The sequence below is a fragment of the Mycolicibacterium novocastrense genome (assembly GCF_001499835.1).
GTDB classification, from domain to species: domain Bacteria; phylum Actinomycetota; class Actinomycetes; order Mycobacteriales; family Mycobacteriaceae; genus Mycobacterium; species Mycobacterium novocastrense.
In genome coordinates, this window is the sequence record NZ_LQIH01000066.1 from 113,809 (window position 1) to 168,186 (window position 54,378).

Annotated in this window: 66 protein-coding genes (2 of these 66 cut by a window edge); 40 read left to right on the plus strand and 26 right to left on the minus strand. The window is 67.6% G+C overall.

All coding sequences use genetic code 11. From position 1 onward, the window contains the following. The 5 genes in view from AU072_RS26935 to AU072_RS26955 are tightly spaced (at most 49 nt apart) and all read left to right on the plus strand, a layout consistent with a single transcriptional unit that may run on beyond the window. Positions 1-41 carry the final stretch of an oxygenase MpaB family protein gene (locus tag AU072_RS26935; RefSeq protein WP_064416586.1) on the plus strand. Its footprint begins 817 nt before the window's first position, so 41 of the gene's 858 nt are visible here — the last part of the coding sequence; its start codon lies beyond the left edge, outside the window; its stop codon occupies positions 39-41. Next, positions 28-744 (plus strand): TetR/AcrR family transcriptional regulator, encoded by a 717-nt coding sequence (locus AU072_RS26940; protein ID WP_082680699.1) that lies wholly within the window; start codon positions 28-30, stop codon positions 742-744. Before AU072_RS26935 ends, AU072_RS26940 begins: the two co-directional genes overlap by 14 nt. A 45-nt stretch (positions 745-789) precedes the next feature. After that, positions 790-1,110: a hypothetical protein gene (locus tag AU072_RS26945; RefSeq protein ID WP_064416587.1), complete on the plus strand. Its 321-nt coding sequence runs from the start codon at positions 790-792 to the stop codon at positions 1,108-1,110. Positions 1,111-1,145: 35 nt separating this feature from the next. Then, positions 1,146-1,628 carry a pyridoxamine 5'-phosphate oxidase family protein gene (locus tag AU072_RS26950; protein WP_064416588.1) on the plus strand — a complete coding sequence of 161 codons (483 nt, stop codon included), beginning with the start codon at positions 1,146-1,148 and terminating at the stop codon, positions 1,626-1,628. Positions 1,629-1,677: 49 nt separating this feature from the next. Further along, on the plus strand, positions 1,678-3,036 hold the full coding sequence (locus AU072_RS26955) for a cytochrome P450 (protein WP_064416672.1): 1,359 nt from the start codon (positions 1,678-1,680) through the stop codon (positions 3,034-3,036). Here AU072_RS26955 and AU072_RS26960 read toward each other — a convergent pair. After that, on the minus strand, positions 3,033-3,413 hold the full coding sequence (locus AU072_RS26960; RefSeq protein ID WP_064416589.1) for a nitroreductase family deazaflavin-dependent oxidoreductase: 381 nt from the start codon (positions 3,411-3,413) through the stop codon (positions 3,033-3,035). The two genes, AU072_RS26955 and AU072_RS26960, sit on opposite strands and share 4 nt — an antisense overlap. Positions 3,414-3,507: 94 nt before the next feature. On the opposite strand from AU072_RS26960, the gene hemL reads away from it, so the two are divergent. The 7 genes from hemL (at position 3,508) to AU072_RS26995 (ending at position 10,752) form a co-directional block, all read left to right on the plus strand. After that, the gene (gene hemL / locus AU072_RS26965; RefSeq protein ID WP_064416590.1) at positions 3,508-4,824 is read left to right on the plus strand and encodes a glutamate-1-semialdehyde 2,1-aminomutase; all 1,317 of its coding nucleotides are present in this window, start codon (positions 3,508-3,510) and stop codon (positions 4,822-4,824) included. After that, on the plus strand, positions 4,821-5,456 hold the full coding sequence (locus AU072_RS26970) for a histidine phosphatase family protein (RefSeq protein ID WP_064416591.1): 636 nt from the start codon (positions 4,821-4,823) through the stop codon (positions 5,454-5,456). Before hemL ends, AU072_RS26970 begins: the two co-directional genes overlap by 4 nt. 44 nt (positions 5,457-5,500) lie before the next feature. Further along, the gene (locus AU072_RS26975; protein WP_064416673.1) at positions 5,501-6,100 is read left to right on the plus strand and encodes a TlpA disulfide reductase family protein; all 600 of its coding nucleotides are present in this window, start codon (positions 5,501-5,503) and stop codon (positions 6,098-6,100) included. Beyond that, a complete protein-coding gene (locus AU072_RS26980) occupies positions 6,097-6,948 on the plus strand; it encodes a cytochrome c biogenesis CcdA family protein (protein WP_064416592.1) in 852 nt (283 codons plus the stop codon). Before AU072_RS26975 ends, AU072_RS26980 begins: the two co-directional genes overlap by 4 nt. Further along, the gene (gene resB, locus AU072_RS26985; protein ID WP_064416593.1) at positions 6,945-8,519 is read left to right on the plus strand and encodes a cytochrome c biogenesis protein ResB; all 1,575 of its coding nucleotides are present in this window, start codon (positions 6,945-6,947) and stop codon (positions 8,517-8,519) included. The genes AU072_RS26980 and resB overlap by 4 nt, the downstream gene beginning before the upstream one ends. Next, positions 8,516-9,541 carry a c-type cytochrome biogenesis protein CcsB gene (gene ccsB / locus AU072_RS26990; protein WP_064416594.1) on the plus strand — a complete coding sequence of 342 codons (1,026 nt, stop codon included), beginning with the start codon at positions 8,516-8,518 and terminating at the stop codon, positions 9,539-9,541. The genes resB and ccsB overlap by 4 nt, the downstream gene beginning before the upstream one ends. Positions 9,542-9,672: 131 nt before the next feature. After that, positions 9,673-10,752, plus strand: a complete 1,080-nt coding sequence (locus AU072_RS26995) for a MinD/ParA family ATP-binding protein (protein WP_064416674.1) — start codon at positions 9,673-9,675, stop codon at positions 10,750-10,752. A 10-nt stretch (positions 10,753-10,762) separates the two neighbouring features. On the opposite strand, the gene AU072_RS28390 is transcribed toward AU072_RS26995, so the two are convergent. Further along, positions 10,763-10,924 (minus strand): hypothetical protein, encoded by a 162-nt coding sequence (locus tag AU072_RS28390; RefSeq protein WP_165595656.1) that lies wholly within the window; start codon positions 10,922-10,924, stop codon positions 10,763-10,765. A 52-nt stretch (positions 10,925-10,976) separates the two neighbouring features. Between AU072_RS28390 and AU072_RS27000 the strand changes: the two genes are divergently transcribed. Together AU072_RS27000 and AU072_RS27005 are read left to right on the plus strand one after the other, a co-directional pair. After that, positions 10,977-11,288 (plus strand): DUF4229 domain-containing protein, encoded by a 312-nt coding sequence (locus AU072_RS27000; RefSeq protein WP_064351326.1) that lies wholly within the window; start codon positions 10,977-10,979, stop codon positions 11,286-11,288. Between the two features lie 100 nt (positions 11,289-11,388). Next, positions 11,389-11,733 carry an ester cyclase gene (locus AU072_RS27005; RefSeq protein ID WP_064416595.1) on the plus strand — a complete coding sequence of 115 codons (345 nt, stop codon included), beginning with the start codon at positions 11,389-11,391 and terminating at the stop codon, positions 11,731-11,733. Here the strand turns inward: AU072_RS27005 and AU072_RS27010 are convergent. The 7 genes from AU072_RS27010 to AU072_RS27040 all read right to left on the minus strand — a co-directional run bounded on the left by AU072_RS27010 (position 11,730) and on the right by AU072_RS27040 (position 17,943). Next, positions 11,730-12,440, minus strand: coding sequence for a hypothetical protein (locus tag AU072_RS27010; RefSeq protein WP_064416596.1), 711 nt, complete (start codon positions 12,438-12,440; stop codon positions 11,730-11,732). The genes AU072_RS27005 and AU072_RS27010 overlap by 4 nt on opposite strands. Beyond that, complete coding sequence (locus AU072_RS27015) at positions 12,440-13,345, minus strand: hypothetical protein (RefSeq protein WP_064416597.1); 906 nt, start codon at positions 13,343-13,345, stop codon at positions 12,440-12,442. The genes AU072_RS27010 and AU072_RS27015 overlap by 1 nt, the downstream gene beginning before the upstream one ends. After that, positions 13,342-14,346 (minus strand): hypothetical protein, encoded by a 1,005-nt coding sequence (locus tag AU072_RS27020; RefSeq protein WP_064416598.1) that lies wholly within the window; start codon positions 14,344-14,346, stop codon positions 13,342-13,344. Before AU072_RS27020 ends, AU072_RS27015 begins: the two co-directional genes overlap by 4 nt. Next, positions 14,337-14,810: a hypothetical protein gene (locus AU072_RS27025; protein WP_064416599.1), complete on the minus strand. Its 474-nt coding sequence runs from the start codon at positions 14,808-14,810 to the stop codon at positions 14,337-14,339. The genes AU072_RS27020 and AU072_RS27025 overlap by 10 nt, the downstream gene beginning before the upstream one ends. Next, positions 14,800-15,672 (minus strand): DUF58 domain-containing protein, encoded by an 873-nt coding sequence (locus tag AU072_RS27030; protein ID WP_064416600.1) that lies wholly within the window; start codon positions 15,670-15,672, stop codon positions 14,800-14,802. The genes AU072_RS27025 and AU072_RS27030 overlap by 11 nt, the downstream gene beginning before the upstream one ends. A 7-nt stretch (positions 15,673-15,679) precedes the next feature. Then, positions 15,680-16,681: an AAA family ATPase gene (locus AU072_RS27035; RefSeq protein ID WP_064416601.1), complete on the minus strand. Its 1,002-nt coding sequence runs from the start codon at positions 16,679-16,681 to the stop codon at positions 15,680-15,682. Between the two features lie 98 nt (positions 16,682-16,779). Then, complete coding sequence (locus AU072_RS27040) at positions 16,780-17,943, minus strand: sulfotransferase family protein (protein ID WP_165595658.1); 1,164 nt, start codon at positions 17,941-17,943, stop codon at positions 16,780-16,782. Positions 17,944-18,058: 115 nt separating this feature from the next. Here AU072_RS27040 and AU072_RS27045 point away from each other — a divergent pair, with 115 nt between their 5' ends. The 3 genes from AU072_RS27045 to AU072_RS27055 all read left to right on the plus strand — a co-directional run bounded on the left by AU072_RS27045 (position 18,059) and on the right by AU072_RS27055 (position 20,145). Next, positions 18,059-18,634, plus strand: a complete 576-nt coding sequence (locus tag AU072_RS27045; RefSeq protein ID WP_064416603.1) for a TetR/AcrR family transcriptional regulator — start codon at positions 18,059-18,061, stop codon at positions 18,632-18,634. A 125-nt stretch (positions 18,635-18,759) separates the two neighbouring features. After that, complete coding sequence (locus tag AU072_RS27050; RefSeq protein WP_064416675.1) at positions 18,760-19,824, plus strand: DUF1214 domain-containing protein; 1,065 nt, start codon at positions 18,760-18,762, stop codon at positions 19,822-19,824. 12 nt (positions 19,825-19,836) lie between these two features. After that, positions 19,837-20,145, plus strand: a complete 309-nt coding sequence (locus tag AU072_RS27055; RefSeq protein ID WP_064416604.1) for a contact-dependent growth inhibition system immunity protein — start codon at positions 19,837-19,839, stop codon at positions 20,143-20,145. Positions 20,146-20,301: 156 nt separating this feature from the next. On the opposite strand, the gene AU072_RS27060 is transcribed toward AU072_RS27055, so the two are convergent. Further along, entirely contained in the window at positions 20,302-21,174 is an 873-nt protein-coding gene (locus AU072_RS27060) for a 1,4-dihydroxy-2-naphthoate polyprenyltransferase (RefSeq protein ID WP_064416605.1), read from the minus strand. 45 nt (positions 21,175-21,219) lie between these two features. Between AU072_RS27060 and AU072_RS27065 the strand changes: the two genes are divergently transcribed. The 5 genes from AU072_RS27065 to AU072_RS27085 are packed head-to-tail and all read left to right on the plus strand — an operon-like array spanning position 21,220 to position 25,202. After that, complete coding sequence (locus AU072_RS27065; RefSeq protein WP_064351337.1) at positions 21,220-21,444, plus strand: hypothetical protein; 225 nt, start codon at positions 21,220-21,222, stop codon at positions 21,442-21,444. Positions 21,445-21,446: 2 nt separating this feature from the next. Next, entirely contained in the window at positions 21,447-22,223 is a 777-nt protein-coding gene (locus tag AU072_RS27070) for an S-methyl-5'-thioadenosine phosphorylase (RefSeq protein WP_064416606.1), read from the plus strand. After that, positions 22,220-23,251 carry an NAD-dependent epimerase/dehydratase family protein gene (locus AU072_RS27075; RefSeq protein WP_064416607.1) on the plus strand — a complete coding sequence of 344 codons (1,032 nt, stop codon included), beginning with the start codon at positions 22,220-22,222 and terminating at the stop codon, positions 23,249-23,251. The genes AU072_RS27070 and AU072_RS27075 overlap by 4 nt, the downstream gene beginning before the upstream one ends. After that, entirely contained in the window at positions 23,251-24,051 is an 801-nt protein-coding gene (locus AU072_RS27080) for an alpha/beta hydrolase (RefSeq protein ID WP_064416608.1), read from the plus strand. Before AU072_RS27075 ends, AU072_RS27080 begins: the two co-directional genes overlap by 1 nt. A gap of 23 nt (positions 24,052-24,074) precedes the next feature. After that, positions 24,075-25,202: an NAD(P)H-dependent flavin oxidoreductase gene (locus AU072_RS27085; RefSeq protein WP_064416609.1), complete on the plus strand. Its 1,128-nt coding sequence runs from the start codon at positions 24,075-24,077 to the stop codon at positions 25,200-25,202. Between the two features lie 13 nt (positions 25,203-25,215). On the opposite strand, the gene AU072_RS27090 is transcribed toward AU072_RS27085, so the two are convergent. From AU072_RS27090 to AU072_RS27100, 3 genes are all read right to left on the minus strand, one after another. Further along, complete coding sequence (locus AU072_RS27090) at positions 25,216-25,665, minus strand: nitroreductase family deazaflavin-dependent oxidoreductase (protein WP_064416610.1); 450 nt, start codon at positions 25,663-25,665, stop codon at positions 25,216-25,218. Between the two features lie 132 nt (positions 25,666-25,797). Then, positions 25,798-26,820, minus strand: coding sequence for a sensor histidine kinase (locus AU072_RS27095; RefSeq protein ID WP_064416611.1), 1,023 nt, complete (start codon positions 26,818-26,820; stop codon positions 25,798-25,800). Then, entirely contained in the window at positions 26,820-27,521 is a 702-nt protein-coding gene (locus AU072_RS27100) for a response regulator transcription factor (protein WP_064416612.1), read from the minus strand. Before AU072_RS27100 ends, AU072_RS27095 begins: the two co-directional genes overlap by 1 nt. 103 nt (positions 27,522-27,624) lie before the next feature. Here AU072_RS27100 and AU072_RS27105 point away from each other — a divergent pair, with 103 nt between their 5' ends. Beyond that, positions 27,625-28,281 (plus strand): glycosyltransferase family 2 protein, encoded by a 657-nt coding sequence (locus tag AU072_RS27105; RefSeq protein WP_064416613.1) that lies wholly within the window; start codon positions 27,625-27,627, stop codon positions 28,279-28,281. Further along, positions 28,278-28,940 (plus strand): TIGR04282 family arsenosugar biosynthesis glycosyltransferase, encoded by a 663-nt coding sequence (locus AU072_RS27110; protein WP_064416614.1) that lies wholly within the window; start codon positions 28,278-28,280, stop codon positions 28,938-28,940. The genes AU072_RS27105 and AU072_RS27110 overlap by 4 nt, the downstream gene beginning before the upstream one ends. Before the next feature lie 36 nt (positions 28,941-28,976). Here the strand turns inward: AU072_RS27110 and AU072_RS27115 are convergent, their stop codons facing one another. Then, on the minus strand, positions 28,977-30,332 hold the full coding sequence (locus AU072_RS27115; RefSeq protein ID WP_064416615.1) for a hypothetical protein: 1,356 nt from the start codon (positions 30,330-30,332) through the stop codon (positions 28,977-28,979). A 110-nt stretch (positions 30,333-30,442) separates the two neighbouring features. On the opposite strand from AU072_RS27115, the gene AU072_RS27120 reads away from it, so the two are divergent. Next, positions 30,443-31,033, plus strand: a complete 591-nt coding sequence (locus AU072_RS27120; RefSeq protein WP_064416616.1) for a TetR/AcrR family transcriptional regulator — start codon at positions 30,443-30,445, stop codon at positions 31,031-31,033. A 77-nt stretch (positions 31,034-31,110) separates the two neighbouring features. Next, entirely contained in the window at positions 31,111-31,872 is a 762-nt protein-coding gene (locus AU072_RS27125) for an SDR family NAD(P)-dependent oxidoreductase (RefSeq protein ID WP_064416617.1), read from the plus strand. A 48-nt stretch (positions 31,873-31,920) separates the two neighbouring features. Here the strand turns inward: AU072_RS27125 and AU072_RS27130 are convergent, their stop codons facing one another. Further along, positions 31,921-32,535 (minus strand): pyridoxamine 5'-phosphate oxidase family protein, encoded by a 615-nt coding sequence (locus AU072_RS27130; RefSeq protein WP_064416618.1) that lies wholly within the window; start codon positions 32,533-32,535, stop codon positions 31,921-31,923. A 76-nt stretch (positions 32,536-32,611) separates the two neighbouring features. Between AU072_RS27130 and AU072_RS27135 the strand changes: the two genes are divergently transcribed. Then, complete coding sequence (locus tag AU072_RS27135; protein ID WP_064416619.1) at positions 32,612-32,953, plus strand: DUF3140 domain-containing protein; 342 nt, start codon at positions 32,612-32,614, stop codon at positions 32,951-32,953. On the opposite strand, the gene menE is transcribed toward AU072_RS27135, so the two are convergent. Continuing rightward, positions 32,950-34,065 carry an o-succinylbenzoate--CoA ligase gene (menE, locus tag AU072_RS27140; RefSeq protein ID WP_268874545.1) on the minus strand — a complete coding sequence of 372 codons (1,116 nt, stop codon included), beginning with the start codon at positions 34,063-34,065 and terminating at the stop codon, positions 32,950-32,952. The genes AU072_RS27135 and menE overlap by 4 nt on opposite strands. A 50-nt stretch (positions 34,066-34,115) precedes the next feature. Further along, a complete protein-coding gene (locus AU072_RS27145; RefSeq protein ID WP_064416620.1) occupies positions 34,116-34,418 on the minus strand; it encodes a DUF3349 domain-containing protein in 303 nt (100 codons plus the stop codon). A gap of 223 nt (positions 34,419-34,641) precedes the next feature. On the opposite strand from AU072_RS27145, the gene AU072_RS27150 reads away from it, so the two are divergent. The 3 genes from AU072_RS27150 to AU072_RS27160 are packed head-to-tail and all read left to right on the plus strand — an operon-like array spanning position 34,642 to position 36,518. Next, positions 34,642-35,904: an inorganic phosphate transporter gene (locus AU072_RS27150; RefSeq protein WP_064416621.1), complete on the plus strand. Its 1,263-nt coding sequence runs from the start codon at positions 34,642-34,644 to the stop codon at positions 35,902-35,904. A 13-nt stretch (positions 35,905-35,917) separates the two neighbouring features. Further along, positions 35,918-36,202, plus strand: coding sequence for a hypothetical protein (locus tag AU072_RS27155; protein ID WP_064416622.1), 285 nt, complete (start codon positions 35,918-35,920; stop codon positions 36,200-36,202). 13 nt (positions 36,203-36,215) lie between these two features. Beyond that, entirely contained in the window at positions 36,216-36,518 is a 303-nt protein-coding gene (locus AU072_RS27160; protein WP_064416677.1) for a DUF3349 domain-containing protein, read from the plus strand. A gap of 10 nt (positions 36,519-36,528) precedes the next feature. Here the strand turns inward: AU072_RS27160 and AU072_RS27165 are convergent, their stop codons facing one another. The 4 genes from AU072_RS27165 to AU072_RS27180 all read right to left on the minus strand — a co-directional run bounded on the left by AU072_RS27165 (position 36,529) and on the right by AU072_RS27180 (position 39,989). After that, positions 36,529-36,900, minus strand: a complete 372-nt coding sequence (locus AU072_RS27165; RefSeq protein ID WP_064416623.1) for a VOC family protein — start codon at positions 36,898-36,900, stop codon at positions 36,529-36,531. A gap of 19 nt (positions 36,901-36,919) precedes the next feature. After that, the gene (locus AU072_RS27170) at positions 36,920-38,461 is read right to left on the minus strand and encodes a long-chain-fatty-acid--CoA ligase (RefSeq protein WP_064416624.1); all 1,542 of its coding nucleotides are present in this window, start codon (positions 38,459-38,461) and stop codon (positions 36,920-36,922) included. Then, positions 38,462-39,346, minus strand: a complete 885-nt coding sequence (locus AU072_RS27175; RefSeq protein ID WP_064416625.1) for an SDR family oxidoreductase — start codon at positions 39,344-39,346, stop codon at positions 38,462-38,464. 61 nt (positions 39,347-39,407) lie between these two features. After that, complete coding sequence (locus AU072_RS27180; protein ID WP_064416626.1) at positions 39,408-39,989, minus strand: TetR/AcrR family transcriptional regulator; 582 nt, start codon at positions 39,987-39,989, stop codon at positions 39,408-39,410. A 146-nt stretch (positions 39,990-40,135) separates the two neighbouring features. On the opposite strand from AU072_RS27180, the gene AU072_RS27185 reads away from it, so the two are divergent. Then, complete coding sequence (locus tag AU072_RS27185) at positions 40,136-41,080, plus strand: oxygenase MpaB family protein (protein WP_064416627.1); 945 nt, start codon at positions 40,136-40,138, stop codon at positions 41,078-41,080. On the opposite strand, the gene AU072_RS27190 is transcribed toward AU072_RS27185, so the two are convergent. The 4 genes from AU072_RS27190 to AU072_RS27205 form a co-directional block, all read right to left on the minus strand. Beyond that, positions 41,071-41,982, minus strand: coding sequence for a 1,4-dihydroxy-2-naphthoyl-CoA synthase (locus tag AU072_RS27190; RefSeq protein ID WP_064416628.1), 912 nt, complete (start codon positions 41,980-41,982; stop codon positions 41,071-41,073). The genes AU072_RS27185 and AU072_RS27190 overlap by 10 nt on opposite strands. After that, positions 41,979-42,428, minus strand: coding sequence for a nitroreductase family deazaflavin-dependent oxidoreductase (locus AU072_RS27195; RefSeq protein WP_064351357.1), 450 nt, complete (start codon positions 42,426-42,428; stop codon positions 41,979-41,981). The genes AU072_RS27190 and AU072_RS27195 overlap by 4 nt, the downstream gene beginning before the upstream one ends. A 10-nt stretch (positions 42,429-42,438) precedes the next feature. Beyond that, a complete protein-coding gene (locus AU072_RS27200) occupies positions 42,439-42,894 on the minus strand; it encodes a nitroreductase family deazaflavin-dependent oxidoreductase (protein WP_064416629.1) in 456 nt (151 codons plus the stop codon). A gap of 96 nt (positions 42,895-42,990) precedes the next feature. Then, positions 42,991-44,193, minus strand: coding sequence for an RNA polymerase sigma factor (locus AU072_RS27205; RefSeq protein ID WP_064416678.1), 1,203 nt, complete (start codon positions 44,191-44,193; stop codon positions 42,991-42,993). 129 nt (positions 44,194-44,322) lie between these two features. Here AU072_RS27205 and AU072_RS27210 point away from each other — a divergent pair, with 129 nt between their 5' ends. Together AU072_RS27210 and AU072_RS27215 are read left to right on the plus strand one after the other, a co-directional pair. After that, entirely contained in the window at positions 44,323-44,532 is a 210-nt protein-coding gene (locus AU072_RS27210) for a hypothetical protein (RefSeq protein ID WP_064351359.1), read from the plus strand. Continuing rightward, complete coding sequence (locus AU072_RS27215) at positions 44,516-45,118, plus strand: nucleoside/nucleotide kinase family protein (RefSeq protein WP_064416630.1); 603 nt, start codon at positions 44,516-44,518, stop codon at positions 45,116-45,118. Before AU072_RS27210 ends, AU072_RS27215 begins: the two co-directional genes overlap by 17 nt. Positions 45,119-45,219: 101 nt before the next feature. On the opposite strand, the gene fadD8 is transcribed toward AU072_RS27215, so the two are convergent. After that, positions 45,220-46,818, minus strand: coding sequence for a fatty-acid--CoA ligase FadD8 (fadD8, locus tag AU072_RS27220; protein WP_064416679.1), 1,599 nt, complete (start codon positions 46,816-46,818; stop codon positions 45,220-45,222). Positions 46,819-47,192: 374 nt separating this feature from the next. Here fadD8 and AU072_RS27225 point away from each other — a divergent pair, with 374 nt between their 5' ends. The 7 genes in view from AU072_RS27225 to AU072_RS27255 are tightly spaced (at most 22 nt apart) and all read left to right on the plus strand, a layout consistent with a single transcriptional unit that may run on beyond the window. After that, positions 47,193-48,032, plus strand: a complete 840-nt coding sequence (locus AU072_RS27225; protein ID WP_064416631.1) for an MlaE family ABC transporter permease — start codon at positions 47,193-47,195, stop codon at positions 48,030-48,032. A gap of 1 nt (position 48,033) precedes the next feature. Beyond that, a complete protein-coding gene (locus AU072_RS27230; protein ID WP_064416632.1) occupies positions 48,034-48,888 on the plus strand; it encodes an MlaE family ABC transporter permease in 855 nt (284 codons plus the stop codon). Then, positions 48,889-50,427 carry an MlaD family protein gene (locus AU072_RS27235; protein ID WP_064416633.1) on the plus strand — a complete coding sequence of 513 codons (1,539 nt, stop codon included), beginning with the start codon at positions 48,889-48,891 and terminating at the stop codon, positions 50,425-50,427. Then, a complete protein-coding gene (locus AU072_RS27240; RefSeq protein WP_064416634.1) occupies positions 50,424-51,479 on the plus strand; it encodes an MCE family protein in 1,056 nt (351 codons plus the stop codon). Before AU072_RS27235 ends, AU072_RS27240 begins: the two co-directional genes overlap by 4 nt. Then, complete coding sequence (locus AU072_RS27245; protein ID WP_064416635.1) at positions 51,472-52,518, plus strand: MCE family protein; 1,047 nt, start codon at positions 51,472-51,474, stop codon at positions 52,516-52,518. Before AU072_RS27240 ends, AU072_RS27245 begins: the two co-directional genes overlap by 8 nt. A gap of 22 nt (positions 52,519-52,540) precedes the next feature. Then, positions 52,541-53,659 (plus strand): MCE family protein, encoded by a 1,119-nt coding sequence (locus tag AU072_RS27250; protein WP_064416636.1) that lies wholly within the window; start codon positions 52,541-52,543, stop codon positions 53,657-53,659. Next, a protein-coding gene (locus tag AU072_RS27255; RefSeq protein ID WP_120271118.1) for an MCE family protein crosses the window boundary here: on the plus strand, positions 53,659-54,378 show its 5' portion. The gene runs 585 nt beyond the window's last position; the window shows 720 of its 1,305 coding nt (coding positions 1-720); it begins with the start codon at positions 53,659-53,661; its stop codon lies off the right edge, out of view. The genes AU072_RS27250 and AU072_RS27255 overlap by 1 nt, the downstream gene beginning before the upstream one ends.

Sequence of the window (54,378 nt, forward strand, 5' to 3'; positions counted from 1 at the left end):
GCTACAACAGCTACGCCCAAAAGGGTTATGCCCGGGCCTGATCCGGCCAACGGGCCCGAGGCGTCGCCCGCGACTGGACCTGATTCGTCGCCCGCGACTGGACCTGATTCGTCGCCCGCGACTGGACTCGATTCGTCGCCCGCGACTGGGCCTGATTCGTCGCCCGCGACGGAAGCCATCCTGGACGCCGCCGTCATCGAGTTCGAGCGGCACGGCTTCCGGCGGGTCGCGCTCGACGACGTCGCCCGCCGCGCAGGCGTCAGCCGGACCACGATCTACCGGCGGTTCGCCAACCGCGACGAACTCGTGGCCGCGGTGATCGAACGCGAGAACATCGCGCTGTTCGCCGACATCGCCGAAGAGGTCAAACGCGCTGGGCCGCAGTCGAACTACTACGTCGAGGCGTTCACCCTGTCGATCCTGAAGTTCCGTCGCCACCGCGTGCTGTACCGGATATTGACCGACGAACCCGCGCTGCTGCTCGAACTCGCCCGCACGCACTACGACGCCGCGATCACCCGGATGGCCGCAGCGTTGCGGGTCATCTTCCCCGCCGGGTTCGCCGAGCGGATCGGCGAACAGACCGTCGAGGAGCTGGCCGACACCATCCTGCGGTATGCGGTGATGGTGTTGCTGCTGCCCAGCTCCCAGCCGCTGGAGTCCGCCGACGACATTCGCGCTTTCGCTCGCAAACACTTCCTTCCCAGCCTGCCCGCCGCTTTGCGGACAGTGCCCACCGGTTAGCCGAACTGCGTTTCGTATTTCGGCTCTCCGGGCAGTCGTAGTTCCATGACCAGCGAACAAGGGCAGGACCCAGGGTTCATCGAGGAGCAGCGGAACGCCGAACCGGAGACCGACGAACACCACCAGGTCACCAGCGAACAGGAAACGCCTCCGCCCACCGAGAAACCCGAAGTCACCGACGAGCATCGGGAAAAAGCCAAAGAGATGCACAAGGCCTACGAAGAAGAGAGGCCGACCACCAAAATGCCGGGCACCGGCGGTGCGGTTGCGGGTACCGCGGTCAACGACTGGCTCGACGATGACGGCAACCCGAAGTTCGGCAAGGAATCTGCGGGCAACGAAACATCCGAGGGCAACAGCAGCTGACCGGCCGAGCGGGCGCGTGCCTACGCTAGGCAACCGTGACCACTCTGGAACAGATCGCACCGGCGTTCGTCGAGATGGCCCACTCGATCGTGTGGGCCTCGGTGGCCACCGTCGACGCGAACGGCCGACCACGTACCCGCATCCTGCATCCGTTGTGGGACTGGGACGGCACCGATCTCCTCGGTTGGATCGCCACCGTGCCGTCTCCGGTGAAGAAGAACCACCTCACGGTCCACCCGCAGGTCTCGGTGAGCTACTGGACCACCAACCACGACACCTGCAGCGCGGAGTGTCTGGTCGAGTGGTACGTCGACGACGAAACCAGGACGACGGTGTGGGACAAGTTCGCCACCGCCCCCGCACCGGTCGGCTACGACCCGCGCATCATCCCGATGTGGCAGGACGGGCCGACCTCAGACCAGTTCGCCGCGCTGCGGTTGACGCCGTACCGCATCCGGGTCATGCCCGGGACGGTGATGACGAAAGGTGAAGGCGCGCCGCTCACCTGGTCCGCGTGAATATCGCGTACCGGTGCGGACCCGACATGACCTGGGCGATGATCTGCACATGACCACCACGCTCGACGTCTCGGCGTTGCCGCTGGTGCCGAAGAATCCGCTGCCGATCTGGCGGTTGGTCAGACTCCTCCGCAGGCTTGACACCGGCCAGGACGTCATCCGCGACGCCGGCGGCCCGATCACGCGCATCCAGGTCGCGCCGAAGTGGCTGTATCAACCGATCGTCGCCGTGATGTCGCCAGCAGGCATGCGCGACATACTCGGGCGCCCCGACGGCTCCTCTGAGCGATGCATCTACCACGACGAAGTCCGCAACATGGCGGGCGACAGCCTGTTCGTGCTGCCCAATGAGCTGTGGCGGCCGCGCAAGCGAGCGCTGCAGCCGGTGTTCACCAAACAGAACGTGCGCAATTTCGGCGGCTACATGTCGGCGGCCGCCCAAGCCTTCGTCGACCGCTGGCCTGACGGCGGCGAACTCGACCTCGACGTCGAATGCCGCCGCGTCGCGATGCAATCGCTGGGCCATTCCGTCCTCGGCGTCGACCTCAACGAACGCGCCGACACGATCGCCCGCTGCATGCACGTCGCGTCCTCCTACACCGCCGACCGCGCGCTGCGGCCGGTGCGGGCACCGCGCTGGCTCCCCACGCCCGCCCGTCGCCGCGCGCGCCGCGCCGTCGCCGAGATGCGGGAGATCACCGACGAGATGGTGCGCGCATGTCGCGACGACCCGACGCGCGACGCCCCGCTCGTACAGGCGCTGATGGCGGCCAGGGATCCCGAGACCGGGATGCCGCTATCCGACGACGACATCTCGAACGACCTGCTGATCTTCATGCTCGCCGGCCATGACACCACCTCGACCGCGCTCACCTTCTCGCTGTGGGCGCTGGGGCGTCATCCCGACATCCAGGACCGCGTCGCCGCGGAAGCCGCCGCCATCGGTGACCGGGAACTGACCCCCGACGACGTGCCCTCGCTGACATACACCGTGCAGGTGCTGCACGAGGCGATCCGGCTCTGCCCACCGGCGGCCGGGGTGGCCCGGCTGGCCACCCGTGACATCGCGGTCGACGGCTATCGCGTCGAGGCGGGCACCCTCGTGGCGCTCGGGCTCTACGGCCTGCACCACGATCCGGCGCTCTGGCCCGACCCGATGGTCTTCGATCCCGAGCGGTTCAGCCCGGAGAACACCGCGAACCGCGAGCGCTGGCAGTTCCTGCCGTTCCTCGCCGGTGGTCGCCCGTGCATCGGCGAACACTTCGCACGGCTGGAGACGACGCTGGCGTTGGCCACGATCGTGCGGGCCGCCCGGATCGAATCGCTGGACAGCGCGTTCGAGTGTGACGTGCCGTTCACCACCATTGCCAAAGGGCCCATTCGGGCCCGTCTGCGCCCGCGGGCTTAGCCCCGCGTCAGCAGGACGGCCTGATCGAACGGCAGCAGCCCGAACAGGGGCCGCATCCACCCGGTGACCGACGGCGCCGCCTCGGCTTTCGTGACCACCCGGGGGTCACGGACGCCGAACGTCCGGCCATACCTTCTCATTCGCCCACCGCCCGCCGCGGTGATGTTCTTCAGCCAGTCCCGGTCCGGGCCGTAGGTCAGCAGAATGGCCACGCCGTCACGGGTCGGGAACACCGTCAACGGAGTCCGGTACGGCTTGCCCGACCTTCGCCCGGTGTGCTCGAGGATGCCCATCGACGGAGCCCACCCCGCCCACAGCCGCTGGATCGGATTGGTGACGCGGCGGTTGAACCGCGCGAGCCATTGCGGAAGCTGCATGGTCTCATCCAACTCGGAAGCCCAACGCGGCTCAACCGTGTGACCACTACACCCTGTAGTTGACGGTTTGCGCCGGGCTGGGACACTGGTGGCCATGCGTGCTGACCAGATCACCACCGAGGTGTCGGCGCGGTTGTTCGCCGAGGCGTCGGCCGTCATCCCGGGCGGGGTGAACTCACCCGTACGGGCGTTCACCTCGGTCGGCGGCACCCCCCGTTTCATCACCTCGGCCAACGGCTACTGGCTGACTGATGCCGACGGCAACCGTTACGTGGATCTGGTCTGCTCCTGGGGGCCGATGATCCTGGGCCACGCGCATCCCGACGTCGTGGCGGCGGTGCAGAAGGTGGTGACCGACGGCCTGTCCTTCGGTGCGCCCACCCCCTCGGAATCGGAGCTGGCCGCCGAGATCATCGGCCGGGTCGCGCCGGTCGAGCGGCTGCGGCTGGTGAACTCCGGCACCGAGTCCACGATGAGCGCGATCCGGCTGGCGCGCGGCTACACCGGCCGGGCCAAGATCGTGAAGTTCTCCGGCTGCTACCACGGCCACAGCGACGCGCTACTTGCCGACGCCGGTTCCGGCGTCGCCACGCTCGGGCTTCCGTCCTCGCCGGGTGTGACGGGTGCCGCGGCAGCCGACACGATCGTGCTGCCCTACAACAACGCCGCCGCCCTCGACGAGGTCTTCGCCCGGTTCGGCGACGAGATCGCCTGCGTGATCACCGAGGCCAGCCCCGGCAACATGGGAACGGTTCCGCCGCAGGACGGTTTCAACGCCGCGCTGCGCCGCATCACGGCCGACCACGGCGCCCTGCTGATCGTCGACGAGGTGATGACCGGATTCCGGGTCAGCCGATCCGGGTGGTATGGCCTCGATCCTGTCGATGCCGATTTGTTCACCTTCGGCAAGGTGATGAGTGGCGGGCTGCCCGCGGCGGCGTTCGGCGGCCGCGCCGAGGTGATGGAGCGGCTGGCTCCGCTGGGGCCGGTGTATCAGGCCGGCACGTTGTCCGGGAACCCTGTCGCGATGGCGGCCGGTCTGGCGACACTGCGCGCGGCCGACGACTCCGCCTACGCCAGGCTCGACGCGAACGCCGACCGCCTCACCGCACTGCTCGAGCAGGCGTTGACCGAAGCCGGTGTGGCGCATACCGTTTCGCGGGCCGGCAACATGTTCAGCGTGTTCTTCACCGAACAACCGGTCACCGACTTTGCCTCGGCGCGGGCGTCGGAGACGTGGCGATTCCCGGCCTTCTTCCATGCGCTGCTGGACGCCGGTGTCTACCCGCCGCCGAGCGCATTCGAGACATGGTTCGTGTCAACGGCTTTGGATGATGAGGCGTTCGACCGTATCGCGGCCGCGCTGCCCGGCGCGGCCCGCGCCGCCGCGGAGGCGGTCGAACCGGCATGACCGAAAACGCGTCGGAGGATGGCGAGGCCGTGAAGACAGTGGTGCATGTGATGCGCCACGGTGAAGTGCACAATCCCGACAAGATCCTCTACGGCCGCCTTCCCGACTACCACCTCTCCGAGCGGGGTCGAGCGCAGGCCCAGGCCGTCGCGGATTGGCTGGCGACACGCGACATCGTCTACGTGGTCGCCTCGCCGCTGGAGCGGGCGCAGGAGACCGCGGCCCCGATCGCGGCGGGTCTGGGGCTGTCCGTCGACACCGACGACGAGCTCATCGAGTCGCTGAACATCTTCCAGGGACAACGGGTATCGCCGGGGGACGGCGCGCTGCGCGACCCCCGCAACTGGTGGCACCTGCGCAACCCGCGCACACCGTCGTGGGGGGAGCCGTACCGCGAGATCGCCGAGCGGATGACCGCCGCCGTGCATCGGGCGAGGGCCAAGGCGGCCGGCCACGAGGCGGTGTGCGTCAGCCATCAACTGCCCGTGGAGACCCTGCGCCGGTCGATGACCGGCCAACCGCTGCACCACTTCCCGACCCGACGGCTGTGCAACCTGGCGTCGGTGACGTCGTTCTACTTCCACGGGGACACCTACGTCGGCTGGGGTTACGCGGAGTTGGCCGGGCAGTGAGTGGGTGGGTGGGGCGCGGCCGTTGGCTCTTCGCGCGGGCGCTCATCGCGGCCTGCGCGGGATGTATCGCGCTGGCCGGCTGCTCCACCGGGGACGACGCCGTCGCGCAGGGCGGCACCTTCGAATTCGTCGCCCCCGGCGGCCAGACCGACATTTTCTACGACCCTCCGCAAGATCGCGGCCGCCCGGGTCCGCTGCGCGGTCCGGATCTGATCGACCCGGACAAGACCATCTCCCTCGACGACTTCGCGGGCAAGGTGGTGGTGCTCAACGTGTGGGGCCAGTGGTGTGGTCCGTGCCGGACCGAGATCACCGAGCTCCAACAGGTTTACGACGCCACCAAGGACCTCGGTGTGCAATTCCTCGGCATCGACGTCCGCGACAACAACCGGGTTGCGGCGCGGGACTTCATCATCGACCGCGGTATCACGTTCCCGTCGATCTACGATCCGCCGATGCGGACCATGATCGCGTTCGGGGGCCGCTATCCGACGACGGTGATCCCCTCGACGGTGGTCCTGGATCGCGAGCACCGCGTCGCCGCGGTGTTCCTGCGTGAACTGCTGGCCGAGGACCTCCAGCCGGTGGTGGAACGCCTCGCGCGCGAAAGCGATGGGGCGAACCCCGAGAAGGCCGGCACATGAGTCTCGACCAGGTGGACCAGCTGATCGCCGGCGGTCCGGTTCTGCTGGCCCTCCTGGTCAGCGCGCTCGCCGGGCTGGTGTCGTTCGCGTCGCCGTGCGTGGTGCCGCTGGTGCCCGGTTACCTGTCGTATCTGGCCGCGGTCGTCGGCGTGCAGGATGCCGCTGCCCCCGGAGAAGCCCCTGTACTGGTTCGCCGAGACCGACGCTCTGGCGGAAAAACTCGGGAAGAACCCGCCAAAACGTCGGTCTCGGCGAAAGCAACCCGGCTCCGCGTCGCCGGCGCGGCCGCATTGTTCGTCGCCGGGTTCACGGTGGTGTTCGTGCTCGGCACCGTTGCCGTACTCGGGATGACGACGTCGTTGATCACCAACCAGCTTCTCCTGCAACGCATCGGCGGCGTAGTGACGATCGTGATGGGGCTGGCGTTCGTCGGCTTCATCCCCGCGTTACAGCGTGAGGCCCGGTTCACGCCGCGGCAGATCTCCACGCTGGGCGGCGCCCCGTTGCTCGGCGCGGTCTTCGCGCTGGGCTGGACACCGTGCCTCGGTCCCACCCTGACCGGCGTCATCGCGGTCGCTTCGGCCACCGACGGCGCCAACGTCGCGCGTGGCGTCGCACTCGTCATCGCCTACTGTCTGGGCCTGGGAATTCCGTTCGTGCTGTTGGCATTCGGATCGGCGCGCGCGGTGCAGGGTCTGGCGTGGTTGCGCAGGCACACCCGCGCGATCCAGATCTTCGGCGGTGTGCTGCTGATCCTGGTGGGCGTGGCGCTGGTGACGGGGCTGTGGGGAGACTTCGTGTCCTGGATGCGGGACGCCTTTGTCAGCGATGTGACGCTGCCGATATGACGAAAGTGTTTGCGCTGGTTCGTAACACCTGGCGGACCCTGACGTCGATGGGCACCGCGCTGGTGTTGCTGTTCCTGCTGGCGCTCGCGGCGATTCCGGGCGCACTGCTGCCGCAGCGCAGCCTCAACGAGTCCAAGGTCGACCAGTACATCGCCGAACACCCGACGATCGGGCCCTGGCTGGACCGATTGCAGGCGTTCGACGTGTTCTCCAGCTTCTGGTTCACCGCGATCTATGTGCTGCTGTTCATCTCGCTGGTGGGCTGCCTGACCCCACGCCTGATCGAACACTTCCGCAGCATGCGGGCCAACCCCGTGCCCGCCCCGCGCAACCTGGGCCGGCTGCCCAAACACCACACCGCCGAGGTGTCCGGCGAGGTGGATGAGGTGGCGACGACGGTGAATGAGCGGTTGCGCGGATGGCGCACCCTCACCCGCTCGGAGAACGGAACCGTCGAGATCTCGGCGGAGAAGGGCTATCTGCGCGAGTTCGGCAACATCGTGTTCCACTTCTCCCTGCTCGGCCTGCTCGTGGCGGTGGCGGCAGGCAAGATGTTCGGCTACGAAGGCAACGTCATCGTCATCGCCGACGGCGGTCCGGGCTTCTGTTCAGCCTCGCCCGCGGCGTTCGACTCGTTCCGTGCCGGAAACACCGTGGACGGCACCTCGCTGTATCCGATCTGCCTGCGGGTCAACGACTTCCAAGCAGACTATCTGCCGACGGGTCAGGCGACGTCGTTCGCCGCCGACATCGAATACCAGGCGGGCGCCGACCTGGAGTCGGGCACCTGGCGGCCCTACCACCTGAAGGTCAACCATCCGCTGCGGGTCGGTGGTGACCGGGTGTACCTGCAGGGGCACGGTTACGCCCCCACCTTCACGGTGACCTTCCCCGACGGGCAGACGCGCACGCAGACATTGCAGTGGCGACCCGATGACCAGATCACGTTCCTGTCGTCGGGTGCGATGCGGTTCGACCCGCCCGCGGGCACCTATCCGGATCCCGATGACCGTCGCAAGAACCAGCTTGCGATCCAGGGCCTGTTCGCCCCGACCGAACAGTTGCACGGCACGCTGCTGTCGTCGAGCTTCCCGGCGCTCAACGACCCCGCCGTCGCGATCGACATCTACCGCGGCGACACCGGCCTGGACAGCGGACGGCCGCAGTCCCTGTTCACGCTGGACCCGCGGCTGATCGAGCAGGGCCGGCTGACCAAGAAGGCACGGGTCAACCTCGGCGCCGGCGAATCGACGCGACTCGACGACGGCACCCTGGTGCGGTTCGACGGCGCCGTGCCGTTCATCAACGTGCAGGTCTCCCACGACCCGGCGCAGGTATGGGTGCTGGTGTTCGCGATGACCATGATGGCGGGCCTGCTGGTGTCGCTGGTGGTGCGTCGGCGCAGGATCTGGATTCGGATCAGCCCCGCGGGTCCGGGTACCGTAACCGTCGAGCTGGGCGGGCTGGCGCGCACCGACAACTCGGGGTGGGGCGACGAGTTCGAGCGGTTGACGCAGCGCCTCCTTCCCGACGCGAGGCCGGCGCACGCCGCAGGAGAGAAGGTCACATGAATCCCGAGCAGATCGACATCGGTTTGGCCCGGTACTCGGACTGGGCGTTCACCTCATCGGTGCTGGTTCTGGTGGGTGCGCTGCTGTTGCTCGCGATCGAGTTGGCTTACAGCCGCAGCCGCAAGGTCGACGCCCGGGAGCTCGTCGGAGCCGCGGCGGCGGCGACATCGGAGCGGGGAGCGGCGGCGGCCGGCGGGGTCCGCGCGGACAGCGCCGCACCGGGCGTCGTCACCGAAGCCCGGCGCCGCCCGGTCGACGAACGCATCGGCGGAGCGGGTCTCGCGCTGACCTACCTCGGCATCGGCTTGTTGCTCGCCTGCATCGTGTTGCGCGGTGCGGCCACCTCGCGGGTGCCATGGGGCAACATGTACGAGTTCATCAACCTGACCTGCTTCTGCGGGCTGGTTGCGGCGGCGGTGGTGCTGCGGCGCCGCCAGTACCGGACGCTGTGGGTGTTCGTGCTCCTTCCGGTGCTGATCCTTCTGACGGTCTCAGGGCGCTGGCTCTACACCAACGCCGCGCCGGTGATGCCGGCCCTGCAGTCGTACTGGCTGCCCATCCACGTGTCGGTCGTCAGCCTCGGGTCGGGGGTGTTCCTGGTCGCCGGTGTCGCCAGCATCCTGTTCCTGCTGAAGATGTCGCGCTTCGCCGACCCCGAGCGTCGCTCGGGCGACGGCATTCTCACCCGCGCCCTGGACAGGCTTCCCGATCCGCAGACCTTGGACCGAATCGCCTACCGCACCACGATCTTCGCCTTCCCGGTGTTCGGCTTCGGCGTCATCTTCGGCGCGATCTGGGCCGAGGAGGCATGGGGCCGCTACTGGGGCTGGGACCCCAAGGAGACCGTGTCGTTCATCGCGTGGGTCGTCTACGCCGCGTATCTGCACGCTCGCTCCACCGCTGGGTGGCGCGACAAGAAGGCCGCCTGGATCAACGTCGCCGGCTTCGTCGCGATGGTGTTCAACCTGTTCTTCATCAACCTGGTCACCGTGGGCCTGCACTCCTACGCCGGAGTCGGCTGAGTCGCAGTCTTGTGCTTGGCTAAGATCGGCGGCGAAATCCTGCGAAGCCTTGGGGGACCGTCAGCGTGTCTGAACAACCGGTGCAACACGCCCAGGATGGTGTCGGTAAGGACGCGGCTTCTCCCGCGATAATTCCCGAAAACGCCTACGCGCCAGGGGGATTCCGCGCACAGAGCCGGTTCAGCGATCCCTCGGCCGATCCGCCTCCGCAATGGACGGCGCCCACACCGCCCCACGGCCTTCCGGTGCTGTCCCCGCCATCGAACGTCGCCGATCCCGACCCGGCGCCGTATCTCGATCTCTCGACCGTCGCGCTGCTCGGCCAACCCAAACGTGCGCCTTCTCAGGGCTGGCGCAAGTGGCTGTATTACGCGTCGTTTCGATTGGTCAACCTCGGTGACGGACCGAAGGTGCGGCGCCGCCAGGCGCTCACCGCCGAAATTCAGCGCCCGTTGCGCGGGTGCCACCGCATCGCGGTGTTGTCGCTCAAGGGTGGGGTGGGCAAGACGACGATCACCGCGACGCTGGGCGCGACGCTGGCTTCGCTTCGCGGCGACCGCGTCATCGCCGTCGACGCGAACCCCGACCGCGGCACGCTGAGCCAGAAGGTGCCGCTGGAGACGCCGGCCACAGTGCGCCATCTGCTGCGCGACGCTCAAGGCGTCAAGGCCTACAGCGATGTTCGCGCCTACACCTCTCAGGGGCCGAGCCGGCTGGAGGTCCTCGCCTCCGAAAGCGACCCCGCGGTGTCGGAGGCGTTCAGCTCCGACGACTACAGCCGCACCCTCGCGGTGCTCGAGCGCTTCTACAGCCTGGTGCTCACCGACTGCGGCACGGGCCTGATGCACTCGGCCATGGCGGCGGTGCTGTCCAAGGCCGACACGCTTCTGGTGATCAGTTCCGGTTCGGTTGACGGGGCGCACAGCGCGTCGGCGACGTTGGACTGGCTGGACGCCCACGGGCATCAGGACATGGTGCGCAACTCGATCGCGGTGATCAACGCGGTGCGCCCACGGTCGGGGAAGGTCGACATGACGAAGGTGGTCGACCATTTCAGCCGGCGGTGCCGGGCGGTGTTCGAAGTGCCCTTCGATCCACACCTCGAGGAAGGGGCCGAGATCAGCCTCGACCGGCTCAAGCCGGAAACCAGGGCGGCGTTGCTCGAACTCGCTGCCGAGGTCGCGGCCGGATTCCCCGGCGCGCGACGCTAGAACCGCGCGGTCACGGTCTCGGGTTGTCCTCCTGGCCGAGCCGACGCAGGAATTCCGGATCGTCGTCCGGCCCGATCACCCGGGTGCGCGGACGGCTCGAAGAGACTCGCGTCAGCCGCCAGCCGACATACGCCAGCGTGCACAACACGAGAATCAGGAGCAGATACGCCACGAGAACAAAACCTCCTTGGTTCGAATATACGCGTCATCGGTAGGCTCGGTTCGTGTCCGACGGTCGCCAGGGAACTCGCCTCGTGGTCGACGTGCTGGCCTATGTGCTGGCACGGCTTCTGCTCGTCGCGGCGGTCGCGGCAGCGATTCTGGGCGCCGGACATCTGCTCGGGCTGCGCGAATTCCCGCTCATCGTCGCGTTGCTCTTCGCGTTGGTGATCGCACTGCCGCTGGGCATCTGGCTGTTCGCCCCGCTCCGGCGCCGCGCCACCGAGAGCATCGCGGCCTTCGACGAACGCAGGCGCCGCGACCGGGAGCAACTACAGGCCAGGCTGCGAGGCGAAGACCCACCGGCCCGAGGATGACCGCATCGGTGCGGGTCGACACGGTGGGCTGATGCGCCGACCCGCCGTCGTACTCGTCGGTAGATTGCGTACCTGCCCCCGGGCCGGGTAAGACACCACCATGATTTCGCCTAAAGAGCTTTACAAACGATGGATAGACGAATTGTGGTCGGGAGATCCCGTTGCGGCCGAGCTGGTCACCGAGGAATTCCAGGGACATTGGCCGGGCCGGGAGGTTCGTGGGCCCGCCGAACTGCAGGCGGTCGTCGGAGAGACCCATCAGATGCTCAGCGACCTGAAGTTCGTGATCGAAGTGGAGCCGTTCGTCGACGGCGACATGCTGGCGGCCAGGTGGATCGGTACGGGCGCGGCCCAGGACGGACCGAAGCGGTTCACCGGCAACGACATCCTGCGCATCGAAGAGGGCCGGTTCGCCGAGTACTGGACCGGAACGAGCACCGGCTAACCCGCCGCATCGCGTAGCACCTGCTCGAGCTTGTCGAGGGGATCGCCGGAACCGGGATCCAGCCGCAACGCGTCCCGGGGGGTGTCGGCATCGGGCACTGCCGGCGCTGGGGCCGGCGCCTGCGGTGGTGGGGGCGGCGCCAGGGGTGGCGCCGGCGGCGGCGGGGGCGGAGCGGTCAAACCGGCCAGCTTGGCCTGTAGCCGCGCTGCCGCGTCGTGGCGTACGGCGCGCCGCTCGGGATCGGGATCGGTGTTGCCTGCAAAACAGCCGTCGGGCGCGTTCTCGACGAGGTCGAGTGCGCTGAGGTATCGGTCGCGCGCCGCGCCGGGCCGGTTCTCCCACGCGTCGATGTCGCCTTGGCGCTCGCGGACGAGTTCCAGGTTGATCAGCACGGGACACGACCGATCCGGCGCGGTGCGGCCGAGGGATTCCGAGAAGTGCGCGTCGGCCTCGGCGAGGCGGTCGTCGAGTACCGCGAGCGTGCCGGCCGCGAACGGCGCCTTCGCGGGTTCGACGACGTTGAGCAGGCCCATCACCGCGACGTCGCCGCGCAGTGCGTCGGCGTCGCGCGCGGCGAAGTTCGACACCGCCGAGTGACCGGCCACCACAGCCGAGATGAGCTTCAGCGCGATCACCAGCGCCACGATGACGACGGGCGCCGAGAACAGCAGCAACCGGCGGCGCAGCCGCAACCGAGAGGGACGCATCAGATCACCTCGTCCCGCCGGGCCGAGCGGCTGGTGCGGAACTCGCGCAGCGTGAGGTAGATCTCGAACAGCAACAGCACCGCGGCCACCATGGTGAAGACCCAGTACAGGTCGGTGCGATCGACGGCGGTGGCGCTGGCCTGCGCCGACGAGACACCATCCACATCGGGGGCGTCATCGGTGACCGCACGCGCGGTATCGCGAGGGACGAACGGCACACCGAGTTGATCGGCGACGGCCTGCAGACGCGAATCGTCGCGGGTCTCTCCGTAACCGAACACCGCGCCGCCGTCCACCGAACCGGGCACCGGATCGAACTCGCCCTGCGGGGCCTGGGACCCGGGTGCGCCGGAGCCGAAGTAGAACACCAGGTTCTGTGCGCCCGGGCTTCGCTGACCCGCCGCGATCAACTGGTAGCGCAGGACGTTCGCGGCGGCTGCCGCGTTCACCTCGCCCGCGGCGGTCTCGGGGGAGGCGGACACGGCCGCGACCACCGGCTTGAGGCTCCAGTTGTCTTCGGACAGCGGCCATTCCACCGAGGAGCGCGCGGTGAACGTGATGAGCGCGAAGCGCGCCTGCGGGTAGTGGTCGATGAGCGCGGCGACGTCGTCGCGGATATCGGCGATGGTCGAGTCGGTGGAGCGGTCGACGATCAAGAACACGTTGGCTGTCGCGTCGCCGTCCGAGCTCGTCGCGGCCGACTCCTCGGCGTCACCGCCGAGGGCGGGGCGGGCCGCGGCGATCAGCATCAGCATCACCGCAAGCGTCAGCGCCGACCACCGCCACACGGTGGTCCACCGCTGACCGGTGCGTGCCAGCTGGCGCATGGTGATGAGCCGCAGCACGACCGCGGCCAGGGCGACGGCGATCAAAAGGACCGGCGGTACGACGGGGGAGAAGGTCATCGCCGCAGCACCGCCAGCGACAGACACAGCAGCGCCGAGACCGCGACCGCGATCGCCAACGGGACGGTCGGGGTGTCGCCGCGGAACCCTGCGAGCGTGGCGGCACGGTCGGCGTCCGGCGGATGCGCTCGGATCCCGTCCAGTTGAGCCTCCAGGTCGGGTCCGACGGGTGCGTATCGCCCGCTTGTGGCCGATACGACGGACCGCACGGGGCCCGGGGACGACACCAGCGCGTTGACCTGGATTCCGCGCTCCTGGGCCAGCTCGACGACCTGCTGGTCGGTGTAGAGCGAGGGACGGGTCTCGTTCGGGGCCCGCAGTTCGCCCGGCCCCAGATAGATGATCGACCGGCGCCGCTCGCCGGGTGGCTCGTCGGCGGGGAAACCCGCGACGCACAGCGCGAGGACGTCGGCGACGCTCGTCGCGTAGTCCACATACGTCACGGGCGCGGCGAATGAGGCGAGGCTGTTCCGTTTGGCCGAACGCTGGGCGGGCGAGAGCGCGGCATCGTCGGGCAGGCCGGCCAGACCGGCTGCCTCCCCGAGCTTTTCGACCGCGAACTGATGATCGCGGGTCAGCGGTATCACCCGGCGGTTGGTCGAGGTCAATCCGATTCGCTGTGTGCCGAACGCCCCCGTGCGCTGCGCGAAATACGAGAGGAACGCGCCGGTGCTGGGATTGTCGACGGGTTCGGCGACGCACAACATGACGTCCTCGGGTACCTCGGAGGTCTGTAGCGACCACCACAATCCGCTGGGGCGGGCGCTGGCCAGCACGGCAGCGCCGAACAGCAGCACGAGCAGCGCGATCGTGACGACCATCGACACCGTTCGCGCCCTCGCCACCCGCGCGTACTCCGGCAGACGGGTCAGGCGGGCGGTGTTGGCCAACGGCCGCAACTGCCGTCGCAGCTGCTTCGTCGGCACGAGCACCGCGAGCGCCACAGCGCCTGCCAGACAGGCGAATCCGATGACTGCGATCGGCCACCAGGTCAGGGCCACGAGCGGATCAGCTCCTCGGTTGTCGCCCCGACGTCGCCCACCCGCACCGGTGAGGCCGCGTTGAACTGCGCGTCGTCGAGCGCGGCGAGCGTCGGCGCAGCAGGCGCCAGCTCCCCGGATGCGATGTCGTCGAGCTGCATGTACTGCGCCCGTGTCCCGGTCGCCTGGTGCAGGAAGCTGCGCAGGATCCGGCTCATCGCCGCACCGGCCTCGGCGTCGGTGAGTTCACCGTCGCGGTGTCGGGCGGCGATGCGGTGCACGCTGCGCGCGTACCGACGCCGCAGCAGCCGGCCATGCAGGGAACGCGCCACGGGAAGGCGCCGAAGCCGCTGCGCCGGCAACGTCCACACGAAAACGCCAGCATACCAAGCGATTACCAGTAGCACGATCAGCAAGCCGAGCCACAACCACCCCGACGAGTACGGCATCGGCCCGCCGACGAACCGCAACAGGTCATCCGGCACGGGCGAACACCTCGGTCAATGCGACGAGCCGGGCACGGATCTCACTGCTGGCGCCGATTCTGGTGTGCGGTACCGCGCGAGCCGTCATGAACTCGTCGAGTCGGTGCGCCCGCGCCTGCTCTGCCTTGCGGTACGCCGCGACCACCCGCGGGCCCAGTGTGGCGGTGTCGAGGATGAACCGGCCGCTCGACACGTCGAATCCGGCCCGGTCGTCGCCGTTGACGCCGATGGCGGGCATGTCGGAGACCGTCGCCCACAATACGTCGTGGCGGGCGGTCAGTCGGGTGACGGCGTCGGTCAGTCGGTCGTCGACCTCCGGCTCGTCGGACACCACCACGACCAGCATGGGGTGGCGGTAATGCGTTGCGACGTAGTCGAGTTGGCAGACGATGTCGCTGCGGCCAGAACCTTGGCAGGCGTGACCGTAGTACCTGTGCAGCAGGCTCTCGATGTGGGTCTCGCCGCGACGCTGCCGGATGTTGACGCAGCCCCGGGTGTCGCCGAACACCATGCCGATCTGATCGGACCGCCCCAGCGTGATGAGCCCGAACGCACCCAAGATGTTCACCGCCACATCGTGTTTCACTTCACCACTGGGGGTCAGGGCGGCCATGTTGCGACCGGCATCCGCCACCAGCAGGAGCTTGTGGTGCTTCTCGGAGACGAACCGCTTGATCAGCACATGACCTGAGCGCGCCGAGGCCTTCCAGTCGATGTCGCGGACGTCGTCGCCGGGTACGTACGGCCGCAGGTCGTCGAATTCCAGGCTGCGGGTGTGCAACAGCGCGTAGCGACCGCCTTCGAGCATGCCGCGGGTGTCGGTGCCGAAGTGCGTCCTCGCCGTGGTGAGGTGTCTGCCCATACCGGCCCTAGGGCACTCGAACCGCTTGCAGGACAGCGTCGATGATCAGCTCGGGCGTGACGTTGGCGCTGGCGGCCTCGAACCCGAGGATGAGTCGGTGTCGCAGCACCCGGTGGGCGAGCTTGGCGATGTCGCCGGGGATGACGTGTCCGCGGCCGGACAACAGCGCCAGCGAGCGGGCGGCATTGCAGAAGGCGATGGTCGCGCGGGGGCTGGCGCCGTACTCGATCAACCGGGCCAGTTGGCGCGGCAGATACCGGTCGGGTTCACGGGTGACCGTGACCAGTTGGCTGGCGTAGTGCATCAGTGCGCGGTCCATGTGCACGTGACGCACGACGGCGCGCAGCTGGCGGATGTCGTCGAGGCCGGCGACCGGCCGGCTGCGGTGGTCTTTGTCGTAGAGTCCCGCATCCATCCGGGCCATCATCTCCACCTCCTGTTCGGGGGTGGGGTAGTGCACGATGTCCTTGAGCATGAACCGGTCGGTCTGTGCCTCCGACAGCGGATAGGTGCCCTCCTGGTCGACGGGGTTCTGCGTGGCGATCACCAGGAACGGCTCGGGAATCGGATACTCGGTGCCCGCGATCGTGGTCTGACGTTCCTCCATCGCCTCGAGCATCGCGCTCTGCGTCTTGGCGCTGGACCGGTTGATCTCGTCGAGCAGCACGATGTTGGTGTGCACCGGCCCGAGCTGGGTGACGAACGAATTGGTCGCGGACTCGTAGATCTGGGTGCCGATGATGTCGCTGGGCAGCAGGTCGGGCGTGCACTGGATGCGTCGGAAACCCCCGTCGATGGCTTCGGCGATGACGCGCGCGGCGGTCGTCTTGGCCAGCCCCGGCACGCTCTCGATGAGGATGTGACCGCCCGCGAGCAGGCCGATCAGCAACGACTCGCGCAGGTTCTCCTGGCCGACGACCTTGGCCGAGAACGCGTCGGAGACAGCGGCGACGACCCGCCGCGCCTCCGCGAGATCGCGCTGGTCGAGTTGAGTTCGTGCTGCGGTCATGGATACCTCTCGTCTCCGGCTGCCGGATGCGGATACCCGGGCCAGGGTATTCACACACCGCTGATCGGGGGGCGAACAGCCGCGGCGAATGCGAGAGGCTACGTCAGGAAGCGTTCGACGTACGGTGCGAAGCGGGCCTGCAACTCGTTCGGGTCGAGCCCGAACATCTCCGGCGACGTGGCCACCCGCCCGAGCCGACCCCGCTGATGCCCCGCGAGGTATTCGGCCATGGCGGCGCGGGCGTCCTCGGTCATCACCTCGTCCGCGAGCGCGTAAATCGCTGCCGCGGTGCCCATTTCGTCTGCCATGAAGTCGTCGAACCTGACGTCGATGGAGCGTTCGGCTCCGATGACGTCGCGATCGCGGATCAACGCCGCCAGCATGAGTTCCAGGCGGTCGATCCAGCATGCCGCGATGTCCTCGACCGGAACCGGGGAGCAGTGCATGCGCGCGGAGTAGGTGAGCATCGCGAGCATCGACAGCACCACCGGGACCGGATCGCGGTGGGTCGTGATCACCACCACGCCGGGAAAGACCCGTTCGAGCACGGGGAGTTGCTCAAGGTGCTGCGGGGATTTGAGCAGCCACCGCCTGCCGCCACGCAGGAATTGCAGCGCCTTCAACTGCAGGGCCAGGTGCTCGTAGTGGGGTGTCTGGTCATGTGACAGGTAGTAGTCGCGCCACCGCGGCACATGCGCCAACGTCTCGAACAGCATCGAGGAGAAATCGTTGGCCAGCAGTTGGATCTCCTCGTGCACGTGGTCGGTCGTCATCTCGTGCATGAGCGCGAAATGCGGCATGACCGCGTTCATGAACTCGACCGCGGCATCCATCCGGGTGCGCCGGGGGTCCGGTTCGATGCCGGCTTCGGCCGGCAGCGGGAACGGCTCGTTGCTCTCCCAGTACGGGAGCGTGCGGAAGGTCGGTCCCGCGGCCAGCAGGTTGTGCAGGTGAGTGGTGCCCGTGCGCGGCAGGCCGGCGATGACGACCGGCGGCGCCAGTTCGATGTCGTGGATCTCGGGATGCCTGTCCAGCAGATCGGTCAGCAGCAGACGGTTCTTCAGCAATTGCACCAGCTGGGCGTGGAAGTTCACGATTCCCGCGTCACTGAGTCCCGGAATCTCCTGCAGCGCAGAGAGATAGACGTCGAGTCGGTCTCGGTAGTCATCCGGGCCGAAGTCGTCGAGCCCGGTCTCCGCGCTGGCCTTGGCGTGCAGGGCATCGGCATCGAGCGGGCACTCGGGTGCCATCGCCGCCATCATGTCGCGAATCGGCTGGATCGCCGCTGGGAAGCGCGGCTCGGTGAGGTCGTCGAGAACGACTGGCGGCGCTGGTGAGATGTCGGTCACAGGCAGTTATGTTACTGTGAGTTTCGTAATGACGACGGAAATTGGCCGACCTCGCGACAAGCGCATCGATGACGCAGTGCTGAGCGCGACGGTCGACCTGCTCGGGTCCGCCGGTTACGCGGATCTCACCGTCGATGCGATCGCCCGGCGCGCGGGCACGAGCAAGCCCGCCATCTACCGCCGTTGGCCGGGCAAGGCGCACCTCGTTCACGAGGCGGTGTTTCCGCTCGGCGCGGCGACCGAACTTCCCGACACCGGGTCGCTGGCCGGCGACATCCGGGAGATGGTCCACCGGACGGTCGGCGTGCTGACCACCCCGGCCGCGCGTGCCGCGTTGCCCGGACTGGTCGCGGAGATGGCCGCCGATCCCGCGCTGCACGCCGCGCTGCTGGAGCGCTTCTCGCACGTGCTCTCGCGCGGCCTGACCGAACGGCTCGACGCGGCGGTGACTCGCGGCGAGGTCCGGCCGGAGGTGTCGACCGCCGACGTCGTGGAGGCCATGGCCGGTATGACGTTCCTGTGTCTGATCACCCGCGCAGATCGCCTCGACGACGCATGGGTGGACCGAACCGCCACTTTCATCACGAGAGGAATCAGCGCATGACGGACGAATCGACTTCCGCGGCGAGCCGCGAATCAACTTCCGCGGCGAGCCGCGAATCAACTTCCGCGGCGAGCCGCGAATCAACTTCCGCGGCGAGCCGCGAATCAACCACAGCGTGGCGAGAACTGCTCGACACCCTCGGCGGCTTGGACCGCAGCTTCCTCGAAGGCGACCGCGCGGTCACCGACGACCGCCACATCGCCGACGGCTACCGGATGCTGGCCACCACGCTCGGCGTCGCGTTCGACACCTACCTGTTCGCCGAGCCGAGCCGGCCCGTGTGGGTCGAGCTCAACACGCCGTTCCGCCGCGACCGGCGCTGGGGCGGGGACAACACCGACGCCTACTACTTCATGTGTCCGGTCGACCCGAAGCGTCGCTACCGCATCAGCGGCAACAAGGGCGACAGCGTCTACTTCTCGGTGACCGCCTACAACGAGCCGTCGCCGGGGGCGTGGTCGGATCGGATCGTGGCGCTGGTGCGCGACGACGACCTCGACATCGACCCCGACGGCAACTTCTCCTTCGAGTACGGCCCGACCGACGGCGGTGTGGTGCTCGTGACGCGCGATTACCAGGCCGACCCGTTGACCGGACGCCCCGTGTCGTGGCGCATCGAGGCGCTCGACGAGCCCGACCCGATCCGCCACGGCGACGCCGAGACCGCCGCGGCGTTGCGCGCGAGTGCGGCGTGGCTGCGCACGATGTTCGCGATCGTGCCGCTGGCGGTCGGTGTGCGCGTCGACGACACGCATACGTTGGGCCACGAAATCTCGCAGGTGGCAAACCAATTCGCGGACCCGTACCAGGTGCCCGACGCCAACTTCGGCTGGTCGGCGCGCGACGCGTGCTACGCCTACGGCAGCTTCGTTCTCTCCGACGACGAGGCACTGGTCGTCACGCACCGGCCGCCCGCCTGCCGGTTCTGGAACCTCGTCGTGTGGAACCAGTTCATGGCGGGTGTCACCGACGCCAAGACGTCGATCAACGGCTACAGCGCGGTGCCCAACTCCGACGGGTCCGTCACCGCGGTCATCTCCCGCGGTATGACGTCGCACCCGAATTCGATTACGACCGTGGACTATCCGCGCGGCAACCTGGCGTTCCGGTGGTTCCTCGCCGACGCGGTGCCCGCCAAGCCGGAGGTCACGTTGGTGAAGGTCGCCGACGCCCCGACCGCCGTCACCTAGATACGTAACTCCATGAGTGATTACAAAGTGTCCGAATCTATTCGGCAGTTCTTCGGGGGAAACTTCCACCAAGACTGGGACCTTACTGCTGGAGACTGGCAGGGTGTCGTCGACAGCTATGCCGCTGGCGGAGATGCGGTAGATCTCGACGCTCTGGCTCGGGAAATCGACGCTATGCGAGAGGCATACGCCGAGGAGGAGCTGAAAATTTTGATGCCTCGGGAGGCGCTCTCCGCCTACAACCCCCGACCCCAGACCTATAGCGAGTGGCTGGGTCGAGTTTCTGAGCGTTTGCGCCAGCATGCAGAGCGACGAAGATGAGGCCTGAATATCCGAGTTAGACTGCGGTGCAACGCGATCGACTCGACTGTCCGGTAACCTCCGTTGCGAGAAACAAGGTCGCGCTCAAGTGAGCACCAGGATCCGCCGTCACCTAGTAGCGATTTGTGCGTGATTTCGTTCGCTCAGCAATCGTTTTCACGCACAAATCGCGAGCGCCAGCGCGACCGCCACGGCCCACACCAGCATCGTCAAGCCCGTATCGCGCAGCACCGGAATCAGGTCCTTGCCGCCGCGGCCTCGGCGCACCGGCGCGGCCGCGCGGACTGCGAGCGGCAGCGCCACCAGGCCGACCGCCGCCCACGGCGTCGCGAGCATCAGCACCAACGTCAACGCGAACGCCACGACCAGCAGCGCCTGGTACAGCAGCCGGGTGCGCGCATCGCCGAGCCGCACCGCCAGCGTGATCTTCCCCGACTCCTTGTCGGTCGGGATGTCGCGCAGATTGTTGGCCACCAGCACCGCCGACGACATGCAGCCCATCGCCGCCGCGACGGCCACGCCCACCCAGTCGATCCGCAGCGCCTGGGTGTACTGCGTGCCCAGCACCGCGACCAACCCGAAGAACACGAACACCGCGACCTCGCCGAAGCCGAGGTACCCGTACGGCTTCGACCCGCCGGTGTACAGCCACGCCCCGGCGATGCACACCGCTCCGACCGCGATCAACCACGGCGCGCTCACCGCCGCCAGCACCACGCCGGCAACGGCGGCGACCACGAGGCTCACCACCGCGGCGGTCAGCACGGCTCGCGGGCTGGCGACCTTCGACCCCACCAGCCGCAGCGGGCCCGCCCGCACGTCGTCGGTGCCGCGGATCCCGTCGGAGTAGTCGTTGGCGTAGTTGACCCCGACGATCATCGCGACGGCGACAACCAGTGCCAGCAGCGCCTTCCACCAGCAGGCGGCCTGCAACCACGCCGCCGCACCCGTGCCCGCGATCACCGGTGCGATCGCGTTGGGCAGCGTGCGCGGCCGCGCGCCCTCGACCCACTGCGCGAATGTCGCCACGAGCGCCAGTCTCGCACGGCTTCAGACCGTGGCAGACTGAGCGGCATGGAGGACCGACTCAGCAAGGCGGAGATCCGCAAGGACGCCGTGCAGGAGATCTTCGACTCCGGCGTATCGACCGTCGGCGAGGTGGCGTCGATCATCACCACCGCGGTCAAGGACGTCGCCAACGCGATCGGCGGTTTCGCCACCGACGCCTTCGAGATCCGCGACACCGTGCGGCGCGCGTCGCAGCGACTCGACGAAACCGACGACCAACCGCCCGCCTAGACGTGCTCGGAGTCATCGGCGGAAGCGGTTTCTACAGCTTCTTCGGGTCCGACGCCCGCAGCGTCACCGTCGACACCCCGTACGGTGCCCCGGCCGCCCCGATCACCGTCGGCACCGTCGGCGCGCACGAGGTGGCGTTCCTGCCGCGTCACGGGGTCGACCACGAATACTCCCCGCACACCGTGCCGTATCGGGCCAACATGTGGGCGCTGCGTGTCCTCGGGGTGCGGCGCATCTTCGCACCGTGTGCGGTCGGCAGCCTCACCCCCGCCCTCGGACCCGGTGCCATGGTGGTGCCCGATCAACTCGTCGACCGCACCCGCGGACGCGCCGACACCTATTTCGACTCCGGCGGCATCCATGTCGCGTTCGCCGACCCGTATTGCCCGAGCCTGCGTGCGGCGGCCACCAACCTGTCCGGCGTCGTCGACGGCGGAACCATGGTGGTGGTCCAGGGGCCGCGGTTCTCCACCCGCGCCGAGAGCCGGTGGTTCGCGAATCAGGGCTTCACCCTGGTGAACATGACCGGCTATCCGGAGGCGGTGTTGGCCCGCGAACTCGAAATGTGCTACGCCGCAATAGCGTTGGTGACCGATCTGGACGCCGGCATCGACAGCGGCACGGCAGTGCGCACCGTCGACGTGTTCGCCGAATTTCAACGCAACCTGGTGCCGTTCAAAAGGCTCGTACACGAGGCGATCGACCAGACGACGGTCGAACGGACCTGTACGCACTGCCTGGCGCACGACGGTGTCCGACTCCCGTTCGAACTCCCGTGAGAGTCCTGCTGACCGGCGCGGCCGGATTCATCGGGGCCCGCGTCCGCGACGCGCTACGCGAGGCGGGCCACGACGTGATCGCCGTCGACGCGATGCTGCCTGCCGCCCATGGGGCGGGGGCCGAACCGCCTGCTGACTGCGAGGTGGTCGACGTCCGCGACGCGTCTGCGCTGGCACCGCTGATGAAGGATGTCGACGTGGTGTGCCATCAGGCCGCCGTCGTCGGTGCGGGTGTCAACGCCGCAGACGCTCCCTCGTACGGCTCACACAATGACTACGGGACCGCGGTGGTGCTGGCCGAGATGTTCGCGGCGGGCTGTCAACGGCTGGTGTTGGCGTCGTCGATGGTGGTCTACGGGCAGGGCCGCTACGACTGCGCCGAGCACGGACCGGTCGACCCCCACCCGCGTACGCGTGCCGACCTCGACGCCGGCGTGTTCGAGCACCGGTGCCCGCTGTGCGGCGAGATCGTCCGGTGGCGACTGGTGACCGAGGACGCGCCGCTGCGGCCCCGCAGCCTGTACGCGGCCAGCAAGACCGCGCAGGAGCACTACGCGCTCGCGTGGACGGAGGCCGTCGGAGGCGCGGTCACCGCCCTGCGCTACCACAACGTCTACGGCCCCTACATGCCCCGCGACACCCCGTACTCGGGGGTGGCCGCGATCTTCCGCTCCGAACTCGAATCCGGCGATGTGCCGCGCGTTTTCGAGGATGGTGGACAGATGCGCGACTTCGTGCACGTCGATGACGTGGCGGCGGCCAACGTCGCGGCCGTGGAGTCCGAGCGCGGCGGGTTCGAGGCGTTCAACGTGTGCTCGGGCCGGCCGATCTCGATCCTGGAGGTCGCCACCGCGCTGTGCGAGACGCGCGGGGACGCACCACCGGTGGTCACCGGCCAGTACCGCAGCGGCGACGTCCGCCACATCGTCGCCGACCCCGCGCGCGCCGCCGAGGTGCTCGGGTTCTCCGCGGCGGTGGACCCCCTCGACGGGTTGCGCGAGTTCGCGTTCGCGCCGTTGCGGGCCTGATGCGCCGGACCGTCCGCGTCGTCGTTATCGTCACGCTCGTGGCGTCCGGTCTGATGGGCCTGCTGTGGTCTGCGCAGCGGCGGTTGGTGTACTTCCCGTCGCCGGGCCCCGTGCCGTCCGCCGCCTCGGTGGCGCGCAACGGACAGGACGTCGTGATTGAAACCGACGACGGAATCCGTTTGGACGCCTGGTACTTCCCGGTGGACGGTGACGGGCCCGCCGTGCTGGTGCTGCCGGGCAACGGCGGAGACCGGTCGATGCGCGCGCCGCTGGCCGTGGCGCTCAACCGGATGGGCTCCTCGGCGCTGCTGGTGGACTACCGCGGTTTCGGGGGCAACCCGGGCCGCCCGTCGGAGGACGGTCTGGCCGCCGACGCGCGGGCCGCGCAATCGTGGCTGGCCGCACGGGAACAGGAGATCGCCTACTTCGGCGAATCCCTCGGCGCCGCCGTCGCTATCGGACTGGCCGTCGAGCGGCCGCCCCGTGCGCTGATACTGCGTTCGCCGTTCACCTCGCTGCCCGACGTCGGGGCGGTGCACTATCCATGGCTGCCGGTGCGGTGGCTGCTGCTGGATCGCTATCCGTCGCTGGACCGGATCCCGTCGGTTCACGTGCCGCTACTGGTGATCGCCGGAGACCGCGACGCCGTCGTCCCCGAGCCGATGAGCCGGCGGCTCTACGACGCGGCGAACGAACCGAAGAGCTACGAGCTGGTGCCCGGCGCCGGGCACAACGACCTCGAGTTGCTGGTCGGCAAGCAGATGCTCGACGCGATCCGGCGACTCCTGTCCCGGGCGTGAACCGGCCTGGCCATACTGGCCGGGTGAAACCAGCGATTTGTGAACAGTTCGGCATCGACTTCCCGTTGTTCGCGTTCAGCCATTGCCGCGACGTGGTGGCGGCGGTGTCCAACGCGGGCGGCTTCGGCGTGCTGGGCGGGACGGCGTACACACCCGAGCAGCTCGACCAGGAGTTGTCCTGGATCGATGACCACGTCGGGGGCAAGCCGTACGGCGTCGACCTGATCGTTCCCGCCCGCTACGAGGGCAAGGGCGAGGATCTGACGATGAGCGACCTCGCGGGCCGGATCCCCGACGAATACCGCGGCTTCGTCACCGAGCTGTTGGCCGCGCACGACATCGAGGCCGAGGAGGCGCCGCGGTTCGGCAACGCCGCCCTGTCGGGCAACACCGGCAAGGACCTGCTGGATGTGGCGATGAACCACCCGATCCGGTTGATCGCCAACGCGTTGGGCGTCCCGCCCGATTACATGATCAAGGCGGGTAAGGAGAACGGCGTGCCGGTGGCCGCGCTGGTCGGCGCCAAGGAGCACGCGGTCAAGCAGGCCCGGGCCGGAGTCGACCTGATCGTGGCCCAGGGCACCGAGGCCGGTGGGCACTGCGGTGAGGTGACGACGCTGGTGCTGGTGCCCGAGGTGATGGAGGCGCTGGCGGCGATCGGCAGCGACATCCCGGTGCTCGCCGCGGGCGGGATCGTCACCGGCAGGCAGATGGCCGCGACGGTGGCGATGGGCGCCGCGGGTGCCTGGACGGGTTCGGTCTGGCTGACGACCGAGGAGGCCGAGACCGCGCCCTACACCAAGGAGAAGTTCCTGGCCGCCTCGTCGCGTGACACCGTCCGTTCGGCTGGCAGGACCGGAAAGCCTGCGCGCCAACTTGTTTCGGACTGGACCCAGGCGTGGTTGCCGAACGAGGGCGGCCAGAAGCCGCTGCCGCTTCCGCTGCAGTCGATGCTCGCCGAACCCGTCGTGCGGCGCATCGACGTGCTGGCCGCCCAGGGACATCCCGGCGCGCAGGCGCTGGCGACGTACTTCGTCGGACAAGGGGTCGGGCTGATGAACAAAGTCAAGCCCGCGCGCGAGGTGGTGCGCGAGTTCATCGAGGACTACGTCGCCGCGACCGAACGCCTGAGCAACTCGCTACCGGACTAGCGCACCGAAATCGCTAGGCGTCGAACGTGATCCGCACCGAGATCGGGTCGCTTTCCATCGCCCGCATGGTCAACGCGGTCGCCGACTGACCGAGTCTGCCGGCGCCGCCGAAGCTGCGTGCGCGGGCACGCACGTCATCGTCGGGTTCGAATGTCGCGGTGCCCGTGCGCCATTCGTCGTTGACGCGCACCCGCACATGAGGGTTCGCGGCGATGTTGTACGCCCAGCCCGCGCGGCGGCCGTGCTGAGAGATCACCCACACACCGGTGTCGTCGGCGCGGCCCGCCAGCGGCACGAGCCGCGGTTCCCCGCTCTTGCGGCCGATCGTCTCGAGGTCGACCACCAGCGACGAGCGGATACCGACGCGGTCCAGCGCGGCGACCACCGGGTTCATCAGGATGCGACCCAGTTGCCGCTCGAACTTGAACTTGCGCACCGCCTTGTCGGCGCTCCGTGTGGCCATCGCGAACCTCCTCATGGGATCAGATTCACGACGATAATTGAGTGATCACTCAAAAACAACCCGAGACGACGAACGAGAATCCCTCGTCGCGAAAAGTCAACGTCCAGGGATGCGGTTTCGCCGACGAAGAAGTCAGTCGGCCGCCAGCGGCAGCCGCACCTCGAAACGTGCGCCGTTGCTCAGGTTGCGCGCCGACAACGTTCCGCGATGCGCCTGTACCAGCCCCGCGGCGATCGCGAGCCCCAGCCCCGACCCGCTGGGCAGCGAGGAATCGGCGCGCGGCACGCGATCGTTCGAGCCGCGGTAAGCGACGTCGAACACCCGCGGCAGGTCGGCCTCGTCGATGCCCACGCCGGTGTCGTCGACACGCGCCCACGCGCCGTTCTCGTCAGATCCCAGCGACAGCGACACCCGGCCACCCTCCGGGGTGTGGGCGATCGCGTTGGCCACCAGGTTGGACAGCACCCGCACCAGCGCACGGTCGCTGCCCAGCACCCGGACCGGTGTCTGCGGTAGTTCGGCCGTCAACGCCACACCCGCACGCTCGGCAGTGATCCGGTGCGCACTCACCACGTCGTCGACGACCTCGTCGAGGGCCACCTTGTCGAACACCGGCTGGACCGCGCCCGCGTTGATCTTCGACATCTCGAACAGGTCGTCGACCATCTCGGAGAGCCGGACCGACTCCTGCTCAATGGTTTTCGCGTGGACGCGGACCTCGGCGTCGGGCACCACACCGTCGGCGATCGCCTCGGATACCGCCCGTATCCCGGCCAGCGGGGTCCGCAGATCATGGCTGACGAAAGCGACAAGCCGCCGGCGCGATTGCTCGGCGGCCCGCTCCGACTCGCGAATTTCCTGCTCCCACACCGTGCGACGGGCCTGATAGCGCCCCAGCATCACCGCGGCGGGGATCGTCACCACCGAGACGATCACCAGGACGATCGCGGTCTTCTCGAAGGTTTCGGTGATCATGAAGCGGCTGGCGCCCAGCACACCGGTGAACGTCGCCAACACCGGGATGAGCACCAGCGCGACCATGCTCACCGCCAACGACCACGACCGGGCCAGCCGAATGACGAGCGCACCCGCGAGCACCACGGGAACCGAGCATGCCAGCGCCAACCCGGTGATCTCCCAGAGGTCGGACGGCACTAGGCGCTCTGCCCTTCCGGCGAGCGTGCCTCGCTGCTCCACAGATAGCCGCGGCCCCACACCGTCTGCACCCTGTGGTGCCCACCGAGCTTGGACCGCAATCGCTTGACGTGCACGGTCACCGTCGACAAGTCACCGAAATCCCAGTGCCACACCTGTTTCAGCAGTTCCTCGCGGCTGAACACGACGTCGGTGTGGGTGAGGAAGAACAGCAGCAGGTCGAACTCGCGGTTGGTCAGCGACACCGGTGCTCCGTCGACGGTCACGGTGCGGGCGGCCGTCGACACGCTCAAGCCGCCGACGGTGATGTCCAACGCCCGCCGACCCGTCGGTGCGGGCGCGCGCCGCAGCACCGAACGCACCCGCAGCGCCAGTTCGCGCGGGCTGAACGGTTTGGTCAGGTAGTCATCGGCGCCGGCCTCCAGGCCCGCGATCCGGTCGTCCTCCTCGCCGAGCGCGGTCAGCAGGATCACCGGCACCGCGTAGCCGCCGCGCTGACGCAGGTTGCGGCACAGCGTCAGCCCGTCGGGACCGGGCATCATCACGTCGAGCACCGCGACGTCGATGTGCTGGGAACCGAGCAACCGCAGCGCCTCGGCTCCGTCGTGCGCGATCGCGACGTCGAGCCCGTCGCGCTCGAGATAGCGACGCACGACATCACGGACGACGCTGTCGTCGTCGGCGATCAATACGCGCGGCACAGTTCCCGAGAGTAGCCCCGTATGGCGACTACCTGCGCCGATGTCACGGATTCGTCATTGATCCCCTGGTGGGCGCCCCCGGCGGCTGATTAGCCTCGAACTCATGTCCGACTGTGCGGTGACCGTGGTGCTGCCGTGCCTGAACGAGGCGCAATCACTGCCCGGTGTGCTGGCCGCGATCCCGGACGGATACCGCCCGCTGGTGGTCGACAACAACAGCACCGACGCGACCGCGGACGTCGCCCGGGAGCATGGGGCGCAGGTGGTTGCCGAGAAGCGCGCAGGCTACGGCGCCGCGGTGCACGCCGGGGTGGTGGCGGCGACGACGCCCGTCGTGGCGGTCCTGGACGCCGACGGTTCACTGGACCCTGGTGACCTGCCCGCTCTGGTCGACGAACTGCACCGCGGGGCCGACATGGCGATCGGGCGGCGCCGGCCGGTGCCGGGGCTGAAGTGGCCGTGGCACGCCCGCCTCGGTACCGCGGCGGTGTGCTGGCGGCTGCGGCAGCGCCACGGCCTGGAGGTACACGACATCGCCCCGATGCGGGTCACCCGCCGCGACGCTCTGCTCGATCTCGGCGTCAGCGACCGCCGCTCCGGGTACCCCCTCGAACTGCTGGTCCGGGCGGCGGCCGCCGGGTGGCGCGTCGTCGAGCGCGATGTCGACTACCGCGCGCGCACCGGCGGTAAGTCGAAGGTCAGCGGCTCGGTGCGCGGCAGCGCGATTGCGGCCTTCGACTTCTGGCGGGTGATCTCGTGACGGTTCTGGCGGTGACGGTGTTGGTGGTGGCCAAGGCCCCGGTGCCGGGGTTGGCGAAGACCCGGCTCGCCGCGACGATCGGCGATGCCGCCGCAGCCGACCTCGCGGCCGCCGCGCTGCTCGACACGCTCGACGCGGTCGCCGCCTCGCCTGCCGGGCGAAGGGTTGTCGCGATGACCGGCAACCTTCAGCAGGCAAGCCGATGCAGCGAAATCACCTGCCGCCTGGCTGAATTCACGGTGATACCCCAACGCGGCGCCGACTTCGCCGAGCGATTGGTCAACGGGCACGCCGACGCCTTTACCGGCGACGCCGTACTGCAGATCGGCATGGACACCCCCCAGATCACCGCCGGCCTACTCACCGAGTGCGGCCAAGCGCTGATGGGAACAGACGCGGTGCTCGGCCCCGCGACCGACGGTGGGTGGTGGCTGTTGGGCGTTTCGCACCCGTCCATGGCCGAATGCCTGCGCAGCGTGCCGATGTCGCGACCGGACACCGGCGCGTTGACCCTGGCGGCCTTGCGCGGCAAGGGGATAGATGTCGAGATGGTCGGTGAGCTCGCCGACTTCGACACCATCGACGACATCGACGCGGTGTGCCGGCGATGCGCACCGGACAGCCGGTTCGCCCGAGCGGTCGAGGCGGTGCTCGGCTGATGCATCGCCCAAACCGCGGGTCGTGGCCCGCGACCGTCACCAGTTCGTCAGAATGAGGTGATTGAGCAGCAGCGCGCCCACCACGTTGACGCCGAGCCACCAGCGGTGCGACCGCGGCGGTAACAGCGCCCCGGCGGCGGTCAGCCAGACGGTGAACGGCAGCCAGATGCGTTCTGTCTCGGCCTTACTCAACATCGACAGGTCGGCGAACAGGATCGCCAACAGCGCGCCGAGAAGAATCATGGGCAGGCCGGGCCGACGCCGGATCGCCCCGATGTCAAACAGCCTGCCCAGGCCGGCCACGCTGCCGAGGCCGATCGCGCACACGACGGAAGCGAAGTTCGCCCAACCCCAGTACTGGAACGGCCGATCGTTGGCGATGCCCTGCCAATAGCGTTCCTGCACCAGGTGATAGCCGTCGAACCACCAGAACCCCAACGCCGCGAACACCGCCACCACGGCAAGGACGACCCCGAGTGCCGGTACCGCCGCACGGGCCGCGGCCCGCCAGTCGGACGCGCACATCAGCACCGCCAGCGCCGGTAAGGCCATCAGAACCAGGCCGTAGTTGAGGAACAGGCCCCACCCCAGCAGCAGACCGGCCCCGGCCGCGGCGAGGACGGGCCAGCGCGCCGTGCCTCCGATCGCCGTCGCCAGCAGCGCGATACCCCACGCCGCGACCCCCGCGAAGTAGCCGTCGGCCGACACCGCGATCCAGATCGCCGTGGGCGCAACGGCGACGAACAAGGCCGCCAGCCGCGCGGTCGCTTCCCCTGCCAGTGCACGGAGCGCGACGACGATGGCGGCCGCCGCGCTGGATCCCACCAGCAGGCACAACAGGCCGGCCCACGCCCCACCGCTGAGCCCGATGCGGTCCAGCCAGACGAAGGTGAGCAGCGCACCGGGAGGATGCCCCGATACGTGGGTGATCCACGAATCAGGTTGGTAATCAAGGATTCTGTCGGAGAAGGTCCGCAGTGCGTAGGGTATGTCGGTGACGGTGGGAACCTGACGCAGATATTCATGGCGGGCGGCTAGCCTGCCGGCGAAACCGCGCTGCCAGCCGTCGATCATGGCCAGTGAGAACGCCCATGCACACGCCGTCGCCCACGCCGCCCACGGCAAAGCACGCCACGTCAGCCGTTGCGCGATCATCGGTCCCCACATCACGACCGCGCCGCCGATCACGACCGCCGGGACCGTCCCCCACCCGATGTGTGCGTTCCACCATCCGAAGATCGGCGCGGTATCGGCGAACTGGCGGATGCGCGCGGGTGTCGCATTTATCAGTGGCGTGACGATCCCGAGGTTCAGGTGCGGCACCACGAACGCGGCGGCCACCAGCAACACACCGACGGCCACCGCCACGATCTCCTTGCGACCGGTTCGCATTCCGTCACCCTATTCGCGGAGCCGTCCTCAAGGTGGTCGCCCTCCTTGCGCGCCGTCCTGGTTCATTGAGTTACGGACCAGCTGGTCCATAACACCGGTACGCTGACATCATGCCGCGCCCGCGCGAATTCGACGAAGCCGAGGTGATCTCCGCGGCCCGCGACGAGTTCTGGTCGCGCGGCTATGCGGGCACCTCGGTCGACGATCTCACCGCTGCAACGGGTCTGGGCAAAGGCAGCCTCTACGGCGCGTTCGGCGACAAGCACGGACTGTATCTGCGCGCTCTGGACGACTTCATCGCCGACTCGCTGCACAATGTGCGCAGACAACTTCAGGATCCGCGCCGCGATGCCTACGACCGGCTGGTGCGACACGTGCGCGCGGAAGCGAAGGCCGTCGCCGCCGACAAGGCGTTGCGCGGGTGCATGATCGCCAAGAGCGCTGCCGAGCTCAGCGCCACCGACCCCGCCGTCGAGCGCGCTGTCGAACGGGCGTACGGCGAGTGGTGCACCTTGCTGGCCGACTGCATCGAGCAGGCCCAGCGCGACGGCTCGATCGACGAGGATCGCGACCCGCGGGCACTGGCGACCATGCTCCTGGGTTTCCTGCGCGGGCTGGAGGCGCTGCGCAAGGGTGGTGTCAAACCATCCCAACTCGCCGCGGCCGCCGAGGAGATCCTCGACCTCATACCGCGTGCCTGAGCCGGCCGTGGAATAGAACTTCGTGCTGGGACGTCCCTGGTTATTGACCAATCAGTCCAGAACTAAGGAGCGCGGCGATGGCACTACTCACAGACAAGACAGCGGTGATCACCGGCGGTAGCACAGGAATCGGGCTCGCCACCGCGAAGAGGCTGGCCGAGGAAGGCGCCTACGTATTCATCACCGGGCGCAGGCAGGCGGAACTGGAGGCCGCGGCCAAGGAGATGGGCGACAACGTGACCGTGGTGCAGGGCGACGTGGCCGACCCCGGGGACCTGGACCGCCTCTACACCGTGGTCGCCGACAGCGGCAGGCGCATCGACGTGCTGTTCGCCAACGCCGCGGTGATCGACGTCGCGCGCCTGGGCGAGATCACCGAACAACACCTCGATCACCTGCTCAACATCGACTTCAAGGGCCTGGTGTTCACCGTGCAGAAGGCGCTGCCGCTCCTCGAGGACGGGGCGTCGGTCATCTTGAACTCCTCCAACACGAACGCCAAGGGCTCCGAGGGCATCGGCGTCTACGCGGCGATCAAGGCGGCGGTGCGATCGCTGGCGCGCACGTGGGCAAGTGAGTTGCGCGACCGGAATATTCGGGTCAACGTGGTCAGTCCCGGTGCCACCGACACCCCGGGTCTCAATGACCTGGCGCGCGTTCTCGTCGAGGGGCCGAATGCCGTCGAGGAGTTCGAAAGACAACAGCGCAGCGTGATTCCGATGGGCCGCCGTGGCACGCCCGACGAGGTGGCCAACGCGGTTCTGTTCCTCGCCTCGGACCTGAGCACCTACACCACCGGCGCCGATATTCCCGTCGACGGCGGCACCAACCAGATCTGAGTGATTTCGGTGTAGTTCGTCGCGTCCACCGCGACGAACTACACCGAATCAGTACAGCCGGGTGCGGGTGTTCTCGTCGCTGTAGTACTCGTCGAGCTGGGCCTGGCTCCACTCGGGCCGCATCGCCTGGGGTAGCTGTGCGACGCTCGGCAGCGCCGACGGGTTCCACGTCGACGGATCCCAAGCCTCCGAACGCAGAAAAGCCTTGGCACAGTGGAAGAACACCTCTTCGACCGCGACCTCCAACGCGAGGATCGGACGCTTGCCCTTGACCGCAAGGACATCGAAATAGTCGGCGTCCGAGACGATCTTGGCGGTTCCGTTGATGCGCAGGGTGTCGCCACGGCCGGGGATCAGGAACACCGTGCCGACATGCGGATTCTGCAGCACGTTGAGATAGCCGTCGACCCGTTTGTTGCCCGGCCGCTCGGGGATCGCGATCGCGGTGTCGTCGATGACGTGCACGAAGCCGGGTGGATCGCCCTTGGGTGACACGTCGACCCGACCGTGCGCATCCGTCGTCGCGACGAAACCCAGCGGCGAGTGGGCGAGCCAGTCACGCTGTACCGGCGACAGACGGTCCCTGACCTTGTTGGCGACGTAGTGGTCCGGTCGCCCGACGATGGCCCGCAACTCGTCGACCGTGTTGACTTCGCGACGCATGGATCCATCATGCTCGACCGCGCAATGGGTTAACCCCGCCGGTCGCCGGGTAGCCGAACGGGCGGAGGTGAGTGCAATGGCACACCACGTCGAGGTCGATGCCGAGCTGTGGGACGAATTCCACCGCGTGGTCAACATGACGTCCCGCGAGCTGCTGGACTGGCTACGCACCCGCTCGGCCGCCGAGGACTCCGAAGAGATGCCCGACCAGTCGGGAACCAAGACCGGCCGCGCTGTGCTCGAGATCCTGCAGAAGCGGTCGGTCGACCTCACCGACGAGGACGAGCGGGTGATGCGCAAGGTCGTCGACCGCGTTCACGCCGAACGCGGCGTCGACTTCGAGCCCACGGCCGGCCAGGAGAACTGGCGGCACAGGCTCATGACGATGGGCCACGACCCGCTCAAACCCGTGACTTAGTTCTGGAACCGGGCCGCCAGCGCGCGCCGGTCGATCTTGCCGATGCCGCGCCGCGGCAATTCGTCGACGACGTGGAACTCGCGCGGTGCCGCGGTGGCATCCAGGGTCGCGGCGACGTGCTCGCGTAGTTCGGCGTCCGTGGGGAAGGCACGACCGGCCACGAGCACGACGGCCGCCGCGACCCGCTGGCCCAGCCGCTCATCGGGCACCCCGAACACCGCGCATTCGGCCACCACATCGTGCGTCGCAAGGACGGCCTCCACGATTTGCGGCATGATGGTCAACCCGCCGCTGCCGATCGCGTCGTCGACCCGACCGAGAACCGTCAACCGGCCCTCGGCGTCGACGACTCCCACGTCATCAGTGCGGAACCAGCCCGCATCGGCGAAGGGATCGGGGTCCACCGTGTTGCGGTAGCCCTTCGCAAGTGTCCGGCCGCCCAACACGATCCGGCCCCCGTTTGATGTCGCCGGCTGTCCGCCGTCGAGGATCCGGACACGCACACCGTCCAACGGCACACCGTCGTACACGCACCCGCCCGCGGTCTCGCTCATTCCGTAGGTACGCACGACCGAAATCCCCGCGGCGGCAGCACGTTCGGCCAGACCCGCCGGCATCGGGCCGCCGCCGATCAGGACGGCGTCCAGCGCGGCCAACGCGTCGGCCGCCCGCTCGTCGCGCAGCGCTTTGTCGAGTTGTATGGCCACCAGCGAGGCGTACCGACGTCCGGAGCCCAAAGCGTTGATGGCAGAGGGTAATTCGGAGGGGTCGAAGGATGGCGCCAAGGCCACCGGTGTGGTGCCCGCGACGACGCTGCGGACCAGCACCTGAAGTCCCGCGATGTGATGCGCGGCCAATGCCAGCAGCCAGCGTCCCGGCCCGCCGAGCCGGTGGTGTGTCGCTTCGGCGCTGGCGGTCAAGGCGGCGGCGGACAGCATGGCGCCCTTCGGGGTTCCGGTGGTGCCCGATGTCGGCACCACCACCGCCACGTCGTCGTCGATCTCCGCCCCGCATCGCAAAGCCGTTGTCAAAAACGAGGATTCGCGATCATCCTCGGCAGGGATCGGCAGCACGGTGGCGCGGCCGGCCAGCATGTCGTGCACGACGGGCAACAATGACAACGCCGCGGCGCCTGATCCGACCGCGACCGGACGCAGGACGGCTATGGTTCACCCTCCCCGTCACGGGGGTCATCGAGGGGCCAGCCGCGGACCGCCAACCGTTGGCGAACCCGCTCCACATCCTCGGACGTGGGCAACGCATCGGTGATCTGGGTGATGAGGACCCCGATATCGGCATCGTCGAAATCGCCGTTCCGCTTGAGCTCCATGGCGACGGTTCGCACCTCGTCCTCGGTGAGGCGCCGCCGCAGGAGCGAGAACAGCGGCACCCGGTCCGGCCCGGGCACCCCCTCGGGGTAACCCGCCGTGATCCACGCGACAATTTTGGCCAGAAACTTCGTCACTGTGCCCTCCCGCGTGTCGCATCGGGTCTACCCACTCTCGATTGGATGATGCTAGTGCGCGACGGAACAAAGAGGAGTTTGGCGCCGGTGGCAAACACTCGACCGCCGGCGGGTGAACAATGGGTGAACACATTGCCCGAGAAGGCGAAATGCCAGATGACACGCCGGTCGAAGAGCGTTGAAGATTAGGTGAAACGAACTCCATGGCCGCAGAATTAACGCCGTGAGCGCTGAGTTGATCGTCCTCGTGCTGTTGATCACAACCGCACTGGCCTTCGACTTCACCAACGGCTTCCACGACACCGGCAATGCGATGGCCACGTCGATCGCCACCGGCGCACTCAAGCCCAAGACCGCGGTCCTGCTGGCGGGCATTCTGAACCTGGTCGGCGCATTCCTGTCGGTCGAGGTCGCAGTCACGGTGACCACCTCGGTGCTCAACGTGCAGGACGGCCAGACGGGCGCACTGCTGCCCACGATCGACGCGTCGACCGGCCTGACCATCATCTTCGCCGGGCTGATCGGCGGCATCCTGTGGAACCTGCTGACGTGGTTGTTCGGCATCCCGTCGAGTTCCTCGCACGCGCTGTTCGGCGGGCTGATCGGCGCCGGCCTGGCCGCGATGGGCACCGCCGGGGTCAACTGGAGCGGTATCAGCCAGAAGGTGCTGATTCCCGCGATCGCCGCGCCGGTCATCGCATGCCTGGTGGCCGCCTGCGGCACCTGGCTGGTGTACCGGATCACCCGCAAGGTGGCCGAGCGTCGCCGCCGGGAGGGCTTCCGCTGGGGCCAGGTCGCGACCGCCTCGCTGGTCGCGCTGTCGCACGGCACCAACGACGCACAGAAGACGATGGGCGTCATCGCGCTCGCGCTCATCACCACCGGGCACCTGAGCGGCGACGTCAAGGAGAACGGCCTGCCGTTCTGGGTCATCTTCAGCTGTGCCGTCGCGATCGGCCTCGGCACGTACCTGGGCGGCTGGCGCGTCATCCGCACCCTGGGCAAAGGTCTGGTCGAGATTCAGTCACCGCAGGGCTTCGCCGCCGAAGCATCCTCGGCCGCAATCATTCTCAGCTCGAGCGCCGCGGGCATGGCGTTGTCCACCACCCACGTCGCCACCGGTTCGATCCTGGGCAGCGGCGTCGGCAAGCCGGCCGCCGAAGTGCGCTGGGCGGTGGCGGGCCGGATGGCCGTCGCCTGGTTGATCACCCTGCCGGCCGCGGGACTTGTTGGCGCACTGTCGTTCTGGCTGGCCCATGGCGTCGAGACACTCACCGGATCGGGCCTGGCCGGTGACGGGTTCATCTTCCTGGTATTGGTCGGCCTGTCGTTCTACATGTGGTGGCGCGCCCAGCAGCAGAAGGTCGACCACACCAACGTCAACGCCGAGTGGGACGACGCCACCAACTCCGTGGTCCCGGCCGAACTGCGGGCCGCGATCGAGGAGGCCATGCCCGAACCCGCCAAGCCGGCCGCGACGGTGTAGCAGAGGAACGTCGATGACCTATCTCGAGAGCATTCTGAAGGTATTGGTGGTCGGGCTGGTCCTGGGCGCGGGACTGCCCGCGTTGTTTGCCACCGGATTGATGGCCTTCTCCAGCGGCGTGGGTGACGAGTCCGCCGACGGCACCGTGACAGCGCCCAACCCGGCCCGCAAATACCTCGGCATCGGTTTGTTCGTCTTCGTCGCATGGGTGATCGTCACCGCGGTGCTGTGGATCACCCGGGCCACGATCATCCACCACACGGGAATCGACCTGTTCCCCTTCATGCCGCAGAAATGAGATGTGCCGCACCATGACCGAGAACCGCACCGTGCTGGACAGCGTGCTCAACTGGCTGCGCCGCGGGTATCCGGAAGGCGTGCCGCCCACCGATTACTTCCCGCTGCTCGCGTTGCTGAAGCGCTCGCTCGCCGAGGACGAAGTGGTCAGCGCCGCGCAGGCGGTCCTCAAGGGCGCCAACTCGGACATCGTCACCGAAGACGACATCCGCGCGGCGATCCACCGGGTCACCGCGCAGGAGCCGAATCCCGAAGAGATGCACCAGGTCGCGTCGCGGCTGGCCTCCGTCGGCTGGCCGCTGGCGCCGGCCCGCTGAGTTCAGGGCATCACCGCCGGGTGTCGCGGCGCAGCGGGTGGGTCTCGGGCACCTGGACGAAGATCAGCAGGACTCCGTCGGGGTCGTTGACATGCATCTCGTGCAGACCCCACGGTTCCTCGCGGGCCTCCCGCGCGATCGGCACACCCCGACCCGACAACTCCTTCTCGGTGTCGTACACGTCGCGCACCTGAAGCCACATCGTGCCGCCCGCACGCGGGCCACCGTGACCGGCGAGTTCGATCAACGACTGGCCGGCGTAGAAAACTGTGCCCGCACCGTAGTCGCGGGCGATCGCCAGCCCCAGCTCGTCGCGATAGAACGTCAGCGAACGCTGGTAGTCCGCCGGCCGAATGAGCATCCGACTGGCCAGAATCTCCATGACATCGTGTCTATCACGCTCAGCCGATCCGCCGCCCGACACCGTCCCAGTAGGGTTCTCGCAGCGCACGCTTGAGGATCTTGCCGCTCGGAGTGCGGGGCAGGTCCTCGGCGAACGACACCGACTTGGGCAACTTGAAGCCCGCCAGCCGCTCGCGTGCGTACGCGATCAACCGCACCTCGCTGGGGGAGCAGCCCGGGGCGGGGACCACGACAGCCTTCACCGCCTCACCCCACGTCGGGTCCGGTACGCCGATCACCGCCACGTCAGCGACCTCCGGATGCGTCATCAGAACGTTCTCGACCTCGGTCGGATACACGTTCTCGCCGCCGGAGACGATCATGTCCTTGACCCGGTCGTGCAGGTACACATAACCCTCGGCGTCGACGTAACCGGCGTCGCCGGTCTTCAGCCAACCGTCAGGGGTGACGGTCGCCGCCGTCGCCGCGGGGTTGTTCCAGTAGCCGCGCATGTTCTGGCGCGAGCGCGTCCACACCTCGCCGACCGCCCCGGTGGGGACGTCGCGGCCCGCGTCGTCGACGATGCGCACCTCGACCCAATCGAACGGCTTACCGCAGGATCGCAGCAGTTCGGGGTCGTGACGGTCCAGTTGGGTGATGGATCCGGTGGTTTCGGTCTGCCCGTACACCTGCAGCAGATCGCAGTTGAACCGTTCGAGCGCCCGGACCAGGACGTCGTCGGTGATCGGCGATGCGCCGTAGACGATGGCGCGCAGAGCCGAGAAGTCGGTCGTCGCGACCCCCGGGGTCTCCAGCAGGCGCTGAATCACCACCGGAACCAGCAGCATGTTCGTAATGCCGTGCCGCGCAACGGCATCGAGGATGGCCGACGGGTCGACGTCGCGAAGCACAACCGTGCGCGCACCCTCACACAACCCGACCAGTGCCCAACCCGAGCCCGCCATGTGGAACATCGGCATCACGGCCAGGCTCACGCTGTCGGCATCGAAGCGCCACTTGTCGGCGATCCCGGTGGCCTTGCAGAAGTAGTTGTCGTTGGTCAGCATCACGCCCTTGGGCGAGCCGGTGGTGCCGGAGGTGTACATCAAGAACGCGATATCGTCGGGTTGCGTTGTGACCCAGGGGTCCTCGGCGGGATAGGTGCTGATCCAGCGATCGAAGTCCGGCCAACGGGGATGCTCACCGACGGCGACGACGACAGCATCCAATCGGTCCTCGATCGCCTCCATGTGACTGAAGAATTCGCCGCCGACGATCACCACCTTCGCGCCGGCGTCGTCGATGATGTGCAACATCTCCGGTGGCGCCAGCCGCCAGTTGACCGGGACCACGACCGCACCGAGTTTGGAGAGCGCACAAGCGACTTCGAAGAACTCGATGCCGTTCTTCTCGACGAACGCGACCCGGTCACCGAATCCGACACCGGCGGCGCGCAGCGCCTGGGCCACCCGGTTCGAGCGCGTGTCGAGGTCGCCGAACGTCGCGGTGCGCTCGCCGGAGATCAACGCGACGGCGTCGCGACGTTCGGCGCCGAAGACGCGTGCGATGTCGGCGACGGTCGCGATGTCAGGGTGCGGCATCTACTTGTTCGGTTGTACGCGTTGCCGTTTCATCACGGCATCGACGACCGCGGGCGCGAAGCTGTTGAGCACCTGGGCGCTGACGGCCATCCGCGGCGCGATCCGCACGGGCCGGGTTCTGGCGGCCGTGATCATCCAGTCGGCGGCCTCGTCGGAGGTCAGCCCGGGCAGGCCGTCGTAGGCGCGGGTGGGGGCGATCATCGGTGTGCGCACCAGCGGATAGAACAGCGTGGTGGAGTGCACTCCGTCGGCGCTCCATTCGGTTTCGATGACGCGGCTCACCGCGGTCAGCGCCGCCTTCGAGGCGTTGTACACCGAGAACAACGGCGACGACTCGCTGAGCACACCCCAGGTGGACACGTTGATGATGTGGCCGTCGCGCCGCTCGCGCATGCCCGGCGCCAGGCCGCGGATCAGTCGCAGCGGTCCGTAGTAGTTGAGCGCCATGGTGCGTTCGACGTCGTGCCAGCGTTCCAGCGACTCGGCCAGCGGCCTGCGGATCGACCGGCCGGCGTTGTTGATCAGGATGTCGACGCCCCCGAGCTCCGTGGTGACCCGCTCGACCAGGCCGTCGACCGCGTCGAGGTCCGACAGGTCACATGCGTGCGCCCAGGCGTCCCCGCCCTGATCGACGATCCGCTCGACCAGCGCCCCCAGCAGCTCCTGGCGGCGTGCGGCCACCACGACGGTGGCTCCGCGGCGGGCGAACTTCTCCGCGGCCGCCTCGCCGATGCCCGATGACGCGCCCGTGAGCAGGATGCGCTTACCGCGCAGGTCAACGATGTCGCGGCCGGGCTGGTACTGCAGCAACTCGGGGACCACCGGCGGGCGCATGGTGGTCAGGACGAGTTGATCGGCCAACCGCCGCAACGGGCTCTTGCTCACGAGCGGTGAGTCTAGGTGAGGCGTTTGTGAGTGAAAACGTTCGCTCACTGATCGAATTCACTCACGAATCGCGCGTGCGGCCGGGGCCGCCGGCCAGCAGGCCCGACGATGCGAACTTCAGCCCGGCGCGGAGTTCTTCCAAGTGGATCGGGTCTTCGGACTCGATGTAACGCAGCGTCGTCGCCACCGTCATGTTGAAGAACAACCACGCCAACGCCTTTGGGCTGAGCTCGTTTCGGTACTGGTCGTGGTAGTGGTTCATGTGCAACGTCGACATCGCCACGAGCGTGGCGTTCAGGCCCGAGATGCTCTCGAATGCGCGCACATGGTCGGGTCGCTCGGCGAGGTACCGAAGCAGGCCGCGGTTGGCGATCGTCACGTCGATGAGGAAGTCGATGGAGGCGGCCATCGCCTCGGCGGGCTGGGCGAGCGTCACGTCCCGCAGCCGTGCCTCGATGACCGGTGCCTGTGAGCGGGCGAGGTGTTCGATGGCGGCCTCGAGGATCTCGTCCTTGTCGGCGAAGTACTGGTAGATCGATCCCTTACTGACCCCCGCCCGGTCGGCGATCAGGTTCGTCGTCACCTGTGCCGGATCGTGGGTGAGGAGCAGACCGGCCGTCGTCTCGACGATTTTCGCGACCATCTCACGAGAGCGCTGCTGCTTCGGCGTCTTACGGCGTGCTGACCTGCGTTTATCACTGCTCACGAGCGCCCCTTACGCGACTTGAATGCGACCTGGCGGTCATATTAATCTCGCCTGACTACCTGAATTGGAGGTGGCCACCGCCCATGACCGCCACTTCGGACATCGATCTGTCCGTCGACGACGAGCCGATCGAACTGGTCCCGCCGGATTCGCTGACCGCCGAGCACACCGGGCGCTGGACGTTCCTGATCTTCGAGGGCGCGGCGTTCATGATGCAGGCGATGCATCCCGTCATCGCCGAGGTCACCGGCCGCTACTCGGCGGCATTTCACGGCGATCCGGGCGGGCGCGCGATCCGGTCCATCGACTCGGTGCTGCGGTGGACGTACGGCGGCACCGAAGCCGTCGCCGAGGGAAACCGGGTCAGGGCCATGCACCGGCCGATGACGATGAAGAGCGCGGAGACCGGCAAACAGATCAGCGCCCTGAACCCCGAGGCGTACCAATGGGTCATCTGCACCGGCTACATCGTCAATGTGCACGGCGCTCGCCTGTTGATCGGGCGCGACTTCACCGACGACGAGAAGACGCAACTGCTGCGCGACAACCGCCGGCTGGCGCGCCTGCTGCATGTGCCGATGCGCGACTATCCCGAGACCGATCGGGAGATGACCGAGTACTTCGAGTCGATGATCGACAAGCTCGAGGCCACCCCGCAGGCCCGGAAGCTGATGGACGACCTGATCACCGGCACGATGGAGATGCCGCCGTCGGTGCCGAAGCTGTTCTATCCGCTGATCAAGGCCATGCTGCGGCCGGTACTCCGCTTGAACTACCTCTCGATCGTCGGGCTGCTCGACCCGCGCCTGCGCGCCAAGCTCGGCGTGAGTTGGAGCCCCGAAGAGGAGCGTCAGCTCAACCGCATCTACAAGGCGATCCGCATCGCCTACCGCGTACTTCCCGACCGGCTGACGTACTTCCCGCTGGCCTACCACGCCCGTAAGCATCACCAGTGCCTGGAGAAGATGGCCGAGCGGCAGAAGAAGTCGTTCGCCTACCGGGTGCCGGGCGCCGTCGCTCAGAAGTAGCGCGGGAAGGCGCTCCAGTCGGGGTCCCGCTTCTCCAGGAACGCGTCGCGGCCCTCGACCGCCTCGTCGGTCATGTACGCCAATCGCGTGGCCTCACCGGCGAACAACTGCTGACCCACGAGGCCGTCGTCGGTGAGGTTGAAGGCGTACTTGAGCATCCGGATCGCTTGCGGCGACTTGCCGTTGATATCCGACGCCCACTCCAACGCCACCTTCTCCAATTCAGCGTGGTCGACGACCGCGTTGACCGCACCCATCGCGTGCATCTGCTCGGCGGTGTACGGGCGGCCCAGGAAGAAGATCTCGCGGGCGAACTTCTGGCCGACCTGCTTGGCCAGATACGCGCTGCCGTATCCGCCGTCGAAACTGCCGACGTCGGCGTCGGTCTGCTTGAACCGGGCATGCTCGCGGCTGGCCAGTGTCAGGTCGCACACCGCGTGCAGGCTGTGTCCGCCGCCGGCCGCCCACCCGTTGACCAGACAGATCACCGGTTTGGGCATGAACCGGATCAGCCGCTGCACCTCGAGGATGTGCAGACGCCCGGCGCGCGCCGGGTCGACGGTTTCGGCGGTCTCGCCCGATGCGTACTGGTAACCGCTGCGGCCGCGGATCCGCTGATCTCCGCCGGAGCAGAACGCCCATCCACCGTCCTTCGGCGAGGGGCCGTTACCGGTCAGCAGCACCACACCGACGTCCGATGACATCCGCGCATGGTCCAGGACGCGGTACAGCTCGTCGACGGTGTGCGGCCGAAACGCGTTGCGCACCTCGGGCCGGTCGAACGCGACGCGAACCGTGGGCTGCGCGACGCCGTCGACGACGTGGCGGTGGTAGGTGATGTCGGTCAGCTCGAAACCGTCGACGGCTTGCCACAGCGACGGGTCAAAGGGGTTGTCACTCACGGGGTTACCTTATCGATGCGGAAAACCGGGCAGCGGCCCGCGAGCGCTTCGAACTCGTCGGGGTCGGGTCCGGTGACCAGCCCGGCGCCCTTGATGAAGTCCACGCCGGTGGGCACCTTCGACGGGAACTCTCGCAGCAACGGTCGGGCCTCGTCGATCGGCATCTCCACCATCCGCACCCGTTCGCTGCGGCGGCCGATGTGCAGGGTGACCTCACCGGCGGCCCTGACGTTGGCGGCCCAGTCCGAGCCGGGCACTCCGCCGACGACATAGCGTTGTCCGTCTACCTCCATCGGGGTGACCGGGGTCTTGCGCGGCTTACCGGTCTTGCGCCCGGGCGCCTCGAGCACGACCGGGCCCTTGTCGCCCAGGATGCCCAGCTTCTGCAGGCCGATCATCACCTTGTTGACGTACTTCAGCCACCAGGGCAGGCGAATGTCGGACATGGCGCAAACGCTACGTGATGACCTCGACGCGGAACACCGGCAGGCGGCCCGCCATGGCCTCGAGTTCCTCGGGTGTCCCGGTCTCCAACACCCCGGCGCGCGTCATCATCTCGACGCCGACGGGAACCTGCGCCGGGAACTGCCGCAGCACTGGCCGCGCCTCGTCCGGGGTCAGCTCGACGAGGCGCACCCGCTCGGATCGCCGGCCATACCGCAGCTTGACCTGTTTGGCCGCGCGGGCGTTGCTCACCCAGTCCGCGCCCGGGTAGCCGTTGATGACGTAGCGGGCGCCGTCGACGAACATCGGCGTGATCGGCGTCGACCGTGGCTTACCGGTCCTGCGGCCGGGCACGGTCAACACCACGGGGGACTCGTGCCGTGAGATCGGCAGCCCGAGGCGCAACAGCACCATCACCAGCTTGTTGGCGAATTTGAGCCACCGCGGGGGCGCCGTCCGATCGCCCATGCGGGGAGGCTACCGCTCAGACGGTGACGACGTAGCCGGAACAACGCACCCGAATGGTCGACGAGGGCGGCCTCGATCTCGCGCCTGGCGCCGATGCTACGGGCGCACCTGACTTGCCTTGTCGCGCAGGACGTCTCGCTCACGCTCATTGTCGGTCATCGCCGCTGCCCGGTCGAACTCGGCGGCGGCCTCGGCGCTTCGGCCCAACCGGGCGAGCAGTTCGCCGCGCACGCTCGGCAACAGATACGAAGCCTCCAGGCCCGTCAACGAGTCGACGATCGCCAGCCCCGCTTCGGGGCCATCGGCCATCGCCACCGCCACCGCGCGGTTGAGTTCGACCACCGGTGACGGTGCCGCCCGCGCCAATCCGTCGTACAGCGCGACGATGCGGCGCCAGTCGCTGTCGGCTGCGGTCGGCGCGGTGGCGTGGCACTCAGCGATCGCCGCCTGCAGTGCGTACGGACCCCATCCAATGCCCTTGCGCCGCAACGTGTTCACGACGCGTTCGAGCGCGGCCACACCACGCTGGATCTGCGCCCGGTCCCATTTCGCCCGGTTCTGGTCCTCGAGCAGGATCGGCCGGCCGTCGCTGTCGGTGCGGGCGGCGAAACGCGACGACTGCAGCTCCATCAACGCCACCAGGCCGTGGACTTCCGGTTCATCGGGCACCAGCGCGGCGAGCACCCGGCCAAGGCGCAGCGCCTCGGTGCACAGCTCGTCGCGGATCCAGCGCTGGCCGAACGACGCCGAGTAGCCTTCGTTGTAGATCAGATAGATCACGCTCAGCACCGCCGAGAGCCGCTCTGGATACTCCGAGCGGTCCGGCACCTCGAAGGGCACGTTCGCGGCCGAGAGGGCCTTCTTGGCGCGGGTGATCCGCGCGGCGACGGTCGGGGTGGACGTCAGGAAGGCGCGGGCGATCTCCTCGGTGGTCAGCCCGCCGATGACCCGCAATGTCAACGCGATCCGGCCTTCCCGCGGCAGCACCGGATGTGCCGAGATGAAGATCAGCCGGAGCACGTCATCGTCGATGCGGTCGGGGTCCCACGACTCCTCGACATGGCTTTCGAGTTCGCGAGCCATCGCGGCGTATTTGCTGTCGAGATTCTCCTGGCGGCGCCACAAGTCGATGGCCTTGCGTTTGGCAACGGTGGTCAACCATGCGCCGGCGTTGCGCGGAACGCCGGTCACGGGCCACTGCTCCAGAGCGTCGACGAGCGCGTCGGCGGCCAGGTCTTCGGCGAGCCCGACATCGCCGATCGAGCGCGTCAACGTCGCGACGATTTTCGCCGCCTCCATGCGCCACACCGCGTCGACGGTCGCCTGCACGTCGCTCACGCCTTCATTGTGCCGAGCCGATGCAAACCGCCGTTTTCGTGCGGCGTGTCGCAGTGCTTTCCAACTGGTGGCGACGGAAAGTTAGAAGGTATGACCCACAGGTTGGTCACCGCGTATTGGGAAGGCCGCAAGGCATTCCCGCACACGCTCGTCAACCCGTACGCGGGACTGGGGGACCGGGCGATCGCGAGGATGTGGCGGCTGGGCTGGCAGCGCGCCGCCGACGAGCAGCGGGGCATTCCCAGCGAAGAGGAGCGACTTGCTCGCTTCGCCGCGGAAATCGATGCCCTCCTGGACTAGTCGGCTCGACGCGCTTCAGCGCCGACAGCCCCGCGTCGTTCTCGGTGTCACGGGGCCGCCGGGTGCGGGCAAGTCGACGCTGGCCGAGGCGATCGCGGCCGCGACCGACGACGCGGTGTACGTGCCGATGGACGGCTTTCACCTCGCCGACGTCGAACTGCGGCGGCTGGGCCGCATCCACCGCAAAGGCGCGATCGACACGTTCGACGCCCATGGATATCTCGCTCTGTTGCAACGCATCAGAGCGCAGCGCGAGGAGACCGTTTACGCACCGGCGTTTCACCGCAATCTAGAACAGCCGATCGCGGGCAGCATCCCCGTCCTGCCCGACCATCGACTGATCGTCACGGAGGGTAACTACCTGCTCGATGACGAGCTCCCATGGCCGACTATTCGCGCCCTGCTCGACGAGGTCTGGTACGTCGACGCCCCGCCCGACGTACGCCGTCGTCGCCTCGTCGGCCGGCATGTCGAGTTCGGTAAGTCACCCGAGCAGGCCGAGGAATGGGTGCGCGCGGTCGACGACCCGAACGCCGCGCGCATCGAAACCGCCCGGGCGAGAGCCGATTTCGTCGTCACCCCGTAGCCAACCCCGTAACCAAACCCCCGCGAGCGACCGTGTCTGCCCGTCGACACGCCGCTATCGCATGTACAAACGCGGTCGCTCGCGCCAACAGAAAGCTAGCCTCAGCCGACCGCGCGGTCGCTGCCCTCCCAGAACTGCGCGCGCACGGCCTTCTTGTCCGGCTTCCCCAGCGCGGTCACCGGCACCGAGTCGACGACGATCACCTGCTTGGGCGACTGCACCGAACCCTTGCGCTCCTTGACCGCGGCCTGGATCTCGGAGGTCATCTGCGAGACGGCGTCCTCGGAGCGGTCGGCGTCGGGGCGCAGCACGACCACCGCGGTCACCGCCTCGCCCCACTTCTCGTCGGGCGTTCCGATGACACACACCTGGGCGACCGACGGATGTTCGGCCACAACGTCTTCCACCTCGCGGGGAAACACGTTGAACCCGCCGGTGACGATCATGTCCTTGGTGCGGTCGACGATGTAGTAGAAGCCGTCGGAGTCCTCGCGGGCCAGATCGCCGGTGTGCATCCAGCCGTCGCGGAACGTCTCAGCCGTCGCCTCCGGCTTGTTCCAGTAGCCACCGGACACCAGCGGGCCGGACACGCAGATCTCACCGACCTCGCCCTGCGGCACCGGGTTACCGTCACCGTCGAGCAGCGCGACCCGCGCGAAGACCGTCGGCCGCCCACACGACGTCAACCGCTTTTCGTCGTGATCGCCCTTGGCCAGGTACGTGATCACCATCGGGGCCTCGGACTGGCCGTAATACTGCGCGAAGATCGGGCCGAACCGGTCGATGGCCTCGCGCAGCCGCACCGGGTTCATCGCCGAGGCGCCGTAGTACACCGTCTCCAGCGACGACAGGTCGCGGGTGTGTGAATCGGGGTGGTCCATCAACGCATAGATCATCGACGGCACCAGCATCGTCGCGGTGATCTTCTGCTCCTCGATCACCCGCAGCACCTCGGCCGGGTCGAACTTGGTCAGCACGACCAGTTCGCCGCCCTTGATGATCGTCGGCACGAAGAACGCCGCGCCCGCATGCGACAGCGGGGTGCACATGAGAAACTTCGGGCGCTCCGGCCACTCCCACTCGGCCAACTGGATCGTCGTCATCGTCGTGATCGACTGCACGGTGCCGATCACGCCCTTGGGCTTACCGGTCGTGCCGCCGGTGTAGGCCATGCCGCCGATGTGATCGGGCGGCAGATCCGCGGCCACCAGGGGCTGCGGCGAGTACTTCGCGGCCTCGGCGGTCAGGTCGACGCCGACACCCTCCAGCTCCGGAGGCACCGGCCCGATCGTCAGCACCTGCTTGAGCGCGGGCACCTTCTCCAACAGTCCCCGCGCCCGCTCGACGAACATCGGGTTCGGGTCGATGATCAGCGACGTGACACCGGCGTCGTTCAACACATAGGCGTGGTCGTCCAGCGAACCGAGAGGGTGTAGTGCCGTGCGGCGGTAACCCTGGGTCTGTCCGGCGCCGATGATCATCAGCACCTCCGGCCGGTTCAGCGACAGCAGCCCGGTGGCCGTTCCCGCGCCCGCGCCGAGCGCTTCGAACGCCTGAATGTACTGGCTGATGCGCTCGGCGAGCTGTCCGCCGGTGAGCGTGGTGTCCCCGAGGAACAGCACCGGCTTGTCCTTGTTCCGCTTCAGTGCCCCGACGGTGAGGTGGCCGGAGTGGATCGGATGGCGCAGCAGGTCACTCATGGCCATCAGACTAGAACGTGTTCCAATTCCAGTCACCAAGTCCCTGGGAATCGGGGCGCACGCGGATCTGTCAGCGCTGATGGCGCTCGACTGTCAGCCCCTGACCACACGCAGTCCCCGATGCGTATTGACCGCGAGCTCTGCTCGTGTCGGCATCTCGGATGACTGGAGGGGGCCGTATCGGACCACCCCGCATTCCGAATAAGTTAATGTCCATCCTCAGCGGACGAGTGGTGTGGTGACGGGTCTCGGCGCCGCCGCAAAAGTGCGGCCATGGCGAACGGGCGGAAAATACTGGATATTGCTGCGGCGGTCTCAGGGCATAGTGAATGCTGCCGACAGGGGGTTGAGCATTAAGTGAATTGTGATTCAGCATGACGGCACGTGGTGACGGAATCGAGGTCATCGGCAACTGGGCCGGCGGCTACGTCAGGCGCCACCCCCTGGCCTCGCTCGCGACGGCCGGGGACCAGTTCGTGCTGGGCGTGCGCACTGTGCAGTACATGTTCATCGACCTGTTCACCGGACGTTTCCAGTGGTGGGAGTTCATTCGGCAGGCGGCGTTCATGGCGGGCACCGCGGTCTTGCCGACGGTCCTCGTGGCGCTGCCCATCGGCGTCACTCTGTCGATCCAGTTCGCGCTCCTGGCCGGCCAGGTCGGGGCCACGTCCCTTGCCGGAGCGGCCAGCGGCCTGGCGGTGATCCGACAGGCGGCATCCCTGACCGCCGCGATCCTGATGGCGGCCGCCGTCGGCTCGGCCATCACCGCAGACCTCGGTTCGCGCAAGATGCGCGAGGAGACCGACGCGATGGAAGTGATGGGCGTGTCGGTGATCCGCCGCCTGGTCGTTCCCCGGTTTGCCGCGGCGATCATGATCGGCGTAGCGCTCACCGGAATGGTGTGCTTCGTCGGATTCCTGGCCAGCTACTTGTTCAACGTCTACTTCCAGAACGGCGCGCCCGGCAGCTTCGTCGCGACGTTCGCCTCGTTCACCACTACCGGCGACATGATCGTGGCGATGGTGAAGGCGGTCATCTTCGGTGCCATCGTCGCCGTGGTGTCCTGTCAGAAGGGGCTGTCCACGCAGGGCGGCCCCACCGGCGTCGCGAACTCGGTCAACGCCGCCGTCGTCGAATCGATTCTGATCCTGATGGTCGTCAACGTCGCGATCAGCCAGCTCTACATCATGCTGTTCCCCAGGGTCGGTTTGTGACATGGCCTCGACGTACGTACCCCCGCTGCTGGTGCCCTTCGTCCGCTTCTTCGGCAAGGTCGGCCCCCCGATCGGGCGGCTCGGCCACATGCTGGTCTTCTTCGTCCGGGCGATCGTCGCGATCCCGTTGGCGCTTAGGCACTATCGCTCCGAGTTCGTCCGCCTGCTGTCCGATATCGCCTGGGGCAACGGTTCCTTGGTGGTCGGAGGCGGAACCGCCGGAGTGGCGATCGTCCTCGGCGTCACCGTCGGAGCGCTGGTCGGCATCGAGGGTTACAACTTCCTCGACCTGCTCGGCCTGGGTCCCGCGACGGGGATCATCTCCTCACTGGTCAACACTCGCGAACTCGCCCCGATCGCGCTGTCGCTGGCGTTCGCCACCCAGGCCGGCTGCCGGTTCACCGCGCAGTTGGGCTCCATGCGCATCGCCGAAGAGATCGACGCCCTTGACTCACTGGCGATCCGGCCCATTCCGTACCTCGTCACCACCCGCCTGATGGCCTCGGTGATCGCGGTGATCCCGCTCTACGTCGTCTGCCTGGCGGTCAGCTACCTGACCACACAGGTCGTCGTGTACGTCATCAGCGGGGGATCGACAGGCTCGTATCTGCACTACTTCACGCTGATGCTATCGGGCCAGGACATCCTGTATTCGCTTCTCAAAGCGATCGTCTTTGTCTGGATCGCCACGACGATCCAGTGTTACTACGGCTTTTATGCCAGCGGCGGGCCCGAGGGCGTCGGGGTCGCCGCCGGACATGCCATGCGGGCCAGCATCACCGTGGTGATCATCGTCAACATGCTTCTCACCATGGCGCTGTGGAACGTCGACTCCGGAGCGAGGTTTGGGGGGTAGGTGGCGAATTCCTTTGATCTGGACGGGCGGGGCCCCACCGATCGCCAGTTGATCGGAGCCGGTATCGCCGTTGCCGTTGTGCTGGCGTTGATTTCGGTGACCCTGTTGGTCAAGGCGACGGGACGCCTCGATCCGTTCGTGCGCGTCGTGGCGAATCTCGTCAACGTCGGTGACGGACTGCCGCAACGCTCAGACGTGAAGTACCACGGTGTCCTGGTCGGAGCCGTCGACAGTGTCACCCCGGCAGCGCACGGAAACCCCAACTACGTCCACATCAATCTCGATCCGCACTACGCCCGCTCCATACCGGCGAACGTCACGGCGCGGGTGGTGCCCAGCAACGTGTTCGCGGTGTCGTCGGTGCAGCTGGCGGATCCCGCCGGCGGGGGGTCGCCGAATGACAGAAGCGGCGGGCCGGCGAATGATCCAAGCGAGCAACGCGGACCGGCGATCAGTGCGGGGGCGCACATTCCGGAAGACACCGAGCTGCCCACCGTGCTGTTTCAGACCACGATCAGTAAGTTGCGCGACATCCTGGCCGCCACCGGGCGCGGTCGCGAGGACAAGACGGTGGGCGTCCTGGCGGCCGTGAACGAGGCCACCGAGGATCGCCGCACCGAACTGCTCACCAGTGGCGCGCAACTGAATCGGATGCTCGATCAGCTCAACGCGATCGTCGCCACCGATCCGGGCCCGACCACGGTCTCGGCGCTCGTCGATGCGACGCGGGGGCTGCAGGCCACCGCGCCGGAACTGATCGACGCGCTGCACATGGCCGTCGAACCGATGCAGACCCTGGTGCAGCAGCGCGCTCAACTCGACGCGCTGATCAGTGGCGGTATGCACACCATGGGAACCACGCACACTGCATTGAACAACCACACCGACCGGCTGGTCACGACCACCTCGGAGCTGACGCCGGTGATGGGGATCCTGGCCGACACCTCACATCACTGGCTGCCTGCCTTCATCAAGCTGAATGGCTTGTCCGACAAGTTCTTCAACGAGGTGTGGCGGCCCGAGCGCGATGTCGGCAACATGCGGATGAACTTCTCCCTGACCCCGAGCTACACCTACACCCGGGCCGACTGCCCGCGGTACGGGGAACTGAAGGGTCCCAGCTGTTACACCGCGCCCCTGGTGGTGACCCGGCCGGAGTTGCCCGACGTCCTTCTGCCGCAGAACTATCAGCCGCCCAAGGATCTGGCGCCTCCCCCGGGCACAGTACTCGGCGAGAACGGAAACCTGATCGCCGTGGGTCCGCCGCTGGTGAACCCCAATCCCAGCCTCGCCGACCCGAATCCACCACTGCCACCGTGGATGTCGCCCGCACCGCCGGTGCCGGGAACAGCGAACGACGCGTTGGTGCCGATACCGCCACCACCGGTGAACCAGTCGCCTGTGGCGCCGGTTGCACCCAAACCGGGTGATTCGCCCCGGGCACCCGCGCCGCCGCCGGCCGCGCCCGCACCGCCACCGGCCGCGCCCGCACCGGCGCCGCCGCTGCCCGCCGAAGCCGTGATCGGGGGGACCCGATGAAATATCGTGCCGCACTCGTCGGGCTGTCACTGTTCATGGTGGTGGCGCTGACGTTGACCTGGCTTGTCTACGTCACGCTGCGCCGGGACGTCGCCGGCTCGACGGTGCCCTACGCCGCGGTGTTCACCGATGTCTTCGGCCTACGCGAGGGTGACGACGTCCGGATGGCCGGCGTCCGGGTGGGTCGGGTGGAAAGCATTGACCTGCAAGGCAAACACGCCAAGGTGTCGTTCGTCGTGCAACGCGACCAGCAGCTGCTCGGCACCACCGTCGCCTCGGTGACCTACCAGAACATCGTCGGGCAGCGATACCTCGGCCTGTCGCTGGGGAACCTGGGATCGCCCGATCCGCTACCCGCCGGCAGTGTCATCCCGGTCGAACAAACCGATCCGTCGTTCGACGTGGGCAGGCTCCTCAACGGGTACGAACCGCTGTTCAGCGTGCTCGACCCGCGGCACGCCGACAACCTCACCAAGGGTGTGATCCAGTCACTGCAGGGCGACGAGGGGTCGATCACCGCATTGATCGACCAGACCGCGCAGCTGACCGACGCGTTCGCCGGCCGCGACGAGGAACTCGGCGGGGTGATCACCGACCTGAACCTCGTGGTTGCCAACCTCGCCCGACACAACGACGACCTCGACCACATCATCGGTGAAGCACGCTCGGTGGTCTCGACCTTCGACGCGCGACGGCCTCAACTGGTGGATTCGATGGGCTCGATCGCCAAAGTGGTGCGCCAGCTGTCGACGATCTCCGACGAGGTCTACCGGTCGCTGAACGAACTCGTTCAGCGCGAACCGGGTTTCGCGCAGCACATGGTCAAGATCGAACCGCAACTGGCCTTCGTCGGGGCCAATCTGCCGTTGATGCTGAAGGGATTTGCGCGCATCACCGGCGAGGGCACCTACGCCAGCGCCTACGCGTGCAACCTCGACGGCACCGCGTTCTTCCCCGGGCTCAACGACGTGACGCCGATCGTCGTCGACGCGGCCACCCCCGGCAACAAAGCCCGGTACACCCCCAAGTGCAGGAATATGGCCAATGGCTGATCGAACACTCAACGCCGCGCGCAGGCGGCGCCCGCTGGAGAGCTACAGCAAGATCTGGTTGGGAGTCGTTGCCGTCGCGGTGGTTTCGGCTCTCATCGGAGCGCTGATGTTGGTGAGAGTCGCCGACTTCGGTTACCGCCATTACACCGCGCGTTTTCTGCAAGCCGCGGCGCTGCAACCCGGCAATCCGATCACCGTGGCCGGCATCCCGGTGGGCGAGGTGTTGAGCATGGAACTCAAGGGTGACCATGTCGAGGCGGACCTGAAAGTCCGCAACGACGTCGTGCTCGGTGAAGATTCGCGCGCCTCGATCAAGATCACGACGATCCTGGGATCGCGCTACCTCGCGCTGTATCCCGATGGGCCAGGATCGTTGCCCGACGACACTTTCGACCTGACGCACACCGAGGTGCCCTACGACCTGCAGGAGGCGCTGGCCGACGTCACCACCACCTACGAGCAGGTCGACTCCGATCAGTTCGCCGAAACCCTGGCGATTCTGGGCCGCCAGCTGGAGACCCTGCCCCCGGTCGTTCCGCAGGCGTTGGAGAACACCCACACGCTGTCGACGATCATCGCCGAACGCCGCGACCAGTTGGGCGAGCTACTCAAGACGACGGAACTGGTCAGCTCCACGCTGCGTCGCCAGCAGTCCACGATCGGCAGCCTGATGGATCAGGGCAACTCGTTGCTCGGTGAGTTCGTCGCGCGGCGTGCCACGTTCCACGCGATGATGGACGGGCTGACCAACCTGGTGGAGACGTTGAGCAGCATCGTGATCGACGATCGGCCCGAGCTCGAGGAGCTGCTCGACAACCTGCGGGAGCTATCCACTCTGCTCGGCCGAAACGACGGCATGGTGCGCAGCATCCTGCAGTCCGGGGCTGTCGCCCTACGCAACATGACCAACATCACCGGCACCGGCAACGCGATCGACTTCAACGCCTCCAGCGGCCTGCTGGTCGACTCGTGGATGTGCGCAATCAGCGGCCGGGCCAAGCAGTTCGGCATGCTCGAGTACTACCAGGACTGCAAATGAGCCAGCCATCCGAGGAGCGAGTGTGAAAAGCACCAGGTCCAAGATCATCGCGGTGGTCGCCGTCGGCCTCGCCGTAGCACTGGCTGCGGCCGTGGTAGTGGTCAAGTTCGCAGTGGATCAGCTCGACACCATCACCGTCACCGCCCAATTCGACAGCGCCGCAGGGTTATACGATGGCAATGTGGTCGCGGTCCTCGGGATGCCGGTGGGCAAGGTCACCAAGATCACCACCAAGGGTGGTTACGTCGAGGTCGATTTCACCGTCGACAAGGATGTCAAGGTGCCCGCGGACGTCCAGGCCGCCACCATCTCGAACTCGATCCTCACCGATCGCCAGATCGAGTTGACCCCGCCCTACCGCGACGGCCCCACCCTGCAGAACCACGACACCATCGGTTTGAACCGCACCCGGACACCGGTCGAATTCGCCAGGGTGCTCGACGTTCTCGACAAGCTCGCGCTGTCGCTGCGCGGTGACGGGAAGGGAGACGGCCCGATCGCCGATGTGGTGGACGCCAGCGCGGCGATCGTCGACGGCAACGGCCAGCAGATGAAGGACGCGCTGGGTGAACTGTCGCATGCGTTGCGGCTCAGCGCCGATCGCGGCACCGTGACCAAGGATCAGCTCACCACCATCGTGCGCAACGTAAGTTCGCTGTCGGAGGCGGCGGCCCGCAACGACTCGATGATGCGGGAGTTCGGTTCGTCCGTGCGGGCCCTGAGCCAGATCTTGGCCGACGAGGAACTCGGCAGTGGCACCACCGGTAAGAAGATCAACGAGGTGTTGACCAACACCGGCGAAGTGTTGGAAAAGCACCGGGATTCGATCAAGGATCTCGTCGCCAACGGTGACATCGTGTTGAACACCGCGGTCGACCACGAACGCGATCTGATGGAGTTCCTCGACCTCGCGCCGATGACCCTGGACAACCTCTACAACGTCGCCGACCAGAAGAACGGCGCGCTGCGGGTGAAGGTGGTCACCGACAAGGTCCTGTTCGACAACCAGCTGATCAAGGAGGTCTGCAACATGATGGGCCTGCGCCAGTTGGGTTGCAGCACGGGAACATTGCAGGACTTCGGACCGGATTTCGGGTTGACGTACATGCTCGAAGGGCTCGCGGCGATGGGGCAGAAGTGATGGCCACCGTCCGGAACCGCCGGCGGCGGCTGGCAGCGGCCCTGGCGATGAGCGGGTGCCTGGTCGTCTCCGGCTGCGCCACCGAGGGTCTGTCGAGTCTGCCGCTGCCGGCACCCAGTGTGGGCTCGGGTGGATACCGGGTGACCGCCGTGTTCTCCAACGCACTGAACCTGCCGGCGAACGCGAAGGTCAAGCTGGCCGGCGCCGATGTCGGCCAGATGGAGTCGATGGTGGCCCGCAACTACACCGCGGTCACCACATTGCGGATCATGGACGGTGTGCAGTTGCCGCAGGGCAGCACGGCCGAATTGCGTTCTGCGACACCGCTGGGGGACGTGTTCGTGGCGATCAAGCCGCCGAGTCCGGTGGAACCGGGCACGCCGCTGCTCAAGGACGGCGACACCATTCCCCTGGAGTCGACGACGGCCGCGGCCACGGTCGAATCGGTGTTGGGTTCGGCCGCGATCCTGGTCAACGGCGGTGCGGTGCGCAACTTCACCAACATCATCAACGGACTGGGCAAGGCGACCGGTGACGAGGGGCAGGCGTTCGGCGCCCTCATCCGCAAGACCAACGACACGCTCGGCAGGCTCAACGCGCGTTCGGACGAGATTTCGACCGCGATGACCGAGACTTCGCGGTTGGCCAACTCCATCGCCGCCAAGAACCAGGTGATAGCCGACGTGATGGCTGAGGCCCGCCCGGCCACCGACACGTCG

Bases quoted from the DNA above. Each gene is read 5' to 3' on its own strand.
- AU072_RS27010 (WP_064416596.1), bottom strand. From the start codon at position 12,440: ATGCGTCCCTCTCGGTTGCGGCTGCGCCGCCGGTTGCTGCTGTTCTCG.
- AU072_RS27125 (WP_064416617.1), top strand. From the start codon at position 31,111: ATGGCACTACTCACAGACAAGACAGCGGTGATCACCGGCGGTAGCACA.
- AU072_RS27115 (WP_064416615.1), bottom strand. From the start codon at position 30,332: ATGCGAACCGGTCGCAAGGAGATCGTGGCGGTGGCCGTCGGTGTGTTG.
- AU072_RS26960 (WP_064416589.1), bottom strand. From the start codon at position 3,413: ATGCAGCTTCCGCAATGGCTCGCGCGGTTCAACCGCCGCGTCACCAAT.
- AU072_RS27065 (WP_064351337.1), top strand. From the start codon at position 21,220: ATGGAGGACCGACTCAGCAAGGCGGAGATCCGCAAGGACGCCGTGCAG.
- AU072_RS27015 (WP_064416597.1), bottom strand. From the start codon at position 13,345: ATGACCTTCTCCCCCGTCGTACCGCCGGTCCTTTTGATCGCCGTCGCC.
- AU072_RS26955 (WP_064416672.1), top strand. From the start codon at position 1,678: ATGACCACCACGCTCGACGTCTCGGCGTTGCCGCTGGTGCCGAAGAAT.
- AU072_RS27040 (WP_165595658.1), bottom strand. From the start codon at position 17,943: ATGATGGCGGCGATGGCACCCGAGTGCCCGCTCGATGCCGATGCCCTG.
- AU072_RS27120 (WP_064416616.1), top strand. From the start codon at position 30,443: ATGCCGCGCCCGCGCGAATTCGACGAAGCCGAGGTGATCTCCGCGGCC.
- resB (WP_064416593.1), top strand. From the start codon at position 6,945: ATGACGAAAGTGTTTGCGCTGGTTCGTAACACCTGGCGGACCCTGACG.
- AU072_RS27230 (WP_064416632.1), top strand. From the start codon at position 48,034: ATGGCCTCGACGTACGTACCCCCGCTGCTGGTGCCCTTCGTCCGCTTC.
- AU072_RS27135 (WP_064416619.1), top strand. From the start codon at position 32,612: ATGGCACACCACGTCGAGGTCGATGCCGAGCTGTGGGACGAATTCCAC.
- AU072_RS27180 (WP_064416626.1), bottom strand. From the start codon at position 39,989: ATGGTCGCGAAAATCGTCGAGACGACGGCCGGTCTGCTCCTCACCCAC.
- fadD8 (WP_064416679.1), bottom strand. From the start codon at position 46,818: ATGAGTGACCTGCTGCGCCATCCGATCCACTCCGGCCACCTCACCGTC.
- AU072_RS27245 (WP_064416635.1), top strand. From the start codon at position 51,472: ATGGCTGATCGAACACTCAACGCCGCGCGCAGGCGGCGCCCGCTGGAG.
- AU072_RS27045 (WP_064416603.1), top strand. From the start codon at position 18,059: ATGACGACGGAAATTGGCCGACCTCGCGACAAGCGCATCGATGACGCA.
- AU072_RS27105 (WP_064416613.1), top strand. From the start codon at position 27,625: ATGTCCGACTGTGCGGTGACCGTGGTGCTGCCGTGCCTGAACGAGGCG.
- AU072_RS27080 (WP_064416608.1), top strand. From the start codon at position 23,251: ATGCGCCGGACCGTCCGCGTCGTCGTTATCGTCACGCTCGTGGCGTCC.
- AU072_RS27185 (WP_064416627.1), top strand. From the start codon at position 40,136: ATGACCGCCACTTCGGACATCGATCTGTCCGTCGACGACGAGCCGATC.
- AU072_RS27200 (WP_064416629.1), bottom strand. From the start codon at position 42,894: ATGGGCGATCGGACGGCGCCCCCGCGGTGGCTCAAATTCGCCAACAAG.
- AU072_RS27170 (WP_064416624.1), bottom strand. From the start codon at position 38,461: ATGCCGCACCCTGACATCGCGACCGTCGCCGACATCGCACGCGTCTTC.
- AU072_RS27210 (WP_064351359.1), top strand. From the start codon at position 44,323: ATGACCCACAGGTTGGTCACCGCGTATTGGGAAGGCCGCAAGGCATTC.
- hemL (WP_064416590.1), top strand. From the start codon at position 3,508: ATGCGTGCTGACCAGATCACCACCGAGGTGTCGGCGCGGTTGTTCGCC.
- AU072_RS27055 (WP_064416604.1), top strand. From the start codon at position 19,837: ATGAGTGATTACAAAGTGTCCGAATCTATTCGGCAGTTCTTCGGGGGA.
- AU072_RS27090 (WP_064416610.1), bottom strand. From the start codon at position 25,665: ATGGCCACACGGAGCGCCGACAAGGCGGTGCGCAAGTTCAAGTTCGAG.
- AU072_RS27155 (WP_064416622.1), top strand. From the start codon at position 35,918: ATGACCTATCTCGAGAGCATTCTGAAGGTATTGGTGGTCGGGCTGGTC.
- AU072_RS26940 (WP_082680699.1), top strand. From the start codon at position 28: ATGCCCGGGCCTGATCCGGCCAACGGGCCCGAGGCGTCGCCCGCGACT.
- AU072_RS27130 (WP_064416618.1), bottom strand. From the start codon at position 32,535: ATGCGTCGCGAAGTCAACACGGTCGACGAGTTGCGGGCCATCGTCGGG.
- AU072_RS27205 (WP_064416678.1), bottom strand. From the start codon at position 44,193: ATGGAGGCGGCGAAAATCGTCGCGACGTTGACGCGCTCGATCGGCGAT.
- AU072_RS27030 (WP_064416600.1), bottom strand. From the start codon at position 15,672: ATGGGCAGACACCTCACCACGGCGAGGACGCACTTCGGCACCGACACC.
- AU072_RS27195 (WP_064351357.1), bottom strand. From the start codon at position 42,428: ATGTCCGACATTCGCCTGCCCTGGTGGCTGAAGTACGTCAACAAGGTG.
- AU072_RS27035 (WP_064416601.1), bottom strand. From the start codon at position 16,681: ATGACCGCAGCACGAACTCAACTCGACCAGCGCGATCTCGCGGAGGCG.
- ccsB (WP_064416594.1), top strand. From the start codon at position 8,516: ATGAATCCCGAGCAGATCGACATCGGTTTGGCCCGGTACTCGGACTGG.
- AU072_RS27165 (WP_064416623.1), bottom strand. From the start codon at position 36,900: ATGGAGATTCTGGCCAGTCGGATGCTCATTCGGCCGGCGGACTACCAG.
- AU072_RS27160 (WP_064416677.1), top strand. From the start codon at position 36,216: ATGACCGAGAACCGCACCGTGCTGGACAGCGTGCTCAACTGGCTGCGC.
- AU072_RS27215 (WP_064416630.1), top strand. From the start codon at position 44,516: ATGCCCTCCTGGACTAGTCGGCTCGACGCGCTTCAGCGCCGACAGCCC.
- AU072_RS27225 (WP_064416631.1), top strand. From the start codon at position 47,193: ATGACGGCACGTGGTGACGGAATCGAGGTCATCGGCAACTGGGCCGGC.
- AU072_RS27005 (WP_064416595.1), top strand. From the start codon at position 11,389: ATGATTTCGCCTAAAGAGCTTTACAAACGATGGATAGACGAATTGTGG.
- AU072_RS27240 (WP_064416634.1), top strand. From the start codon at position 50,424: ATGAAATATCGTGCCGCACTCGTCGGGCTGTCACTGTTCATGGTGGTG.
- AU072_RS26970 (WP_064416591.1), top strand. From the start codon at position 4,821: ATGACCGAAAACGCGTCGGAGGATGGCGAGGCCGTGAAGACAGTGGTG.
- AU072_RS26980 (WP_064416592.1), top strand. From the start codon at position 6,097: ATGAGTCTCGACCAGGTGGACCAGCTGATCGCCGGCGGTCCGGTTCTG.
- AU072_RS26945 (WP_064416587.1), top strand. From the start codon at position 790: ATGACCAGCGAACAAGGGCAGGACCCAGGGTTCATCGAGGAGCAGCGG.